Annotated in this window: 47 protein-coding genes and 1 pseudogene (1 of these 48 running past the window's edge); 23 read left to right on the top strand and 25 right to left on the bottom strand. The window is 41.8% G+C overall.

The window, feature by feature from the left end:
• A partial coding sequence (locus tag ICL16_RS45990) for a hypothetical protein (protein WP_238360959.1) occupies window positions 1-207 on the top strand: 207 nt, incomplete at its 5' end.
• Here the strand turns inward: ICL16_RS45990 and ICL16_RS25810 are convergent.
• Both ICL16_RS25810 and ICL16_RS25805 read right to left on the bottom strand, forming a co-directional pair.
• Window positions 196-585, bottom strand: coding sequence for a VanZ family protein (locus ICL16_RS25810; RefSeq protein ID WP_202895724.1), 390 nt, complete (start codon window positions 583-585; stop codon window positions 196-198). The genes ICL16_RS45990 and ICL16_RS25810 overlap by 12 nt on opposite strands.
• 30 nt (window positions 586-615) lie before the next feature.
• Window positions 616-783 (bottom strand): hypothetical protein, encoded by a 168-nt coding sequence (locus ICL16_RS25805; RefSeq protein ID WP_190833692.1) that lies wholly within the window; start codon window positions 781-783, stop codon window positions 616-618.
• A 189-nt stretch (window positions 784-972) separates the two neighbouring features.
• On the opposite strand from ICL16_RS25805, the gene ICL16_RS25800 reads away from it, so the two are divergent.
• Entirely contained in the window at window positions 973-2,832 is a 1,860-nt protein-coding gene (locus ICL16_RS25800; protein WP_190833690.1) for a bifunctional serine/threonine-protein kinase/formylglycine-generating enzyme family protein, read from the top strand.
• A gap of 158 nt (window positions 2,833-2,990) precedes the next feature.
• On the opposite strand, the gene ICL16_RS25795 is transcribed toward ICL16_RS25800, so the two are convergent.
• Window positions 2,991-3,968, bottom strand: a complete 978-nt coding sequence (locus ICL16_RS25795; RefSeq protein WP_190833682.1) for a DUF1517 domain-containing protein — start codon at window positions 3,966-3,968, stop codon at window positions 2,991-2,993.
• 562 nt (window positions 3,969-4,530) lie between these two features.
• Between ICL16_RS25795 and ICL16_RS25790 the strand changes: the two genes are divergently transcribed.
• Window positions 4,531-5,751: a glycosyltransferase family 4 protein gene (locus tag ICL16_RS25790; protein WP_190833680.1), complete on the top strand. Its 1,221-nt coding sequence runs from the start codon at window positions 4,531-4,533 to the stop codon at window positions 5,749-5,751.
• Here the strand turns inward: ICL16_RS25790 and thiS are convergent.
• Window positions 5,748-5,960: a sulfur carrier protein ThiS gene (thiS, locus tag ICL16_RS25785; protein WP_190833678.1), complete on the bottom strand. Its 213-nt coding sequence runs from the start codon at window positions 5,958-5,960 to the stop codon at window positions 5,748-5,750. The genes ICL16_RS25790 and thiS overlap by 4 nt on opposite strands.
• Window positions 5,953-7,068: a thiamine phosphate synthase gene (locus ICL16_RS25780; RefSeq protein ID WP_190833711.1), complete on the bottom strand. Its 1,116-nt coding sequence runs from the start codon at window positions 7,066-7,068 to the stop codon at window positions 5,953-5,955. Before ICL16_RS25780 ends, thiS begins: the two co-directional genes overlap by 8 nt.
• A 253-nt stretch (window positions 7,069-7,321) precedes the next feature.
• Here ICL16_RS25780 and ICL16_RS25775 point away from each other — a divergent pair, with 253 nt between their 5' ends.
• On the top strand, window positions 7,322-9,091 hold the full coding sequence (locus tag ICL16_RS25775; protein WP_190833676.1) for a DUF1565 domain-containing protein: 1,770 nt from the start codon (window positions 7,322-7,324) through the stop codon (window positions 9,089-9,091).
• Window positions 9,092-9,159: 68 nt separating this feature from the next.
• Here ICL16_RS25775 and ICL16_RS45985 read toward each other — a convergent pair whose 3' ends face one another.
• Both ICL16_RS45985 and ICL16_RS25765 read right to left on the bottom strand, forming a co-directional pair.
• Window positions 9,160-9,606 (bottom strand): Spy/CpxP family protein refolding chaperone, encoded by a 447-nt coding sequence (locus tag ICL16_RS45985; RefSeq protein WP_190833674.1) that lies wholly within the window; start codon window positions 9,604-9,606, stop codon window positions 9,160-9,162.
• Between the two features lie 144 nt (window positions 9,607-9,750).
• Window positions 9,751-10,005 carry a hypothetical protein gene (locus ICL16_RS25765; protein WP_190833666.1) on the bottom strand — a complete coding sequence of 85 codons (255 nt, stop codon included), beginning with the start codon at window positions 10,003-10,005 and terminating at the stop codon, window positions 9,751-9,753.
• 344 nt (window positions 10,006-10,349) lie between these two features.
• Between ICL16_RS25765 and ICL16_RS25760 the strand changes: the two genes are divergently transcribed.
• Window positions 10,350-10,577, top strand: a complete 228-nt coding sequence (locus ICL16_RS25760) for a hypothetical protein (RefSeq protein ID WP_190833664.1) — start codon at window positions 10,350-10,352, stop codon at window positions 10,575-10,577.
• Window positions 10,578-10,850: 273 nt separating this feature from the next.
• Here ICL16_RS25760 and ICL16_RS25755 read toward each other — a convergent pair whose 3' ends face one another.
• Entirely contained in the window at window positions 10,851-11,309 is a 459-nt protein-coding gene (locus ICL16_RS25755; RefSeq protein ID WP_190833662.1) for a hypothetical protein, read from the bottom strand.
• A 1,220-nt stretch (window positions 11,310-12,529) separates the two neighbouring features.
• On the opposite strand from ICL16_RS25755, the gene ICL16_RS46920 reads away from it, so the two are divergent.
• On the top strand, window positions 12,530-12,661 hold the full coding sequence (locus tag ICL16_RS46920; RefSeq protein ID WP_273039472.1) for a hypothetical protein: 132 nt from the start codon (window positions 12,530-12,532) through the stop codon (window positions 12,659-12,661).
• A gap of 249 nt (window positions 12,662-12,910) precedes the next feature.
• Here the strand turns inward: ICL16_RS46920 and ICL16_RS25750 are convergent, their stop codons facing one another.
• Window positions 12,911-13,147, bottom strand: a complete 237-nt coding sequence (locus ICL16_RS25750; RefSeq protein ID WP_190833660.1) for a CopG family transcriptional regulator — start codon at window positions 13,145-13,147, stop codon at window positions 12,911-12,913.
• Window positions 13,144-13,581 (bottom strand): putative toxin-antitoxin system toxin component, PIN family, encoded by a 438-nt coding sequence (locus ICL16_RS25745; RefSeq protein ID WP_190833658.1) that lies wholly within the window; start codon window positions 13,579-13,581, stop codon window positions 13,144-13,146. The genes ICL16_RS25750 and ICL16_RS25745 overlap by 4 nt, the downstream gene beginning before the upstream one ends.
• A gap of 176 nt (window positions 13,582-13,757) precedes the next feature.
• Here ICL16_RS25745 and ICL16_RS25740 point away from each other — a divergent pair, with 176 nt between their 5' ends.
• Entirely contained in the window at window positions 13,758-14,000 is a 243-nt protein-coding gene (locus ICL16_RS25740; RefSeq protein WP_190833656.1) for a type II toxin-antitoxin system ParD family antitoxin, read from the top strand.
• Window positions 14,000-14,299, top strand: coding sequence for a type II toxin-antitoxin system RelE/ParE family toxin (locus tag ICL16_RS25735; protein WP_190833654.1), 300 nt, complete (start codon window positions 14,000-14,002; stop codon window positions 14,297-14,299). The genes ICL16_RS25740 and ICL16_RS25735 overlap by 1 nt, the downstream gene beginning before the upstream one ends.
• A 99-nt stretch (window positions 14,300-14,398) precedes the next feature.
• Here ICL16_RS25735 and ICL16_RS25730 read toward each other — a convergent pair whose 3' ends face one another.
• Window positions 14,399-14,836, bottom strand: coding sequence for a putative toxin-antitoxin system toxin component, PIN family (locus ICL16_RS25730; protein ID WP_190833653.1), 438 nt, complete (start codon window positions 14,834-14,836; stop codon window positions 14,399-14,401).
• A 286-nt stretch (window positions 14,837-15,122) separates the two neighbouring features.
• Here ICL16_RS25730 and ICL16_RS25725 point away from each other — a divergent pair, with 286 nt between their 5' ends.
• Window positions 15,123-16,034, top strand: a complete 912-nt coding sequence (locus ICL16_RS25725; RefSeq protein WP_190833650.1) for an AAA family ATPase — start codon at window positions 15,123-15,125, stop codon at window positions 16,032-16,034.
• A 50-nt stretch (window positions 16,035-16,084) separates the two neighbouring features.
• Here the strand turns inward: ICL16_RS25725 and ICL16_RS25720 are convergent, their stop codons facing one another.
• Complete coding sequence (locus tag ICL16_RS25720) at window positions 16,085-16,726, bottom strand: response regulator transcription factor (protein WP_190833647.1); 642 nt, start codon at window positions 16,724-16,726, stop codon at window positions 16,085-16,087.
• Window positions 16,723-17,925, bottom strand: coding sequence for a sensor histidine kinase (locus tag ICL16_RS25715; RefSeq protein ID WP_190833645.1), 1,203 nt, complete (start codon window positions 17,923-17,925; stop codon window positions 16,723-16,725). Before ICL16_RS25715 ends, ICL16_RS25720 begins: the two co-directional genes overlap by 4 nt.
• Before the next feature lie 293 nt (window positions 17,926-18,218).
• Between ICL16_RS25715 and ICL16_RS25710 the strand changes: the two genes are divergently transcribed.
• On the top strand, window positions 18,219-19,631 hold the full coding sequence (locus tag ICL16_RS25710; RefSeq protein ID WP_190833643.1) for an efflux RND transporter periplasmic adaptor subunit: 1,413 nt from the start codon (window positions 18,219-18,221) through the stop codon (window positions 19,629-19,631).
• Window positions 19,628-22,885: an efflux RND transporter permease subunit gene (locus tag ICL16_RS25705; protein WP_190833641.1), complete on the top strand. Its 3,258-nt coding sequence runs from the start codon at window positions 19,628-19,630 to the stop codon at window positions 22,883-22,885. Before ICL16_RS25710 ends, ICL16_RS25705 begins: the two co-directional genes overlap by 4 nt.
• Here ICL16_RS25705 and ICL16_RS25700 read toward each other — a convergent pair.
• The gene (locus ICL16_RS25700; RefSeq protein ID WP_190833639.1) at window positions 22,875-23,225 is read right to left on the bottom strand and encodes a four helix bundle protein; all 351 of its coding nucleotides are present in this window, start codon (window positions 23,223-23,225) and stop codon (window positions 22,875-22,877) included. The genes ICL16_RS25705 and ICL16_RS25700 overlap by 11 nt on opposite strands.
• Window positions 23,226-23,253: 28 nt before the next feature.
• On the bottom strand, window positions 23,254-23,442 hold the full coding sequence (locus ICL16_RS25695; RefSeq protein WP_190833637.1) for a hypothetical protein: 189 nt from the start codon (window positions 23,440-23,442) through the stop codon (window positions 23,254-23,256).
• Between ICL16_RS25695 and ICL16_RS25690 the strand changes: the two genes are divergently transcribed.
• The 7 genes from ICL16_RS25690 (at window position 23,420) to ICL16_RS25665 (ending at window position 29,884) form a co-directional block, all read left to right on the top strand.
• Complete coding sequence (locus tag ICL16_RS25690) at window positions 23,420-26,560, top strand: efflux RND transporter permease subunit (RefSeq protein ID WP_190833635.1); 3,141 nt, start codon at window positions 23,420-23,422, stop codon at window positions 26,558-26,560. The genes ICL16_RS25695 and ICL16_RS25690 overlap by 23 nt on opposite strands.
• Window positions 26,561-26,835: 275 nt before the next feature.
• Window positions 26,836-27,123: a type II toxin-antitoxin system TacA family antitoxin gene (locus tag ICL16_RS25685; RefSeq protein WP_190833632.1), complete on the top strand. Its 288-nt coding sequence runs from the start codon at window positions 26,836-26,838 to the stop codon at window positions 27,121-27,123.
• On the top strand, window positions 27,110-27,430 hold the full coding sequence (locus ICL16_RS25680; protein WP_238360958.1) for a hypothetical protein: 321 nt from the start codon (window positions 27,110-27,112) through the stop codon (window positions 27,428-27,430). The genes ICL16_RS25685 and ICL16_RS25680 overlap by 14 nt, the downstream gene beginning before the upstream one ends.
• Before the next feature lie 400 nt (window positions 27,431-27,830).
• Window positions 27,831-28,202 (top strand): hypothetical protein, encoded by a 372-nt coding sequence (locus tag ICL16_RS45980; RefSeq protein WP_238360957.1) that lies wholly within the window; start codon window positions 27,831-27,833, stop codon window positions 28,200-28,202.
• Window positions 28,203-28,225: 23 nt separating this feature from the next.
• Entirely contained in the window at window positions 28,226-28,984 is a 759-nt protein-coding gene (locus tag ICL16_RS25675) for a KamA family radical SAM protein (RefSeq protein ID WP_238360956.1), read from the top strand.
• A 202-nt stretch (window positions 28,985-29,186) separates the two neighbouring features.
• A complete protein-coding gene (locus tag ICL16_RS25670) occupies window positions 29,187-29,687 on the top strand; it encodes a hypothetical protein (RefSeq protein ID WP_238360955.1) in 501 nt (166 codons plus the stop codon).
• A gap of 8 nt (window positions 29,688-29,695) precedes the next feature.
• Entirely contained in the window at window positions 29,696-29,884 is a 189-nt protein-coding gene (locus ICL16_RS25665) for a hypothetical protein (RefSeq protein WP_190833630.1), read from the top strand.
• Here ICL16_RS25665 and ICL16_RS25660 read toward each other — a convergent pair.
• Window positions 29,846-30,358, bottom strand: a complete 513-nt coding sequence (locus ICL16_RS25660; RefSeq protein ID WP_420485304.1) for a hypothetical protein — start codon at window positions 30,356-30,358, stop codon at window positions 29,846-29,848. The two genes, ICL16_RS25665 and ICL16_RS25660, sit on opposite strands and share 39 nt — an antisense overlap.
• Before the next feature lie 118 nt (window positions 30,359-30,476).
• Window positions 30,477-32,462, bottom strand: a complete 1,986-nt coding sequence (locus tag ICL16_RS25655) for a DUF1565 domain-containing protein (RefSeq protein WP_190833626.1) — start codon at window positions 32,460-32,462, stop codon at window positions 30,477-30,479.
• A 74-nt stretch (window positions 32,463-32,536) separates the two neighbouring features.
• On the opposite strand from ICL16_RS25655, the gene ICL16_RS25650 reads away from it, so the two are divergent.
• The 4 genes from ICL16_RS25650 (at window position 32,537) to ICL16_RS25635 (ending at window position 36,797) form a co-directional block, all read left to right on the top strand.
• Complete coding sequence (locus ICL16_RS25650; protein ID WP_190833624.1) at window positions 32,537-33,523, top strand: ABC transporter ATP-binding protein; 987 nt, start codon at window positions 32,537-32,539, stop codon at window positions 33,521-33,523.
• Entirely contained in the window at window positions 33,524-34,336 is an 813-nt protein-coding gene (locus tag ICL16_RS25645; protein ID WP_190833622.1) for an ABC transporter permease, read from the top strand.
• A 234-nt stretch (window positions 34,337-34,570) separates the two neighbouring features.
• Window positions 34,571-36,232 (top strand): GldG family protein, encoded by a 1,662-nt coding sequence (locus tag ICL16_RS25640; protein WP_190833706.1) that lies wholly within the window; start codon window positions 34,571-34,573, stop codon window positions 36,230-36,232.
• Between the two features lies 1 nt (window position 36,233).
• A complete protein-coding gene (locus tag ICL16_RS25635) occupies window positions 36,234-36,797 on the top strand; it encodes a DUF4340 domain-containing protein (RefSeq protein ID WP_190833620.1) in 564 nt (187 codons plus the stop codon).
• A 4-nt stretch (window positions 36,798-36,801) separates the two neighbouring features.
• Here the strand turns inward: ICL16_RS25635 and ICL16_RS25630 are convergent, their stop codons facing one another.
• The 6 genes from ICL16_RS25630 to ICL16_RS25605 form a co-directional block, all read right to left on the bottom strand.
• Window positions 36,802-37,074 carry a hypothetical protein gene (locus ICL16_RS25630; RefSeq protein WP_190833617.1) on the bottom strand — a complete coding sequence of 91 codons (273 nt, stop codon included), beginning with the start codon at window positions 37,072-37,074 and terminating at the stop codon, window positions 36,802-36,804.
• 564 nt (window positions 37,075-37,638) lie between these two features.
• On the bottom strand, window positions 37,639-38,046 hold the full coding sequence (locus ICL16_RS25625) for a COG3650 family protein (RefSeq protein ID WP_190833705.1): 408 nt from the start codon (window positions 38,044-38,046) through the stop codon (window positions 37,639-37,641).
• Window positions 38,047-38,142: 96 nt separating this feature from the next.
• Window positions 38,143-38,415, bottom strand: a complete 273-nt coding sequence (locus ICL16_RS25620; protein WP_190833615.1) for an alpha/beta fold hydrolase — start codon at window positions 38,413-38,415, stop codon at window positions 38,143-38,145.
• A 105-nt stretch (window positions 38,416-38,520) separates the two neighbouring features.
• Window positions 38,521-38,868, bottom strand: coding sequence for a hypothetical protein (locus tag ICL16_RS25615; protein ID WP_190833613.1), 348 nt, complete (start codon window positions 38,866-38,868; stop codon window positions 38,521-38,523).
• Window positions 38,869-38,873: 5 nt separating this feature from the next.
• Window positions 38,874-39,494, bottom strand: coding sequence for a pyridoxamine 5'-phosphate oxidase family protein (locus tag ICL16_RS25610; RefSeq protein ID WP_190833611.1), 621 nt, complete (start codon window positions 39,492-39,494; stop codon window positions 38,874-38,876).
• Between the two features lie 16 nt (window positions 39,495-39,510).
• Window positions 39,511-40,380 (bottom strand): alpha/beta fold hydrolase, encoded by an 870-nt coding sequence (locus ICL16_RS25605; protein WP_190833609.1) that lies wholly within the window; start codon window positions 40,378-40,380, stop codon window positions 39,511-39,513.
• A 76-nt stretch (window positions 40,381-40,456) separates the two neighbouring features.
• On the opposite strand from ICL16_RS25605, the gene ICL16_RS25600 reads away from it, so the two are divergent.
• Window positions 40,457-41,020, top strand: a complete 564-nt coding sequence (locus tag ICL16_RS25600; protein ID WP_238360954.1) for a TetR/AcrR family transcriptional regulator — start codon at window positions 40,457-40,459, stop codon at window positions 41,018-41,020.
• 16 nt (window positions 41,021-41,036) lie between these two features.
• Here ICL16_RS25600 and ICL16_RS25595 read toward each other — a convergent pair.
• Together ICL16_RS25595 and ICL16_RS25590 are read right to left on the bottom strand one after the other, a co-directional pair.
• A pseudogene (locus ICL16_RS25595) lies at window positions 41,037-41,201 on the bottom strand (Uma2 family endonuclease); the annotation flags it as partial.
• A 110-nt stretch (window positions 41,202-41,311) separates the two neighbouring features.
• Window positions 41,312-41,641, bottom strand: the 3' portion of a protein-coding gene (locus tag ICL16_RS25590; protein WP_190833604.1) for an RsmB/NOP family class I SAM-dependent RNA methyltransferase. It continues 615 nt past the right edge of the window; the window shows 330 of its 945 coding nt (coding positions 616-945); its start codon lies beyond the right edge, outside the window; the stop codon is at window positions 41,312-41,314.

Genomic DNA, 41,641 nt, shown 5'->3' with positions numbered 1-41,641 from the left:
GTGGCGAGGTTGGTTAAAATTACACGACCTCTGCGAGGGTTGGCAGCTTGCTATAGAGACTTAACGGGAAAAGTCAGCTTGAATCCTACCTACTATTGTTTATTGGTGAAGAAAATGAGCAACACAAAAATCTTAATTCGAGGAGCAAAGCGTAATGACATTTTCACCATCATGAAACTTATAAATTTGAACTGTTTAATTTTTTGAAGATTTACTCGTGTTTTGAATTTCTGCTAACCAGGTGAATAGCACAATACCGCAGAAGTCAGCGGCTAAATCCATTAAATCAAAACTGCGGTGTGGTGTTAATTTTTGCAGAAACTCTTCAATAGTACAAAAAAAAGTAACTAGAAGTGGGGCGAGTGGAAGATAAATGTTTAAAAGCTGAACTTTCCGTTTATTTAAAGCTAAATGTCCTAAGTAAGCAGCCATTCCAATTAAAAGAAAATGTAAGATTGTATCGTAGTAAGGAAATTGAGAGATTTCATTGGGAATGATTTTTAAATAGGCTGAAATACTGATTGATAGGATAATACCCAAGTAAAACCAAAAAGCCAAAACCCAGGTTTTTTGAGATTTAATCATAAATGAATCACGGAAGTACTTTTTATTACTTCAAGAGCGGGGACAAGCATTCCGTAATTGAGCAACAGTGAATGAAAATTCCTGAGCTTCCGGATCGTGGTTTGCGATCGCGAATAAGGTAAAGTAAGGCAAAACCAATTGCTTGACAACTTTAGCGGTTCGGGATATTATTTTTATAATGGGAATCTGTGCGCTCATATATACTCTTATATTTAGACTTTTAAGTTAGATAGAACAGGATTTAATCTGTATTTGCCCGTAGGTGAATCTAATAACTGGTATAGATGACTGTTTTTGGAATAAGATTGGGGACGCTCCGATGGGGCGTCTCGAAAGATGCGGAATTTCGCGTCACTAGATTGTCCAAGGTGCAATATCCGGCTTATTATGCAAATCTGCCAAAATCCCAATTGCTCAAATCCCTTCAACTCTGACGGCAATAGATTTTGCATTAGTTGTGGACAGAGCAACTTTGGCAACCTGCTGAGAAACCGTTATCGTGTATTAAGATTATTAGGAGAAGGGGGTTTTAGTAGAACTTACGCTGCAGAAGATGCAGATAGGTTGGATGCGCCCTGCGTGATAAAGCAATTTTTTCCCCAAATTCAAGGAACAAGTGAAAGAACGAAAGCGGCAGCATTATTTAAAGAAGAAGCGTTTCGATTATATGAACTTGGGGAGAATCATCCTTCAATTCCCAGACTACTTGCCTTTTTTGAACAAGGCTCATGCTTGTATCTAGTACAAGAATTTATTGAAGGGCAAACACTTTTACTTGAAGGGATGCAAAAGGCTTTTAGCGAAGAGCAAATTCGTGCGCTCTTGGCTGACTTATTACCTGTGCTAGAATTCATTCACTCACATAATGTGATCCATAGGGATATTAAACCAGAAAACATCATTAGGCGATCGCCCCAGAGCACATCCAAAGGAAGAAACGGTAACGACGGTGGGGAACTTGTATTAATTGACTTTGGTGGAGCCAAGCACGTAACACAAACCAGTATAGCCAGACAAGCCACAGTAATTTACACAATTGGTTACGCGCCCAATGAACAAATGGCGGGATTTGCTTGTCACGCCAGTGATTTATACGCCTTGGGTGTAACTTGCGTGCGACTTTTAACTCAATGTTTACCAATCAGAACCCCTGATGGACATATTGAAGATCGTATCTATGATGCCATGAGTGGTCAATGGTTGTGGCGAGAAGTTTTACAAGAAAAAGGTATTACAATTAGTGAAGACTTAGGGCAAATACTGGATAAGTTGATCAAACACTTAGCCAAAGAACGATATCAAACAGCAGCAGAAGTACTCCAAGACTTGAATGGGCAAAAACAAATCAAGCAACCAGTAGCATCCCAACAAGAAACACAGAATATACCTTCACAAGAAACACTGACATTTCCAGCGTTACAAATATTTGAATTTGATGTAGTCACAACAGACGTAGAAGGTAAAGAAACTAATCGTACCAGGCAAAATGCAAAGTATTATATAGAAAACTTAGGTAACGAACTAAGTCTAGAAATGGTAGCCATTCCTGGTGGTACATTTATCATGGGTTCACCAGAAAATGAAGGAGATGCTGATGAACGTCCACAGCATCAAGTCAATGTCGAACCTTTTTTTATGGGTAAATATCCTGTAACTCAAGCGATTTGGAAGGCAGTAGCAGCTTTACCCAAAATCAAACAGTCATTAAATCCCAATCCATCCAAATACAAAGGGATAAATCGACCAGTAGAAAATGTATCTTGGTATGAAGTGCAAGAATTTTGTGCTAGGCTGGTGGAAAAAACAGGAAGAGATTACCGCTTACCTAGTGAAGCTGAGTGGGAATATGCTTGTCGCGCTGGAACTACCACACCCTTTCACTTTGGCTTCACACTCACCCCTAACTTAGCCAACTGTATCTCTGGCAAAGCATATACTGTAGAACCAAAAAGCAAATACCGCAAAGAGACAACATCTGTAGGCAGCTTTCAAATAGCCAACGCCTTTGGATTATATGATATGCACGGATTAGTTTGGGAATGGTGTGCTGATCCTTGGCACAAAAATTATGATGGTGCACCAAATGATGGTAAAGTATGGGAACATGGAGGAGATTATAATCGCCGAGTACTGCGTGGTGGTTCTTGGAATTTTAGTCCAGTACTTTGTCGTAGCGCCAGTCGTAGTTGGAATGAACCAGAAGGTGGATTGAGAGTATGTGGCTTTCGCGTTGTCGCCAGTTTTTAGGGGAGCGCTTACCCGTCACCCCCTCCCTCGTTCCTAGCCTCCGGCTGGGAATGCCTCCCTAGTGGCTCTGCCACTTCTACAGCCTGGGAGGGAGGCAGAGCCTCTGGTACTGCATTCCCACGCAGAGCGTGGGAACGAGGGGAGTGACGAGGGAGTAGCTAAACCAGATTCAAATTAGGATACTCAGCAAGCAAATCATCACTAGTAAGAGTATCACCTTCAGCTTGTGGAGTCCACAGAAGTTCGATCGCTAGTAGTTGCTCACCAGGAATACTACCAATTTGACGTAAAGCTTGACGCAAGTCTTCAGTACTGTTAACTTGTGGGACTTGGAATTTACCCAAGGTTGCTGCTAATAGAGTAACAATAATATACTCTCCAGGACCTTCAGTAATCAAACGAGTGGGATTATCAACACTATTACCAGGTAAAGCATTGTTAGGAGCAGCTTCTTTTAACTGGTTGTTGACATTAGAAAGAGTTTCTGCGGTAAACTTGCTCCGCTCTGCTAATGCTAAACGATTAAACTGAGCTTCAGCGGAATTGAGACGGGCAAGTTGTGTTTCACTGCTAGCATATACCCAGTACTCTGGATGACGTAGTAGAGCAAGACTTGCCTCTTGCAATATTTCTGCTCTTCCTTCTGAAGAATTAGTATCAGCAGTTTCCGCAATGTAATTAAGTTCGGGTTGTAAAGCTCGAGCGCTGGCTAATAAACCCACTTGTAAACGAGTGACGGAAACCTCTGGATTACTGCTGTAGCCAACATCATTTGACTCACCGCTACTAACGCGACGGAAAGCTTGCACTAAGAAATTAGCGAAAGCAATAAAAATCAAAATGCTAAACAATCCGCCAAAGCCACCCCCAATACCCCAAAAAGGAATCAGGAAAGGAAAGCCAAAACCACCTCCAGGATAAGGAGCCGGATAGTACCCCCCGCCACCTGGTGCGTAGGAGCGAGGAGGGTTGTAGGTACGACTTGAGGGTACTCTAAAGGAACCACCTCCGATTCTACCACCGCTGCGAGCAGCTATTGCTCCATTGGCATGACCAAGTGTCAAACCCAACACTAGGCTAAGAATGAGCAAAGACTTAAACAGCGGTTTAATGGTTTGTTTTAATTTTTCACGCATAATACTGTCACTAAAAAACATTCTTATTTCGATTTTTGCTTTGTCACACCAACAAGGCAGCATGTAGCTCTATATCAAAGGCTACATATTTAATGTACCGTTTCTGTTCCTCCATCTTCAGCTTACTCAGGGGGGATTTCTGGAGCAGATAACCGTACAAGTAACAAGGCATAAATTAATCTTATGTTTGTAGTGAGCGCAGAGAGCGCTCTCAATCTTAAGCGCTGTAGACGCGGAGCGGCTTCAAGGGAGAGTAGCGCTGACTACAAACTACTTAATCTAATTTAACAAAGAACCCCGACTTCTTAAAGAAGTCGGGGTTCTGGTTTAGTGTATGTAAATTTTTAATACATATTACTACACCAATTCGGCATTTTGGCATCATACCCCATTAATCATCGGATAACCTATAAGTAGTAGTTTCACAAATCTTATATTTGGAGTTTTGTTCTGTTTTCTTAGCGTCTGAATCACATCAACTTTTTCTTAGCATAAGTAACTGAAAATAGCAAATTTTCTGTGGATTTTTTCTGCCATTGGAAAGGTGTATTTTTAAACTTTCATGGAAAATATTTCACAAATAGAAACAACCATCAGGGGCAACACAGCATCGCCAGAAATCTTAGTTATATCTCGAAATTTCCTACCCAAAGCAGGAGGAATAGAGGAGTATATCTACAACCGCTGTATGCAAGATCCTGAAAAGGTAATTGCTTTGGTAGCCAGTTGTAGGGGAGATAAAGCCTTTGACAAGATGCAGCCATTTCCTGTTTATCGTTGGTTGATTCCTAAATACCGATTTGGTTTGATGGGAATCCTACAACCTTTGTTCAATATAGTTTGTCCATTTGTGTTAGCAATTAAACTCTATTTTCGCTATCACTACCGCTATATTGAGTGGGGACACGGTTACGATTTTATTTCTCTTTTGCTACTAAGTTATATTTTACCTATTCGCTTTTTTATCTACATACATGGCAATGATATTGCTAATGCTTTACGTAATCCTATTTTGCATTCACTTTTAGAACTGACATTCAGGCGATCACTTGGAATTGTTTGTCACAATTCTTTTATTCGCGATTACCTTACCACTCACTTTCAGTTTAACACTCCTACCCATGTAATTTATCCTGCGATCAGAAAAGAGAAATTTGGCAATGCACTAAGTCCAAGTTATCTTGAAAGTCTACGGCAGCGTGTGCGGAGTGCATATCATATTCCCGACACAGCAGTAGTCATTCTTTCGGTAGGAAGACTAATCAAGCGGCAAGGGTTTGATCAAATCATTGAAAATCTCACGCCATTGCTAACTCTTGGGTTAGATGTTCATTATATACTTTGTGGGCAAGGACCTTTGGAGTTAGAACTTAAATCTCTAGCTAGTCGCTTACGTGTGGGGCGGAGGGTACATTTTGCTGGATATATACCTGATACAGAATTAGCAAGCTATTATGCAGCATGTGACATGTTTGCAATGCTGACTGTGCCAGATCCCACAGCTAGCCTTGATATGCTATTTGCATACAAAGAAGCAGGCTACTTTGGCAAGCCTGTAATTGCTTCTCGCTTGGCGAGTTTGATTGATACAGTGCGCCATGAAGACAATGGTATACTGGTTAACCCATTCTCTGGTTGCGAGGTTTTGCAAGCTTTCCGGCGATTATGCCAAGATCAAAAGTTGCGCGAACGACTTGGGTGCAGAGGAAAAGCAAAAGCCAGCCATAAAATCCTTTATCGCTCACTTTACGTTCATAATGCTTATTCCTGCATACTAACTTAACCACCGCCCACAATTGTGACGACTTCAATATTATCATCCTGTTGCACTTTTGTCTGATCCCAAAACTGACGATGTAAAATTTCGCCGTTATACTCTACTGCTACTAAGCGAGGATTAAAACCTAACTGTTGGAGCAAATCAGGTAGAAGAGTTTGGGAGATGCAACTCTTGGTTTCTCCGTTGATAACAAGCGTAATTCGATCAGACATAAGACTTGCTTTGTTCTGGTTGAATGCGATGTAGCTGAGATACAAGGTATTGTGTTACTAAAGTGGGTTGATCTGCTTGCATGATGCTGCGCACTACCGATACACGAGTTGCACCAGCATCAATCACGTCATTGATATTATTTGGATCAATGCCGCCAATCGCAAACCAAGGTATGGAACAATTTTTCGCCGCGTAAGTCACATATTCTAAACCAGCAGCTGCCTTGCCTTCTTTTGTAGGAGTTTCGTAAACTGGACCTACTCCTACATAATCTGCACCTTCAGCTATTGCCCGTTGCAATTCTTCTGAATTTGTGGTAGAACGACCTATCAAGCGATGGGGACCGAGTAATTGTCGGGCAATAGCAATGGGCATATCAAGTTGTCCTAAATGCACCCCATCTGCGTCTACTGCCAAAGCTAAGTCTACTCGATCATTGACAATAAAAATAGCCCTGTAGGCATTACATAATTTGCGCAGTTTCTTGGCTTGTTCAAACAGAACAGCATCATTGGCGGTTTTGTCGCGGTACTGCACCAGCGTTAATCCACCTTTGAGGGCTGCTTCTACCGTTTCCAATAACTTTTCTTGTGGGGAGGTGACTAAATACAAACGCGATCGCAATAGTAATTGATGGCGTTGATAACCCATTAAATTACTTTCCAAACTATAAATGCGATAGCGCATCTGCTTACAAGCTTTTCCCATCTCTGGGTTATGGAGCTTGCCATATTCTTCAAGTACCCGCAGGGCTTCTTGTACACGACAGAAGTTAGCTTGTAATAATGATTGAATGCTCGTGCGTTGTTCTTCGTGAGGATGGGTTAATTCAGTACCAGGATCGTTTGGCGTGTTTCGCGCCGCTCGCATTTGAGCCGTATGCCAGCTTGCTAGTTCTTGACGTTCTTTCTTGCATTCATGAGCCAATTGGGCATTACCTATGCCAAATCGGCACCATTCTTCAATAATACGCAAGCCCTCACGAGCACGGTCTAAATTTGCGTCGAGAATGCGGTAAACTATCTGCTCTATTTGTTCTTTTTGGCTGTGTGGGACCATTACAACAACCCCATTATTGTTTTCATCGTAACAGCCAGCCCCTCTCATATTCGCAACGGTTTCTCGCATTTTGATTGATTCTTACTAAATTACTTTGTATCAAAAGTAGCCATTCTGTCAATATGTGAGCCATATTATCAACATATTTGCGTAACCGCAGGTATAAAAGTTTATTTTTGGTTAAAGGAGTGCAAAAAAGTTGTTTCACCACTACGTTTTCTCTAAGCTTCACTCTTACTGCGTTTTGAGTGCCAATAGGATTGCCAAAAGTTATAAATCATCATCATTTACTCAAGTAGCAATGCGTTTATCTCCCCAATCTGTTTTGTTCACCGCTAGTGTGGGCATGGCGATCGCATTACTGGGTATTAAATCCAATACTGCCATTGCTCAAACATCCCCAGTATCCCAACAGAGACTGGGCGATGTCAAAACAATGTCTCAGGTTAATGTACTGTTTGTCAACCCAGGTAGCGGCGATGATCGAGGTAATGGTGGTGAAGGCACTCCTTTAAAAACAATTACTAGGGCTTTACAAATAGCTCGTCCTCATACTACCATCATGCTCTCCAGTGGTACTTACAGCAATGAGTCTGGAGAAGTGTTTCCTTTGATGCTCAAACCAGGAGTTTCCATTCAAGGTGACTCTGGTAGTAAAGGAAATGGTATTGTAATTCAAGGAGGTGGTGATTACCTCAGTCGTACCTTTGGTCGTCAGAATGTCACCATCGTTGGCGCAAACCAAGCAATTTTAACTGGGGTAACAGTGACAAATCCCAATGCCCGTGGATACGGTTTGTGGATTGAATACAGTAATCCAGTAGTTGCGTCCAATACTTTTACTGGAAGTACCCAAGATGGAATCAGCGTTACCGGCAATGGTGCGCCCATCATCCGCAAAAACCACTTCTATCGTAATGGCGCAAATGGAATTACCATCGCTGGTAGTTCTCAACCGGAAGTACGCGAGAATGTATTTCAACAAACAGGCTTTGGCGTGAATATCGCTCAAAATGCCCAGCCATTAGTAGTAGGGAACTCGATTCAAAATAACAGAACTGGGATTGTGGTGCAAGCTTCATCACGCCCAATTTTGCGCAGTAATCTCATTCAGAACAACACTGAAGATGGGTTAGTGGCTCTTGCTCAATCCAGCCCAGATTTAGGAAGTGCTGCCCAACCTGGTGGTAATGAGTTTCGCAATAACGCTCGCTACGATATTAATGCTAGTGCGGCAAAAGTGGCGATCGCATCCTTTGGGAACAACCTGGCTACGAATCGCATCGCGGGAAAGGTAGATCTTAGCGGTTCAACCAATGTGTCTAACGTAACTCCAACGAATGCTGAGGCGATCGCTCATAATACAAATAGACTTACCACCAAGCTGCCCAATAACACCAGTTATGCACAAAATCGTCCACAGTCACCTATCCAGCGCTTAAGTATACCACCTAATGTAGCTCCCGTCAATCAATCAAACTTAGTTAAAAGTACTGGGTTTCCTACTCCTAGCAGCTTAACTGGTTATAACAGAAGGCAAACATCTCAACCAGTAACAGATAATAGCACATCACAGTTAAATTATGTGCGCACTTCACCGCAAGTCATTGAATTTGCCGCACCCTCATCTACCACATCTCCAATCCCTTCTGATGAGCAACCAGTAACATCAGTACCAGTACAAAGAGCAAGTAATCAACAACAGTCACTACCAGTATTAGAACCAGCACCTACAGGGGCATCAGCTCTTTTGCCCGTTCCCAATGCCAAAGTTCCCATCGGGAATACAGGCAATATGCGCAAAGTTTCAGCATTAACAAACAATGCAGCACCGAGAGAAAATAGTCGGGCATCAGCACAAATAGATTTACGTTACAGGGTGATAGTAGAAGTAATGGACGAACAGCAGCAAAGGACAGTGAAACTCATTGCTCCTAATGCTTTTTCTACTGTTTGGAACGGTAAAAACGTTATGCAAGTTGGAGTTTTTAGCAGTCGCTATAACGCCAATAATGTTGTGAAAACGTTAAATAAAAAAGGTTTGAATGCTGTAGTTGAGCCAATAAATTGACGTATTCAGATCCCCGACTTCGTAAAAGTTGTCGGGGATCTGGGAATGCATGATTTTTACTTAACGTCTTAATTTGATGAAGATTCTTCCTTCCATCCACGGTTTTGTTTCATTTTTTCTTGCTGCTCTGGAGTAAGAATTGCCCGGAATTGTTGCCGTTGAGCGCGGATAATTTCACGAACTTGTTGTTTTTGCGTTTCAGAAAGATTGAGATTTCGTATTACCCTCATTGGCGATTCATTTTTGCCCTGAGCCGCATCTTTAAATTGTGCTTGTTGTTCTGGAGATAACAGAGCAGTTATTTTCGCTTGACTTTGCTCTCTAATTTGTTTCATTTGTGCTTTTTGCGCTTCAGTTAAATTGAGGTCTGACATTCTTTCTGAAGCTTGAGAAAGCGAAGTCGAGTTAGAATTGTTTTGAGAAGTGTTACTCGGAGAAGATAACTGACAACCTGCCGCAAAGATGGCAATCATAGCTGTGCCTATAATCGGTTTAACATCTAATTTAAACTTCACAAACACATCTCCTCTTGTAATTGTTTTATTCATAAACAGTGTTTTAGGCATTAAACGGAGATGGCCCTAATTACTTATAAATAAATTGAATTCCGAAAAACTGATTTCAGAAATTAGGGCTGAAACTCAGCAAAATAGTTTACCTTACCATCTACGTAGGCGAAAAGCTTCGCGTTCGCGACGTTCGCGTTCGCGACGAGCTTCGTATGCCCGACGAGCTTCTTGTGCGCGACGAATTTCTTGTATCCGATCAATTTCTCGTACCCGACTAATTTCTTGTGTTCGATTAACTCTATAGTCTCGATAAGGGTTATCAGCTAGGGCTGGAGATGCTGTTACACCACCTAAGGTGACTAAGCCAACTGCACCAATCAAGATCAGAGATTTGTTTAAACGCATATTAGGTTTAACTTCCTGTGATTGTTGAGGCTTGTTGAATTCAAGCTAGGTTAATCATAGAAGTTATAGCCGAATACCCTTATGGTTCATAAGTCACAAATTTAACCATGAAAAAAGTCATGTTTTTAACAGCGAAAAACTTAGTTTTTTCCTATAAATTTATTTTGAAAATATGCTATGTATGATATTTTTACTAGTGTAAATATTACTAAAGTCATGGTTGTATTTAGTACTTCTTTCCCTAGTGCTTAATAACTTGAATTTCTATTATTAGAAATTGAAACAGCAAGCCAAACACAAGTTTAAACGGCTTAGTTGTATAATTGACCAAAGGAGATTTAGTTATGAAAAGGTTGATTGCAAGTGCGGCAGTTGTTATACCCTTAGCTATTGCCTCCCTACCAAAACAAGCATCGGCAGCACAGGTTATTATCAACCCTCACTTTCGCTCATCTCCAGCTACAGTAGTAACAGTAGCTAGGCGAGTTGAGCGACGTGTGTGGGTTCCTGGACATTGGGAGCGTACACGCCGAGGTCGCATATGGATACCAGGTCACTATGAGCGAAGATAGCTCTTTGAGTGAACCAAGCCAGCATTAGGGTTGCAAATACCCGGTTAGAGTTTTCTCTAACCGATCTAACAATTAGCAATAAATTTGTGAACAACGTATTCGCAAGCAAGGCGGCTTAAGTATGATCGCCCAAGCCAAAAACTTTGGTGTGGTTAGGTTTCCACAAAGGTTACCTAACCTACATTTGTTTTCTTTCCTCCAAGTGACGGAAGAGCGCTAATTATTCAGTCATTAAATCATGTAACTGAAACGCAACTGTCTTAGCTCAAAGTCTTAATAACCAACTTTCTCAATCGTTCCAGAAATATTCGAGCCTTGGTCTGTGCTGATGTAGAGAATTTTTCTCCCATTATTGACAATAACACCAAAGTTCGTAGACTGTGTACCATCAGCTCGATCAAAGTTGATGGTAACAGTGCAGTCACTATTTACCTGGTAAGTGCCAGTATTAGTGCGATTTTGAGAAATTTCTCCACCAGCACTAGTACTGCCATTAACGCCTGTGATGTTACCATTTCCATCAAATTGATTAAGAAAAGCTAAATTAAATGGAGTCGCTCCCGAATTTAAAAAACCTGAAGACTGAGTGCCATAGCTGCCCTGTAATGAACTATTTGTGCAAGACAATCCTGGCTTAGGATCTCTTGCTTGTGCAGACGTTCCTACACTTACAAAACCTAAGGCAAATGTTGCTGCAAAAATAGTTGTGAGCGCTCTATTTTTCAAGAACATGTTTTATGTCTCCTGTTCTAAGTTTTAGATAGTTTTCACAAAGATTTGAGTCGGTTAACAAATTGAAAACCAACAATTAACTTCGATACCCAAATTTTCACTGCAATCAAAAGCTCAGCTTTCTTGCAGTAATTATGGAAGAGTGGAGTTAGTTTTGTAACTAACTTGAGAATTTATCCACAAATCATTGGAACACAAGATAAGTCCAAATGCAAGTAGTAAATTCTTATTTCAAAAATATTTAGGCACATAAGAACAATATAGTTATAAGAAAATTAAATAAAACAAATTAATACTTTTTGAACAAAGAATGCTTATTTTCTACCTCACCAATCACTTGTACATCTGAATTTGACTCCAGCCGACTCTTAATTCCTTAACGAATGAGCAATTGATAGCGACAATTCATCTTCCGGGATGGGATTGACATCAGGTACTCTTGCCAAAATTTGATCAAAGCGATCATAATCAGCGGATTTTGCTGCAAGCCATAAGTGATCCAGAGATTGCTCGGCTGCAACATGCCGTTTGATCGCGGCGATTAACCATTATTAATTACCTAGTTTTTCAAAAACCCTCTTTGAGTGCAAGGACAGTTAGAACAGTTAAGACACTTAAGGAATAATTAATAAAAAATTAACATTCAACATTGCTGCTATTCCCGTGATTTTTATATGGGTGTGGTAAAAACTTGCCCCTTTATATTACAGTTGTACTTTATATACGCCACGCAAATGGTAGGGTGGGGTGCGATCGGTTCCCCTTATTTTTCTTAATGTTGAGAAATAAATGTAAGTGTTATAAAATACGATTTCCTGACTATCGCCGCACATTGAAATTTCATGCTTTAGAAATATCAAAAATTCTCTCTTAAGATAGATTTTTGACTTAACTGTTTTAACTGTCCTAACTGTTTTACTTGACTTTCTTAACTGTCTTAACTGTCCTTTTCTCCCTTTTTCACTCGTGCTAACTTTTTTAATATTTGTTTTACCTTTCTAGTATTGGATAAAACAAATTTTGGTTCAGCATCTACCTCCAGTAATCGCATTCACTGGAGGTTTTTTATAAATATTACTTCCTTAAAATTTAATTCTCGAAATCTAAAAAATTTATTAAGTATTTCTTAACTGTCTTAACTGTCTTAACTGTCCTTGCATCACTTTTCCCGCTAGTGTTAACTTTACTACTTGTTAATCTCTAATTCTGAGATATAAACAATGGCAGATGCAATTTTGTTCAATGGAACCGCTGCGTTGATTGCCCAAGAAGCGGGAATTTTGACCAAGAACAAGAACAATATAATCAAACAATTGCTTGGGGAAGGAACAATCCGGATAAAATTGCCATAGATATTACCACGATTCCTGATAGCGAGCTTGAGATGAAGCCGCATCTATGACAGGCATCCGGATATCCATCAGCACAATATCTGGCTGTAGTGTGGTGCTCGCATAACCGCGCCTTTTGCCCATTTTCTGCCTCACCGATCACTTATAAATCTGAATTTGACTCTAGCAGACTCTTAATTCCCTGACGGATGAGCAATTGATCCTCTACTAACAAGATCCGAATCATCGCAGTAACTACCGATGTCCAAGCTACAATTCATCTCCCGGCATGGGATTGACATCAGGTACTCTTGCCAAAATTTGATCAAAGCGATCATAATCAGCGGATTTTGCTGCAAGCCACAAGTGACTGAGAGATTGCTCGGCTGCAACATGCCGTTTGATCGCGGCGATTAACCATTGTTCCGGGGGAACCTGATTCATCTGTGCCAAACGGCGAACTTCCTGCATTAGCTCTTCTGGTAATTGCAATGGATAAGAACTCATTGGCTCAAACGCTCCCTTAAATTTAACGATCGCACCAACACTCCAGGCTGAATCACTTCAATTCCAAATTGTTGTGCGGCTGGTAAGAAATCTCGTTCGTTGAAGGTGACGATTGCAGATGCTTGGGCATTAATTGCACATTCTAGAACCATTTCATCGTTGGGATCTCTCAGTTGAGGTCGCCACTGAAAATAGATTGGGACTGGCTTCAACACATCTGCAAGCACTCCTAGCACCACATCGATCTCTTCTGGCGTTGTCCAAAACTGTTGCAGGTTTTGATCTCGCTTCAACACATCGGCATACTCTAATAATAAAGCGGATGAGAGAACCCCTGCAATAACTCGCTGTCGAATGGCGCTTAAAACGAGAAAACTAGCGCCCCGCCGAGAGCGTAACGCAGCAACCAGAATACAGCTATCGAACACATACATTTGAGAAGAGAGTGAATTGTTTTTTCTAAAAATGTTAATATAAAATAATAACAATAGCAGAAAAACTTGAATTTTGTCAATGAAATCTTAATTTGATGTCCTTGGGGTTGACAAAATCTGTGACGCTAAGATACCAATATATATTAGATATTGGTATCTTACTGGTGGTCGCGAAGATGCAGAAAAACACAAGTGTGACATTGGGTGAGCATTTTGAGGCGTTTATCAATCGTCAGGTAGAATGTGGGCGTTTTGCTTCAGCAAGTGAAGCTATCCGCGCTGGCTTACGGTTACTAGAAGAACATGAAATAAAGCTGGCTGCGTTGCGACAGGCATTGATTGAAGGTGAGAATAGCGGCAAAGCTGAGTATTCCTTACATGGGCTATTGGACGAGTTGGACAAGGAACAGTTATCCTAATGCCGTCTTTTCACCTTACTAAACTTGCTCAGCAGGATTTGCGCTCTATTGGTCGCTATACACAACAGACTTGGGGACGAGAGCAAAGAAATATTTATCTTTCTAAGCTGGATGCCAGTTTTCATCTGTTGGCACAGTCGCCTACCTTAGGTCGTGCCTGTGATGATATTCGTGAAGGATATAAAAAATATCACATCGGGCGGCATTTAATTTTTTATCGTGAAGCTGACGAAGGGATAGAGATTATTCGTATTCTTCATGATCGCATGGATATAGAGGCTCACTTTGATGAAGATTGAAGTAACCTGTAACAACTGTTTAGACGGATGAGCAATTCACCTCTGCCAAACGGCGAACTTCTTGCATTAGCTCGAATGGTAATTGCAGTGGATAAGAACTTATTGGCTCAAACGCTCCCTTAAATTTAACGATCGCACCAACACTCCAGGCTGAATCACTTCAATTCCAAATTGTTGTGGGGCTGGTAAGAAATCTCGTTCGTTGAAGGTGACGATTGCAGATGCTTGGGCATTAATTGCACATTCTAGAACCATTTCATCGTTGGGATCTCTCAGTTGAGGTCGCCACTGAAAATAGATTGGGACTGGCTTCAACACATCTGCAAGCACTCCTAGCACCACATCGATCTCTTCTGGCGTTGTCCAAAACTGTTGCAGGTTTTGATCTCGCTTCAACACATCGGCATACTCTAAGAATAAAGCGGATGAAATAACCCCTGCAATGACTCGCTGTCGAATGGCGCTCAAAACGAGAAAACTAGCGCCCCGCCGAGAGCGTAACGCAGCAACCAGAATACAGCTATCGAACACATACATTTGAGAAGAGAGTGAATTGCTTTTTCTAAAAATGTTAAGACCGAAGAATAATAGTAGCAGAAAAACTTGAATTTTGTCAAAGTACGAGAGGTGCTCGTAATCACTTCACGCTTTCTTCTGTATGGCTTTGTATTTTTTTATATTTAATGTGATACCTTAAACAGGTGACGGGGAATACTAAACATGAAGCCAACGAATATTGAGGAATGATCTTCGTGAAAACCTCGACAGCGAATGGCTTCAATACGGTGTTCAAGTAGTCTGTAAGTTGTAGAGGGTATGGAGTATGTCTTTTTGGAAGGATGAGATTGAAACTGAGTTACAGCTTTTGAAAGCAGAGCTAAAACGCTCTGGTAATAAGAGTTTTAGTCAGCAGTCTGATGTTCCTACAAATCTGGAAACTGTTCTTGAGCAGCTAAATAATCTTGTAGGTATGCAGAATGTCAAAGATGAGGTAAATACTCTGATCAACTTCCTTAATATACAGAAGCTTCGCCAGGAAAAAGGACTTGCTAGCATTTCTGTAACACTGCACTCAGTATTTTGTGGTCCCCCCGGAACAGGGAAAACGACAGTTGCTCGTTTAATGGGTCAAATATATAAACAGTTAGGAATACTTTCTAAAGGACATGTTATAGAAACCGATAGATCAGGGTTAGTTGCAGGATACGTTGGACAAACTGCAATCAAGACAGACACAGTTATCTCAGAAGCATTAGACGGTGTGCTGTTTATTGATGAAGCCTATGCACTAAAGCCAGAAGAAGCTAAGAATGATTTTGGACAAGAATCTATAGATACTTTACTAAAACAAATGGAGGACTACAGAGATAGGCTAGTAGTTATTGTTGCTGGATACAGCGAAGAAATGTCAAGATTCATTGATGCCAACCCTGGACTCAAGTCAAGATTTAATAAGTATTTTTACTTTGATGATTATAGTCCTACCGAGTTATTGACTATTTTTGAAAAAATTTGTGAGCATAACCAATTCAAGTTAACTGAGAAATCAAAAACGGTATTGCTTAATAAATTAACTAACTTATACGTTAATAGAGATAAGAAGTTTGGGAATGGAAGGCTGGTGAGAAATATCTTTGAAAAGACAATCGAGAGGCAGGCAAACAGACTTGTAAAATATTCTAGAGTCAGTAAAGAAATGATGATGACAATCATGCCTGAGGATATTTCTTCTTAACCTTGTAGGTGGAACGCTATTGGACAAACTTTAAGTCGTAAATATGTTCATTAAGACTTTTTGAACAAAGTATGAGCAAGCAAGGCAGCTTGAGTCCGATCGCGCAAGTTTAAATGACTGAGAATATTCGTAACATAATTTTTAACCGTATTTTCCGAAAGGAAAAGCTCCGAGGCAATCTCACGATTATTTGCACCATTAGCCATTAAACGCAACACGTCCAACTCTCTTGGTGTCAGGAGTGCCAATTCTTTTGGTTGTTCAACAGCCGGTGGCGCTGCAACAGGCATAAGTGCTTTTTCAAACAATCCAGGACCTAGTTGAGTATGTCCTTTGTAGACGGCTCGAATTGCCATTGCCAGTTCATCTGGTTCGGTATCCTTGAGTAAATAGCCCTTAGCACCCCGCCGCATCGCTTGGGAGACGTACTCATCATCATCGAAAGTCGTCAAAACTAACACCTTGGTATGAGGATATTGTTGAGCGATCACAGCAGTAGCGGCAACTCCATCCATTACAGGCATCCGGATATCCATCAGTACAATATCAGGTTGTAGTGTGGCGATCGCATCTAGCGCCTTTTGCCCATTTTCTGCCTCACCGATAACTTGTAAATCTGAATTTGACTCCAGCAGACTCTTAATTCCCTGACGGATGAGCAATTGATCGTCAACTAACAAGATCCGAATCATAGCAGTAACTTAGATAGTGGAAAAGAAACACAAATGCGGCAACCTTCACCTGGTTGACTGTAAATATTCAACTGCCCACCCAACGCTGCGGCTCGTTCTCGCATCCCTTGCAATCCAAACCCAGTCGTATTTTGAGTTGGATTAAACCCTTTACCATTGTCCTCAATAGAAAGATGAAGTACGAGATCCTGCTGTTGTAGTTGAACCATGACAGTCTTTGCCTGAGCGTGCTTGTAGATATTTGTCAGCGACTCTTGCACAATGCGGTAAAGGGTGGTGTTAACTTCTGTAGGTAAAGATAATGGTAAATAGATATTGCTTTTCAATTCAATTCCCGTGTTATGCTGGAATTCGTTGAGCAGCTTTTCCACAGCGGGTTCAAGGGATAGTCCTGACAAAGGATTTGAACGCAGTACTGAAACTGAGCGCCGGATTTCCAACAACGCCTCAGCACCCAGTTGCTTTGCCTGTTTGACAAAAGTCAATGCCTTGTCGCTATTCGACTGCCAAAATATTAAGGCGTTATTAATCTGAATAGTTTGGGCGGCTAAGGTGTGTCCAAGTCCATCGTGAATTTCGCGGGCAATTCGGTTGCGTTCTTGCAAAGTTGCTTGATCTTCAATGCGCAGCGCATACTGACGCAGTTGCTCGTGAGTAATTTCTAATTCACGATAAACAATCTGCAACTGCTCTCGACTTTGCCGCTCTGCTAGCAGGGCATTAATTAACAAAAAAGCAAACACTAGCGTGAGGCTAAACAACAAAACGGAACTCAATCGCCAATCCCATACAGCTACTTTATACTTCTCCGGAATGATGGGTTTTGACAAGTGCAGTGTTCCGTAGGATATGAAAGCTAAGCATAATACACTCAACTGTCCCGTTCGAGCGAATATAAGGCAACTCCGCATCACTAGCACCAGACACATCAGAAAAACGGAGCGAGTGGATAAGCCATCAAGAGTAGCAGCCAGCACAATTAAGCCAAATTCCAGAGCCGTATATAGCAATTTTAATGCCAACTGAGCAGTTGGTAATCTTAAACCCATGAAAGCGAAAGCACCTATAGCCATAAATCGAAGCAGCAACTGCCAGGATAACTGGAAAGGAAACAAGACTTCGATGAGCGCTGCCGTAACTAATAACAGCCACTCTAAATAAAGTAACAGACGAAATGATTGGGAGTTTGGGCGAACCATAGGACTGTCCAAAATGAACGGCAGGTGCAACCGAACTGTATGGCAATTAGATACGTTACGTTAATTATCTTCCTTTTGTTTAACAAATTTCTTTCTAGTACGGGTAGAGTCTTTGCGACTAAATTGCTACTTCAGGACTAGGAAAAAAGTCACATCCATCTTAGTAATTTCTGGCTATCAGCTTAGGAAATCTGCTTCATGTAAAGGCTAATCTTAATTTTTAAGATTAATAACGTGAACGCGAATGGGTCGATTTCGCCATCAACTTAAACCTAACCTATTGGAGTCTAGGAATGCAAGACAACTTTCCCACTGAGAGTACAGCAGAGCATCAGTTTGAATTTAAGTCCACCAAGGAAGGGAGGAACACCAAGCGGATTGGCGCACTCTTAGTTGGTGTAACTTTGCTCGGTGCGCTGGGCTACTATGGTATCAATACGCTTGGTCACAACCAGAACAAAACCGACAAATCTGAAGCGAGAAGAAGACCACAGGTAACACCAGTAAAAGTGGCAAGTGTAACCCAAAAAACCGTCCCGGTGCAATTGCAAGCGATCGGTAATGTTCAAGCGGAGTCTACCGTATCGGTTACACCCCAAGTTGGCGGAAAAATCACTGGAGTTTACTTTAAAAAGGGTCAGGATGTGAAAAAGGGGCAACTCCTATTCACGCTGGATGACCAAACGCAACAAGCCGCCATTCAACAAGCCAAGGGGACTCTGGCAAGAGACTTGGCGCAGGTACAGCAATATAGAGCGGCGTTAGCTAAAGACCTAACGCTGGTGGGACAAGCTCAAGCCAATCTGGCAAAAGACCAAGCCCAAGCCCAGTATGCACAGGCACAAGCGATTCGTTATGGTAATTTGTTAAAGGAGGGTGCAGTCAGCAAGGATCAAGCTCAGCAATACTCCACCAACGCCCAAGCAACGGCAGCAACTCTTCAGGCAGATAGGCAGGCGATCGCCAATGCTCAAGCATCATTGAAAGTGGATCAAGCACAGATCCAGAATGCAGAAGGGGTTGTTAGTGCAGACGAAGGGGTATTAAAAAATGCCCAAGTACAACTTTCGTACACCAAAATTTACGCTCCCATCGACGGTCGTGCTGGAGATATTCTAGTTAATCAAGGCAATGTGGTTGCAGCTAATAGCACGAATCCCCTGTTAACAATCTACAAAATTAACCCAATTCAGGTTTCCTTTGCTGTTCCCGAAGCAAATCTACCAGAGATTCAAAAGTACATGAAGAATAACAAGCTGACTGTTGATGTGACTCCCAACAACAAAGCTCAGCCAATCCGGGGTGTTTTGGCGTTTGTGAATAACAAAGTCGATAACACTACCGGAACTATTCAACTTATGGGCGAGTTTAACAACGCTAACGGGCAACTTTGGCCCGGTCAATACGTTAACACAACGCTCAAGTTGACTCAAGAACCGAATGCGCGAGTCGTTCCGTCACAAGCAGTTCAAAATGGACCCAATGGTCAATTTGTCTTTGTTGTCAAGCCAGATAAAACAGTTGAAAATGTTCCCGTAACCGTAGGCAGCACGATAGATGGACTAAGCGTAATCAAGAGTGGACTGCAACCAGGTCAACAAGTCGTCACCGATGGTCAAGCTAATCTCGTGACTGGTAACCAAGTATGTGGACCTTCAATTGGGAAATGTCCTCAAGGAATGGGTTCAAGGAAACGTAAAAAATGAACATATCAGAACTATTTATTCGTCGCCCGATCATGACAACCTTGGTGATGGCGGCTTTCCTCATCTTCGGTTTCATGAGTTATCGTTTGCTGCCGATCAGCGATCTACCTAGCGTTGATTTTCCTACCATTCAGGTATCGGCGTCAAGACCGGGAGCTAGCGCTGAAACGATGGCTTCTTCTGTCGCCCGACCTTTGGAAAAGCAATTTTCTAGCATTGCTGGACTAGATTCGCTTAACTCGACTAGTACGTTGGGCAGCACCCAAATTACCCTCCAGTTTAACCTGAGCCGTAGCATTGACGATGCGGCTCAGGATGTGCAAGCGGCAATATCGGCTGCATCTGGACTGATTCCCAAAGATTTACCGAATCCTCCCTCTTACAGCAAAGTCAACCCAGCCGATCAGCCAATTCTTTACTTATATATGTACTCTCCTACCTTGCCCCTGTCTAAGGTAGACGAATACGCTGAAACTTACTTAGCACAAAAGCTGTCTACTGTCAACGGTGTAGCTCAAGTACAGGTTTACGGTTCCCAAAAGTATGCTGCTCGCATTCAACTCGATCCGCAGAAGTTAGCGAGTCAGCAGGTTGGACTAGATCAGGTGCAAACCGCAATTCAACAAGGTAACGTAAATTTGCCCACCGGGAGTATTTCGGGCAATAATAAGAATTTTACAGTACAGGCAAACGGTCAACTACAAGATGCGGCTGCTTACCGATCGCTCATCGTCGCATACCGCAATGGTGCGCCGATCTATCTCAATCAATTGGGGCGGGTTATTGATGGTGTTCAAAACGACAAAGTAGCAAGTTGGTATAATGACACTCGCGCTATTATTCTCACGATTCAACGGCAACCGGGTACGAATACGGTGCAGGTAGTAGATACGATCAAGGAATCGCTGCCAAAATTGCGGGATCAAATTCCACAATCAGTGGAAGTCGGCGTTTTCTTTGATGCAGCCGAGTCAATTCGAGAGTCGGTGGATGATGTTAGATTTACCTTGATTCTGACCATCGGTCTGGTTATACTGGTAATATTTGTATTTTTAAGGAACCTATCGGCAACAGTAATTCCCAGTTTGGCGTTACCGGTATCGCTGATTGCCACCTTCGCGGTGATGTATCTATTGGGCTTCTCGCTGGATAACTTGTCAATGATGGCGTTGACACTTTCAGTGGGGTTTGTGGTAGATGATGCGATCGTCATGCTGGAAAATATCGTTCGCCACATGGAAATGGGTGAACGTCCTCTAGAAGCTGCGTTGAATGGCTCTAAAGAAATCAGCTTCACGATTTTGTCGATGACGCTATCGCTGGTGGCAGTGTTCATCCCGATGCTGTTCATGAATGGATTGTTGGGAAGACTGTTCCACGAATTTGCAGTGACGATCGCTGTAGCAATTTTGGTGTCTGGGTTTGTCTCTTTGTCCCTCACCCCAATGCTGTGCAGTCGCTTTCTCCGTCCACCAAATCACGAAAACCGCAGCCGTCTTTACCAAGCGTCAGAGTACGTATTCGATCGCTTCCTCGATATCTACGATTGGAGCCTCAAAATAGCTTTAAAGTACCACCGGACTACAATGATTCTCTCTGGTGCGTTGTTATTCGTCACTGTTTATTTGTTTGTAGTGGTTCCTAAAGGCTTCATCCCCAGCGAAGACATTGGACAAATCACAGCAGTTACCCAAGCAGCGCAAGATGCTTCTTTTGATGCATTAGTGCGTCACCAGCAAGAGGTGTCCACGCTTATCCGGCAAGACCCGAATGTATATTGCGTTAATTCTAACATAGGTCCTGGTTCCAGTGCAAGTGGTAGCTCTGCTGCTGTAGCAAGCAATTCTGGCAACCTTCTTATTCGCCTTAAGCCTCGATCCCAACGCAAAGCCACCGCCGAGGAAATTATCCAGTCTTTGCGAACTAAACTGGCAACTGTTCCAGGCATTCAAGTATTCTTACAGAATCCGCCAGCAATTCCCATCGGCACGCAGCAAAGTACAGGATTATATCAGTTGGCACTACAAAGTTCCGATGTTCAACCGCTTGAGGAATATGTTCCGCAACTTGTAGCCAAGATGAAAACCCTTCCTCAACTCCAAGATGTCAACAGCGACTTACAGTTAGTACCACAAATTAAGATTAACATTGACCGCGATAAAGCCGCAGCTCTGGGCATTACTGCACAGGCGATCGAAAACACTCTAAGAAACGCCTACGGTGCTTATCAAGTATCAACTATCTACGCTGCAAGTAACGAGTACCAAGTCATCCTAGAACTGGAACCACAATATCAGCAAGATCCAAATTCCTTAATGCAACTGTATATTAACTCTACTAGTGGCAGTAGTAGTAACTCCACCAGTGGCAATAGTAATAGCAATAGTACTGGCAGTAGTAGTGGAAACTCTAACACTAGTGTAAACACTGACAGCAACAACTCCAGCAGTAGCAATAGTAACGGAAACTCAACCAACGGACAAGAGATACCCCTCAGCACATTTGCCCAATTATCCAATGGGGTTGGACCATTGATGGTTAATCACTTTGGTAGGATGAATGCGGCAACAATTTCCTTCAACCTTGCACCAGGTACATCTCTTGGAGATGCCACTCAAACCATAGAAAAACTCGTTCAATCAGTGATTCCTGGCAACATTACCACCAGCTTTCAGGGAGCAAGTCAGGTGTTTCAATCTTCACTGCCAAGTTTGGGACTTTTGCTTGCGATCGCTATTTTAGTAATTTATCTTGTTCTCGGTATCCTCTACGAAGATTTTATTCATCCTCTCACCATTCTTTCTGGATTACCTTCCGCTGGATTTGGTGCTTTGTTAACGCTACTAATTTTTCATGTCGAATTAAACGTTTATTCATTCATCGGCATCATGCTTTTAGTAGGTATTGTCAAGAAAAACGGGATTATGATGGTAGACTTTGCCATAGAAGCACAACGCAACGAAGGGAAAAGTCCCTTTGAAGCCATCTATCAAGCCTGCTTAGTACGCTTCCGTCCAATTATGATGACGACAATGGCAGCTTTAATGGGAACATTGCCGATTGCGATCGGATTTGGTGCAGGTTCCGAATCCCGCCGTCCTCTGGGCATTGCAGTCGTAGGTGGACTAGTCTTTTCGCAAATATTAACCCTCTATCTTACACCAGTTTTTTACACCTACATGGAAGCGTGGCGGAGAAAACTCATCAAAGAAGGCAGAGGGCAGAGGGCAGAGGGCAGAAGGTTTAGTCTTTGATTTTGTTAATACTTGCAACCATGATTCTTTGCATTTCTTCAACTTCGTTGATAACTGAAATCAATAGTTCATTGTCTGTTAATCGAACTCGTTGAGCAATTATTAGCTGTGTATCTAATTCTCTTAAGGAACCTAAAGCTATGTGAAGAAATTGAATGTATTCTGATTTAGTTTTGCACCCATATCCTTCCGCAATATTTGAAGCAATCGAAACGGCTGAACGCCTGATTTGACTGGTTAAGCCGTAAAGCTCAGAATTAGGAAATTGCTGTGTTAATTCATAGCACTTAACAGCTAAATCAACACTTCTTTTCCAAATAAACTGCTCTCTATAACTCATAAGTTTGAAACAAAAAGTTTGAAGTACTTCAATAGTAATACATAGCTGCCCTCTGCCTTATATTTCTTACCTTCTGCCCTCTGCCCTCTGCCCTCTGCCTTATATTTCTTACCTTCTGCCCTCTGCCCTCTGCCCTCTGCCTTATATTTCTTACCTTCTGCCCTCTGCCCTCTGCCCTCTGCCTTATTAAAATTATGAACCTTTCCGAAATCTTCATTCGTCGTCCCGTGATGACAACCCTAGTGATGGTGGGTATTGTCATCTTCGGGTTCATGAGTTACCTGTTATTACCAATTAGTGCGCTGCCTAATGTTGAATACCCATTCATCTCAGTCTCAGCAAGTCTGCCTGGTGCCACCCCCGAAACTATGGCTTCCTCTGTAGCAGCGCCACTAGAAAGACAGTTTTCCAGCATTGCTGGACTTAATTCTTTTAACTCCACCAGTTCAACCGGCACCACTAACATCTCTTTACAATTCGACTTTAGCCGCAAGGTAAGTGATGTAGCCAAAGATGTACAAGCAGCAATTTCGGCAGCAGCGGGACAATTGCCGACAAACATGCCCCGTCTACCTACGTACCGCAAGGTTAACCCATCGGTTGCACCAATTCTTTACTTTTATTTATATTCTAAAACGCTCCCCATCTCTGAAGTTGACGAATACGCGGAGGTGACAATTGGTCAACCAATCTCTATGATTGATGGAGTTGCCCAAGTACAAGTCTATGGTCAAAAGCAATATGCTGTACGTGTCCAGGTTGATCCGCGAGAATTGACAAGACGAGGAATCGGGCTGGATCAAGTGCAGACTGCCATTAGTCAAGCAAATGTGAATTTGCCGACGGGTAGTTTTTCCGGCAAAGACAAAAGCTATATAATTCAAGCTAATGGTCAACTGAATAACGCTGCTGCTTACCGACCACTGATTGTTGCCTATAAAAATGGTGCGCCAGTGCGACTCCAAGATTTGGGGCGCGTGATTGACAGCGTGCAGAATGACAAAGTGTCGAACCTCTACAACGGTAATTCTGGCGTTGTGTTAGCAGTGCAGCCCCAACCGGATGGTAACACGGTGGCGATTGTTGATGAGATTAAAAAACTCATGCCTACCTTGCGTCAGCAAGTACCAGCTTCGATAGAGATGGGCATTATGTACGATCGCTCCGAATCCATCAGAGCTTCTGTAGATGATGTAAAATTCACGTTAATTCTCACAATTTGTCTGGTTGTCCTGGTAATCTTCTTATTTTTACGGGACTTGTCAGCGACGTTGATTCCGAGTTTGGCGTTACCTGTAGCCATCATCGGTACTTTTGCCGTGATGTATCTTTGTGGTTACTCCTTAGACAACCTCTCGCTGATGGCATTAACCCTTTCCGTCGGCTTCGTTGTCGATGATGCGGTAGTTGTGCTGGAAAATATTGTCCGTCACCGAGAAATGGGAGAACCTCCCCTAGAAGCAGCGTTGAAAGGTTCGAGAGAAATCGGCTTCACCATTTTGTCGATGACACTCTCGCTGGTTGCCGTCTTCATCCCCATGCTATTCATGGGTGGATTAATTGGTAGGTTATTTCACGAATTTGCCGTGACAATCTCTGTTGCCATTTTGGTGTCTGGGTTTGTCTCCCTCAGCCTCACACCGATGCTGTGCAGTCGCTTTCTGCGTACATCCCATGTAGAGACGCGCCATAGAACGTCTCTACAAAAATTCACGTCTGGTTTATATCGAATCTCGGAGCGTGCATTTGATGCGCTACAGGGGGCTTATGAATGGAGTCTCAAACCCGTGCTTAAATATCGTTTCGTCACGCTCTTAGTTTCCGTCCTCATCTTAGTATACACGTTCCAATTATTCACCTTGGTTTCCAAAGGATTTGTCCCCACAGAGGATACAGGACAAATCATGGCAAACACAAAAGCAGCACAAGACATTTCCTTTGATGATATGCTGCGTCACCAGCAGAAGATTGTTGACATCATTCGCCAAGACCCCAACATTGCTGCAGTTGACTCCATTGTAGGTGCAAGCGGTCCCAATGCGGCAGTTAACTCAGGACGAATTACAATTCTACTGAAGCCACGTTCCCAACGTCGTCTCAATTCTGACCAAATCATCCAAAAGCTGCGACCTAAGTTATTACGAGTACCGGGCATCCAGGCATTCCTGCGCTCTCCGCCTGCCATTCCCATCGGTGGACAGCAGACAAACTCCTTATATCAATTTACCTTACAAAGTCTCAACGCTCAAGAACTTTATAAATATGTTCCTCAACTAGAAGAGAAAGTTAAAACCATACCGGGACTCCAAGATGTCAACAGCGACGTGCAAATGAGTACTCCCCAGTTGCAAGTTGAGATCGATCACAACAAAGCAGCAGCTCTGGGCATTACAGCTCAACAAATTCAAAGTACACTGGGCAGTGCCTATGGTTCTAGCCAAGTTTCCACCATTTACACTCCAAACGATCAATTTTACGTGATTTTGGAGCTTGAGCCACAGTATCGGCGCGATCCCGATGCCCTATCGCTGCTTTACGTTCGCTCAAGCAATGGTAAACTAGTTCCCTTAAATACGATCGCCAACATCACCCAAAAAGTCAGTCCTCTAAGCATCAACCACGTCAGTCAAATTCCCTCAGCTACCATCTCATTTAACTTGGCACCAGGTATGTCATTAGGAGAAGCGACGGAAAAAATCAATCAACTGGCACGTACTTCTTTGCCCTCGACCATTACCACTAACTTCCAGGGTTCAGCACAAGCCTTCAACCAATCCTTCAACGATTTAGGAATGCTTTTGCTGGTGTCGATTGTGGTAATATATTTAATACTGGGGATACTTTATGAAGATTTTATTCATCCTCTGACGATTCTTTCGGGTTTGCCATCGGCTGGTTTTGGCGCGTTATTAACTCTGTTAATTTTCCAAGTTGATTTAAATCTTTACTCCTTCATCGGCATTATCTTGCTAGTGGGGATTGTGAAGAAAAACGGTATTATGATGGTAGACTTTGCGATTGAAGCACAACGAAAAGAAGGCAAACGTCCGTTCGATGCCATCTACGAAGCCTGCGTGATTCGCTTCCGTCCAATTATGATGACGACAATGGCAGCGCTGATGGGTACACTACCAATTGCGTTAGGAACGGGTTCAGGTTCAGAAGCGCGTCGTCCTTTGGGGATTGCTGTTGTTGGCGGATTGGTGTTCTCTCAGATATTGACTCTCTACCTAACTCCAGTATTCTACACTTACATGGAACAATTGCGCAAAAATCTCTCTCTACCTAAGTGGCCTCGAATTTTTCGAGCAAAAAAAGTCAAGCATACAAGCTGAGATTTAACTATTCTCATCATTGAGTAGCGATCGCAAAATATAGGTTCGTAGTTGCTCCCGCCGCCATCAAAGCAACTACCATTCTACATTGAACGAGCAACAGCTTACTTTCTAAGCCGCATATCTAATAATTTCAACTTCCGCTCCATTATCAACAGCGGCTTCTGCTCTTTTTAAATTTCTAGTTAGGTGGAAGCGATCGCCCAATTTCTGTTTGATCTCACTTTTTCGCGTTGCTCCCGTTAAAATTAGGAAAACATTCGGCTTTATTCTCCATGTCTAACAGTCACGAAAATACAGTTAGGATCACAGCCAGAATTCCTGTGAGTATTCAAGAAACTCTACACAGAGCGGCAGAATTATCAGGTGCTACCTTGAATCAGTTTATGATTCAGGCGGCTTTGAAAGAAGCAAAAGAAGTGATAGAAGATGAAAGAGTGATTATTTTGTCACAAAGTGAAGCTGATACGGTATTTAGCCTGATTGAGAATCCTCCTGTGCCGAATGCCAACTTAAAAGCAGCCTTGAAAAAGCACAAGGAATTTTTCAGTGAGAGCAATTGAATTGTTAGGTAAGCAGCACGAACGCGAACGCTTTAATTGTGGCAATGAAGCATTAAATCAATTCCTCAAACAAACAGCAAGACAGCATATCCAAAAAGGTATTTCCCGTACTTTTGTTTTAGTTAACACAGAGCAGCCAGAGACTGTGATTGGTTTCTTCACATTGACATTGTGTGAAGTGCTTGTAGATAAATTTCCAGCAAAATTCTTGAAGAAATACCCTTATATAGTTCCTGGTGTAAAGTTGGCAAGATTAGCAGTCGATCAAGCCTATCAACGACAAGGAATTGGAGAAGTTTATTGCTAGCATTGCCGTTATGATTGTGCTCCAACGTCTCAAAGTTGTTCTTGTTGTATATCGCTGTAAGCATTCCAACAGTGCTATTATATCTGGCATGGGCTTTCCGTCCTGATTGAGTTGTGGTTGTGGTAAACAATAACTCTACTACGGAAAGCCCTCATTATTTTGGCGAAGGTATTGTTACGTAAGTTGTATTTTCTCAATAGCCAAAAAGTTTAAAGCGAATGCTACTTTGTTGCTTAATGTTTGCTTTAATACTATTTAGGTAACACACTATAGCGTTCCTAAATGATTCCCAAACAGTCCTGTTTTGACTGATGACTGATAACTGTTGACTGTCAACTGTTAACAGTTAACAGCCCAAATGAAAAGTTTGTAAATCAAATAGGATTGCTATAGTTAGTTCATGATACAAAACAACGTCGCTCATAAGCCTGTATTAACCAGTACTAGGCGTAAAGAAATTTGTCAAATTTTTGGCGAGACTTACAACTGTGAAAGTTGGAATGACTGGCGTTGGCAAATGCGGCATCGGTTAACTAAGTTGGAACACTTTCAGCAGATATTGCAACTTACTCCAGCAGAAGAAAGGGGGCTTGCGATCGCACCTGAGAAGTTTGCCGTTGCTATAACACCATACTTTGCATCACTACTAGATCCTAAAGATCCACTTTGTCCATTGCGGTTGCAGGTGATACCAAGAGAAGAAGAAATGCTAGTAGATAGTACGGATATGATAGATCCGTGTGGGGAAGACCACGATAAGTACCTGGACTAGTACACCGTTATCCTGATAGAGTGTTGCTGCTAGCCTTAGACAGTTGTGCTGCCTATTGTCGTTACTGTACGCGATCGCGTTTGGTCAGCCAAGGACAGATGTATCCACTGACACGACGGTTGGAGGCGATCGTCACCTATCTTGAAGAACACACTGAGGTACGCGATGTACTAATTTCCGGTGGCGATCCTTTGCTCATGGCTGATGAACCTTTAGACAAATTGCTTGGGCGACTGCGTGCCATTCCCCACATAGAGTTTGTCAGAATCGGTTCACGAGTACCATGTTTCTTGCCAACTTGTGTCACGCCAGAACTTGTTGCTATACTACGCAAGCATCGTGTGTGGCTTTCCTTACACTTTTGTCATGCTCAGGAACTGACACCAGAAGTAGCACAAGCTTGTGATTTACTCGCTGACGGTGGCATTCCTCTGGGAAGCCAAACTGTGCTGCTGAAGAATGTGAATGACTCAGAACAAGCACTTAAGCAGCTATTCCACGGTCTACTCAAGCTGCGTGTCCGTCCTTACTATTTATACCAGTGTGACCTGGTAGTTGGCACTTCACATCTACGTACAAGCGTGCAAACAGGCATAGATTTAATTTCTAAACTGCGTGGGCATACCACTGGATACGCCGTACCAACTTACGTCATTGATGCCCCAGGAGGCGGAGGTAAAGTGCCAATTCAAGCCGAAACTTTGCTAGCTTATGAGCAGGGTACAACTAAGTTGCGTAACTGGGAAGGCGAAATGTACACCTATGTAGATCCTATTGACTGAATCAGGGTGTTCACCCACGCGATCACTAATGAAGAAATGCTGGAAATACTACCTAGCATAGAGTAGATAAATGTAAAAGATTCTCGAATAGTAGGCAGTGTAAAACTCAACAAAAACTGCTCGTATTGACATTATTTGGTAAATACGTATAATAATACGTATTAGCCGAAAAATTTATTGAGCGTTTTAAACGCAATAGCATATGACTTCTACTATGTTGAGTTGTATCTACTCAGATGTAATGTTTACAGCAACTGAGTTAAACCGTCAACCAGGAAAAGTACTAGACCGTGCTTTAGAGCATCCAGTAACAATTACTCGTAATGATGAGCATTTTGCTTTGCTGCGTCGCGAAGAAGTTTCTTCTCTTACCAAAGCGGCTCAAAACGGTAGATACCTTATCGAGCTTTTAAGTGCTGCTTTTCGTTTACGTTTAGGCGAAAAGCTTAGTACCGAACATCCACATAGTTGGCTTAAAGTATTTGACTTTGATGACCTTCAAGATTTTATTAATGAAGTAACAGAGGCTTACCGCTCAGCTGTCTTATGTGCACAAGCTTGGGACGAACTAGAAGCAATTATTCATGAGTGGCATGAAAGCGCATTAGCTATCGCCAACCCTGAGATTGCCTATGCATTCAGTGAGCAGGATGAATATGATGAAGTACCATTAACTCAACCTTTTACTGAGAAGGTAACCTGAATTCTAAAATGACAGGAATTTCATCAAATGAATCAGAAACAAACAACGTGGAGCCGCCAGAAGTTAAGCTAACGGCTCCTGATTTGTCAAACAATGAAAAGACAGAAGAAATTACAGTAGACAGTGATTTATCTAATGAAAAAGAAAATGTGTTTGGCTTAACTACTTTTTTCATCCGACATGGCTCTGAGTTTTGACGTGAAAGATTGTGAGCGATCGCACGTTTGTGGGGTAAATTGTCCTATAGGAGGATGATTAGTCGCTGCACTCAGAGTAATTTCTTCCCGATGGGACGATTCTACAATAGTCTCAGGAGGATTAATTTCTTCTGGTACTGGATGTTTTTGCGGCACAGGGAGTGGGGGTAATGAAGCTTGTGATGTTAAACTTTCGGGAAACTTGCTGCATATTAACCGCTCAAATTCCATGTTGAAATGAAAAACAACTTGTCCTCGTCGTTGCCAAAGAGATAATATTTGCTGTACAGAAAACGCTTTATAACGACCTTGATATAATGCTTCAATTACTGCTAGATGCAGCCAATTGATGGGATAATGTTTTTGCCAACGGTCTACTAACTCCGCAGCACCATATCCACCTAAATCGAAACTATAATGAATCAATAAGGCTATTGCCAAGTTAATTGAGATGTCCTGGGCTGGTTTGAACATCGGGCTATCTGTTTGTGGCAATAGAGATAAACTTTGTTCCCATCCCATCTTAGACTCCGAAGGGTAGTGCGACAATAACCTTTAGGGTTTGTTTATATAAAGACTTCTATTCTACTAGTTAACAACTTGTTTGGAAAACAAGTTGTGGTGAATTGATCGCAGGTGCTTGCCCAGTAGCGACTAATGCTTGATAAACCATTGCGGCAACTTCTCCTATTGTTGCTGCAATTCTCGGTTTAATTTGATTTGGCTCTGGGTAATTAACAACTATTTTATGTTTGATTGCCGTAGCTAAAGCAACACGAGCAGATTCAGGCACACTATTATAGTCACTGTAATTAAGTAAGACATCTGTAGTTTGAACTGGTGGTAGTGCTAATCCATTCACTAAAGAGACAATTACCTGTAGCCGTTGTACATTTTGATGCGGGTGGAATGTACCATCTTTGTTTCCACCCACAAAACCGCCACTAGCTGCCTGCTGTATTTCATGATATGCCCAAAAATCCTTTGGTACATCAGTGAAATCTGGTACTGGGCGTTTGGGGTGAGGATGGAAAGCAGCTGCTACTAAAGCGGAATACTGAGCGCGAGTCATGGGTTCATCTGGTTTGTAACTGGCATCGGCAAACCCACGAGTTAAGTTGATATTAATTAAGGCGCGAATAAATGGTTCTGCCCAGTGTCCCATCAAATGTACAAACAAGGGAGTATTATGATCGGGGTTAACAATGTAAGGACTAGCTATGGGCTTCATCAAACCAAGTGTTACCAATGCTTGATAGATTAACGCTGCTACCTCGCCGCGATTAATCTCTTTTAACGGTTCTAATTTTTCCACATGAGGATAGTTTACCACTAGCTGTTTTTGCGTAGCAACTGCTACAGTGTTGGTGAGATGATTAGGTATTTGAGCGCGATCTTCATAAATACTTAAAATATTTGGATTGCCTCCACTTAATTTCAATCCATTGACAATGGAAAAAATTGCTTGAATTTTTGTTAAATTTTGCATTGGTCGAAATGTTCCATCCGTAAATCCCTCCATATAACCAGCATTTGCTGCACTAGAAATGGCTGATGCTGCCCAAAAATCTAGTTTTACATCCGTAAATGTACGCAAATTTTCCCTGGCGGGTAACCCAAAAGCCTTGGTAATTATAGCGGCAAATGAGGCACGAGTGATCGGTGCTTCTGGGGCAAAAGTACTTTCAGTAAAACTACTCATCCATTTTTTCTCACACAATGCGGCGACAAAAGCCTCAGCCCAATGCCCAGTCGTGTCACAAACCAGGGTGCTATCGTTTGCTACAGTAAACTCAAATATCCCTAACTTTTGCTGATCGCGATCGCTAACAATATTACCCTCTAAGTCAGGAGCGGCGTTACCATTAATCAACAAACCGCCCTGACTATTTTTTTCCACAATATTATGCTTGAGTATCGGTTGTGCTTGTCGTGAAACAGCTATCCCAATGCGGTTTTCCCATATCTTATTGTTAGCTAACAGTGGAGCAGCAAAATCACTGACAACAATACCCAAGGCATTCTTTTGCAAAACATTACGCAAAACTTCCCCTTGACTATTACGTGCTATTACTATAGATGCAGCTTTATTTTTTACTAGTATATTATCTACAATTGCTGGTTTGGCTTCCCCACTCACAAATACACCTTCCCTACCACAATTACTCAAGGTATTATTAGCTACAATTGGATTTGTAGACTCAATCCAAATACCAGTACCTCTAGCGATGGGATTGGTGACAGTTACACCCCTAAGTTGGGCATTGCTGAGAAGGAGGAGAGTAATATTTTGCCTGCCAAAGCTTTGGCTGTCATACTCCCCACTACCGAAAATCAAAATACCTTCACCTTTGTTTGCTTCATGACCCACCACTATGACACCAACAGGAATTAAAATCGGAAATAACTCACCACTATTAATGCTGTAAGTTCCGGCTGCTAGCTGAATAATCTTGGCGGTTGTGTCTTGTAAAGCGCGGGTGAGACTTTTGTAAGGGTTTGATCTTGAACCAGGATTGGCATCATTTCCCACCACGGGGTTGACATAAACTGTAGTAATTAAGGTAGAGTTTCCCATTGATCGCGCTTGGAGTAATTTAGATGTGATTTATCATGGTTTGATACTATATCAATTACTTATAGCGAAAACGAATGATTGAAGTTGAACACCTGAGTAAAATTTATGGCTCTACCCCAGCTATTACTGATATTAATTTTAACGTAGAACCAGGAGAAATTTTGGGGTTCTTAGGACCGAATGGTGCTGGTAAAACAACAACCATGCGCATTTTAGCCGGGTATCTACCAGCATCAAGTGGTACAGCTCGTATTGCTGGTTTTGATGTGCATGAAAAATCCTTAGAAGTGCGCAAACGAATTGGTTATCTACCAGAAACGCCGCCGTTGTATCCAGAAATGACGGTGGAGGGATTTTTACATTTTGTCGCCCGGATTAAAGGTGTCGCTAGTGGCGAGCGCATGAAGAAAGTAAAAGCAGCGATTCAACGCTGTAATTTAGAAGAAAAACGCCAAGTCATTATCCGCAAACTTTCTAAAGGATATCGCCAAAGAGTAGGTATTGCTCAAGCAATAGTCCACGATCCACCTGCGATAATTTTAGACGAACCTACTGTTGGACTCGATCCTCGGCAAATTATCGAAGTGCGGAATTTAATTAGAAGCCTTGCTGGTAGCCACACCATTGTCATTTCTACACATATTTTGCCAGAAGTCAGCATGACCTGTAACCGAGTGGCAATCATCAACGCAGGCAAAATAGTAGCAATCAATACAATTGAACATTTAAAGGCACAGTTGACAGGAGGCTCAGGATATGAAATAGAGATAGAAGGCGATGCTGGATTAGCAAAACAGATATTGTATAAAATACCAGGAGTGAGTCTGGTAGAATCAATTTCTACAGTAGGGAGCGATCGCACTTTTTTACGAGTGATATCGCAGCCTGGGGCGGAATTAGGACAAGAAATTGCCGCCGAGTTGGTGCGTTGCGAGTTCAATTTGCAACAAATGCGGCGTGTCAGCGCTACCCTAGAAGATGTATTTTTGCAACTGACAACGGAAGAAAAGAATTTGGAGACAGAAGAAAAATCACCAGCCAAAGGAGAAGGGGCAGCTTAAATGCGAGTTGTACTGGGAAATATTATTGCCATTTATCGCCGAGAACTACAAAGTTATTTTGTTTCACCTCTAGCTTATGCAGTCGCAGGCGTGTTTTGGTTGTTAGCTGGGTTGTTCTTGGTCTTGATTTTGTTGGGACCGGATGGGATCATACCCACAGTGGCGGCATTAGATTTACAAGAACAACAATTAAAAGTACCAGTGCCGGCAATTGATGTTCCTTACGAATTTGTGCGAGCATTTTTAGATCGAATGGGCTGGCTGTTGTTGTTTGTTTTGCCAATCCTCTCAATGGGACTTTATGCTGAAGAACGCAAGCGTGGTACATTAGAACTTCTAGCTACATCTCCCATTACAAACTGGGCAGTCGCTGTCGGTAAATTATTGGGAGTACTCACCTTTTTTATCACGATGATTGTGCCTCTATTAGCTTTGCAAGCCATCATTTTAGTTCAGTCAAGCCCACCAATGTCGCCAGTAATTCCCTTGCTCGGTCATTTTGCCTTAATCTTACTTGCAGCAGCAATTTTATCATTAGGGATGTTTATTTCTTCTTTGACAGACAGCACAATTCTATCGGCTGTGCTTACCTTTGCCGTAATTATATTGCTACTGTTTATTGATTTAATTGCTAAAAATATTCGTGGTCCTGTGGCAGAAGCTTTGAGTCATATATCATTATTAAAGCATTACAGTACTTTGGTACAAGGAATTTTCGACACTAGCAGCTTAGTTTTATTTGCTAGTTATATTTTTTTAGGTATCTTTCTTACAGCGCAATCAATTGATGCATTACGTTTTCAAAGACGGTAGTTAATGGTTAATATAGCAGTTCTAAATGGATTAGAAAATGAACCGCCAAGACGCCTTCGCCGACAGGCGTCTCGTTCGCGCAGCGTCTCCGACAGGAGAAGAGAAGAGCGCCAAGGAAAGAAAGAGAGTTTTTTTAAGAATGATTTAGGATTGTTCGTAGTGAGCGCTTAAGCGCTCAAAGCAATGGTTTTAAGCGCTTACTACAAACTAGATAAAGGACAAATGACCAATCAAATGAAAATCATAGCAAAAAATAAATGGAAGTATCTATTTTGGTTTGGTCCTTTTTTGTTGACAGCAGGATTGACTGCTGGTTTGGCATCGGATAGTTGGGGAACTCTTCCCTCCGCTTTGATAATTTCTGGTATTGTGATTATTGGGTTGTGGGTGATATGGCAAAGTTACTACAGTAAATGGTGGAGTCAACGTTCTACTCAAGTTAGTACTAATGCTCTAGTTGCTACTACTGCAGTTTTGGTGATTTTGGGGTTAGTTAATTTCTTGGGTACGCGCTACCACTTCCGTACAGATGTCACGGAAACTCAGTTATTTACTCTTGCTCCTCAGTCACGGCAATTGTTACGTTCTTTGTCTCAACCTGTTAAAGTATGGATATTTGCGATTAATCAAAATTCTCAAGACAGGCAATTGTTGGAAAATTATCAACGTTATAGTTCAAGGTTTAAGTTTGAGTATGTAGATCCACAAGCTAAGCCGATACTAGCAGCAAAGTTTGGTGTTAAAGAAAATAATGGCGAAGTTTACCTGGAGTCTGGTGATAAAAGACAGTTAGTGCAGGTAGTTAATGAGCAAGAGCGTCTTTCAGAATTAAGTTTAACGAATCGTTTGCAACAAATTGTCAGTCCATCTACAGTTAAAGTTTACTTTCTCCAAGGTCATGGCGAACATCAACTTTCACTAGGTGAGGGTGGAATGTCACAAGCAGTTCAAGGATTAGGCGATCGCAACTTCACTACCTCTGCGCTTAATTTAACAGAAAAATCCAGTATTCCTCAAGATGCTACGGTGGTGGTGATTGCGGGAATTAAACGAGGGCTGTTTGATACTGAGGTAAAAGCTTTGCAAGATTATCTCAATCGTGGCGGTAACTTGCTGCTGCTTATCGATCCTGGTACAGATGCTAAATTGGATAATTTACTTGCCGAGTGGGGTGTACAATTAGATTATCGTTTGGCTGTCGATCAGTCAGGAGAAATGGTAGGATTTGGTCCTGCGGTTGCTTTTGTGACAACTTATGGTAAGCATCCGATTACGCAAGATTTTGGTAATGGTATTTCTTTTTATCGTTTAGCACGACCTATAGATACTATCGTAGTGCCTGAAATTGAAGCTACTCCCCTACTACTAACTCAGCCCTACCCCGAAACTTGGGCAGAAAGCGACTTAGAAAGCGAGAACCTACAGTTTAATCCTCAAAGCGATCGCAAAGGACCTTTAACATTAGGTGTCGCTTTACGCAAGAAAATCATACCACAAGTAGAGACGCTCCGCCGGAGCGTCTCTACACCAACGTCAAATCCCACACCCACCGGGCAAAGCGTCTCTACACCAACGTCAAATCCCACACCCACCGGGCAAAGCGTCTCTACCCCACCATCAAATCCCAAAGTGTCACAGATGGTAGTGATAGGTGATTCAGATTTTGCTACAGATGGGTTGTTTGGGCAACAGTTAAATAAGGATGTGTTTCTCAACTCGGTAAGTTGGTTGAGTCAACAGGAGCAACAATCTTTATCGATTCGCCCCAAGGAAGTGAAAAATCGCCGTTTGAACATTACAATTGCTCAAGCTCATATTATCACATGGTCGTCTTTGTTAGTTTTACCCATACTAGCTCTAGCCGGATCAGTTATTTTGTGGTGGCGCAGGAGGTAAGATGAAGTTACAACGGACAACGATAATTTTGATTCTTCTGGCGCTGGGTTTGGGTAGTTTTGTCTATTTCTATGAAATTAGAGGTGCAACACAACGAGAAGAAGCTCAACAAAGAAAGCAAATCTTTTCGTTTGCGGAAAAAGATATACAGTCTTTGACAGTGACGACAAAAAACTCGACAATAATTTTGGAGCGCACGACGAGCAATGCTCCATCCAACTGGGTGATTAAATCTCCCATCGTTGCTCCGGCTGCTAACCCAGTTGTTTCCTATCTCACCGATTTGCTAGTCAAGGGTAGGGTTGAACGTACTTTATCTATCAACGCTAACCAGTTGAATGAATTTGGCTTAGCACCTGCTCAAGCAACAATTGAAGTGAAACTGAGCAATCAAAAAACCTATCAGATGCTTTTGGGTAAGTTAGACTTTAATCGCCGCTTTTTATATGCACAAATTGATCCTACTACTAGCAATCAGAATACAAATGTGCTTTTAGTCTCTACAGATTTTGCCAATGCCGTCAATCGTGAACTTTCCGAGTGGCAACAAACAGTTAAAAATTAGAATTTCATTCATCTAATACCTGGCAGCGAGAAAGATTAACCAGTAAGTCAATTACTTCCTTATGCTTTTTGTGAAATTTTAAAAGTTCTAAGTAAGCAAATGGAACTACTATAGGCCATAATATAGAAGCAACTACTAATATTATGCTGGAAAAGAAGCGCTGTTCAGAATTCATTTCTTCATCTGCTAGGAAAAATTCCAGCCACTCACTAAAGAAGTAGTACGACATGGCTAAGTAACCTAAGATTGCTAGATAAATGACAAGTTTTATAAGCATAATGCTACTTTTTTCCTAAATTGAGCTAAGGTTTTTTTCCCTTGCCTTAAGAATGTAAACACCGAATATTTGATCGACGTTGAGAATAATGTGTTTCCTATTATACTCACATTTTTGCGGTTTTACGTAACTATTGATCGGGCTAGATTATTTTTCTCTAAATTTACCTTAAAGTTTTTATTTTTTGAAAGATTAAACGTAGTTATCTATACAAGTATGCAGAAAAAGTCACAAAACCATCAATTAATTTCATAGTATATGTTTTCTTAGATATGCATTTTTCTATACTTTATTGTACTGAAGATGTTGTCAGACTATTTAAACTAAGACTATTTTACTCAAAATCATCAAATTTTACTTCTAAAAAAATATTTATTTAAATAAGTAAACATAATTTATCAACTCTTTGTTTTAAATTAAATTAAAAATCGATTTTATCATAGCTTAACAGCGTAAAATTACTTTGCCTATAGTGATTTCACTTAAAAGTTAGATGAAAAGATTTGGCAGTAGATCAGCAATTATTCTGATTACTGCTCTCTGGCTTTATTTTATAACAAACGATTATTTTTGATTTGCGCAACCATCGAGAACGCGATCGCCTAAAATGAGAGTTGCTGAGTAGGGATATTTATTATCTGACATACCATCGCTACAGTCACTAACTTTTTTGATAATGAGCATACTGTTATCCTTGCTCCTTAAACGGTACACCCGTACTACATCTAAAGGACGCCCTTGTGCTGGAATAGGTGCGCTGTAAGGAAATGTCAGCTTTTTTGTCTCTGGTGAAGAGTAGACAATGCCCTTTTTGCTAACGGTTATATTCCAAAATGGTTCAGTACCTCGGCTGATAAATTCTTCAGTATTGGCAGTATCCACAGCAACGAGAGTATTTTTACTAGGATTCGGCACTGCTAGGGCGCTGGTACAAAATCCAAACACAAAAATGCAAGATATTAAGACTTTCATTTTCAAGAATTTATAGCTACTACTTGGTTTTACTTTATCTTTTGCTTCCGGCTGTTGTGTGAACTCTTTAGCCATTTGCTCAATCTCCGCTCTGCTCTAAATTACTTCTTCAGTACTTAAACATATGATTCCCAAAAACCTGGTTGATTTGATGCCACTGATTGAGTGTCCAACTAGAATGACATCCTCATTTACTTCATCAAGTTCTTGGACTATAGCTTCTGCATACAGCATTCCACTGGCATCTTGTCGATCAGTTGGTAGATCTACTTTGATTGCTTGGTGAGTTAGCTTCTCAAGCTCAGGGGTCAGTAAATTCCAGCACTGTGAAGTTTGAGTGGAACCATGTATTAAACAGAATTGACTCATAGTGCGGACATTGCTGATACCAGCATCAATGTATAAGTGATTAACCTAAGTTAGGAAGACAACTTCCTGGCTTATGTTAATCAACTGAGCGTTTACTACGATTAATTACATCAAAATATCCTCGTAAAATCCCCCAAAAGGTTTCTGCGGATGCCTAATCTGGATCTCCAGCACCCACAGGTTGCGGTTCGGGCGGAAGGGTATTGCCGCTAACTTACCAGGGTAGTAGGCAGTATGAGGGAAGTCTGACAAACGGTGTCCATCCATACTTAGATTAAGCACCCAACCCAAATCACTGGCAATTTGATCGGCAAACTGGTATAAAGCTTGACCGCTGAGTGCATCTGTGTGCCACTTGTCCGCTTCCCATGTTTTTGTTCGGGCTGCGAAAAACTCCTCAATCGAAAAGTCATCTTTGTTTTTCTCAATGCCAAGTGTTTGATCAGTTGTCATGACTTTTACTCCTTCCTAATGGATCTTTCTTCCAATTCCGTCAAACGTTGTTCTAATTCGTCAATTCTGGCTTGCCTAGATGCAGTTATTTCGGCTACTTCTTGCTCAGAATAGCGAATAGGAATATGCTGTGGACAGTTCCAATTCCAAGCTTCAATCCGAAAGAGAATTGCTCGCTCAACCACTGCATCATAATTCGGATCTTTTAGTTGTTCAATTAGGGCAGGATCGTCCTCAACAACAACAGCACGTCCCCAAATTTTTAGTCTTTGGCGGTGGCGATAATCCATGAGAAAGATGAATGCTTTATCGTTTTCTGAAAGGTTTCCCACTGTGACATATTGGACGTTGCCTTTGAAGTCGGCAAAGCCTAACGTCTGTTCATCTAAAACTTTCAAAAAGCCTGGTTTTCCACCGCGAAACTGAATGTAGGGATAGCCGTTAGAACTAACTGTTCCTAAATAAAAGCTATCTCGATCCGCAATGAATGCGGCAATTTCTAGTGTAATAGTATCATTTGCTGAACCACTTTCCTCAAAACGAGCGTAAATCGAGCGCGATCCACGTTTTTCTTGGGCTGCTTTCACAGCTGGTGTGAACGCAATTTGGGTGAATTTACGGGGCATAAAACTACCTCTAAGATCAAGCAGCTAAACGTTGCAGCCGTTTGGTTAGGAAGTTGGTGATGAGATTGGCAATAACGTCACCGTCTTCCTCAAGAGCAAAATGTCCTGTATTGAGCAAATGAAACTCATTGTCTTTAAGATCGCGCAGATAAGGATATGCACCATCAGCGGGAAAGATGTGATCATTTTTCCCCCAGACTACTAGTGTTGGCGGTTGATGCTTGCGAAAATAGTCTTGCCATTGAGGATATAACGCTACGTTAGACCCATAGCTGTAGAATAAAGCCAATTGAATTTCATTATTACCAGGACGATCTAAAAGGCGTTGATCGATATTCCAGTTGTCAGGGCTAATAATTTCTGGATTACGAACTCCGTATGTATATTGCCATTTGGTGGCATCTAGTGTTAGTAGTTGTCGCAATTTGTCAGCATTCTCTGGTGTACGCTCTTTCCAGTAAGCTTTGAGGGGTTCCCAAAACTCGCGCAAACCTTCTTCGTAAGCATTACCGTTTTGTACAATTAATGCTTCCACTCGCTCCGGATGTTTAACTGCAATTCGATAGCCTACTGGCGCTCCGTAATCCATCACGTAGAGACTGTACTTTTTCAAGCCGAGCGCCTCAATAAATTTGTCTATCACTTCAGCCAGATGATCGAAGGTGTACTCAAACTCGTCCACAGTAGGCATAGAACTGTTGCCAAAACCAGGATAATCTGGTGCGACTAAATGAAATCGATCTGCCAAATCTGAAATCAGATTGCGGAACATGTGAGACGATGTTGGAAAACCATGAAGCAGCAAAATGGTTGGAGCATCTGGCAAACCCGCTTCACGATAGAAAATATCGAGTCCGTCAATGTTAATGGTGTGATAGGTAGTCATTGAATATCTCCTTCCCAATATTTTGTACCGAATGTTCGGTTAAATATATATTACCGAACGTTTGGTACAATGTCAAATGAAAAGTTTACGTTCTTTGCACATGTCAAGAGAAAAGCTTGTAATCCAGTTGTTGAATCTGTTCCGGCAGTATGGATATGAAGGTGTCAGCCTTGCACAAATTTCTCAGGTAACTGGCTTAGGTAAAGCTAGCCTTTATCACCATTTCCCAGGTGGTAAAGAGGAAATGGCACAAGCTGCACTCGACTACATCGACGATTGGTTAGAGGCAAATATCTTACAACTGCTGGGTAGTAATACTACACCCCAAGCACGGTTGAAGGCAATGCTGGATAAGGTGGGAGTATTTTATGACGAAGGGAGAAAGTCTTGTCTGTGGGCAGTTTTGACGCTGGAGCAGTCGAGCGATCGCTTTCACACCCATATCAAACAGGCATTAACACGATGGATTGATGTGATGGTAGAGGTGCTTAAAGAAACTGGGTTGAATGAAGTACAAGCCAAATACCGAGCTGAGGAAGTAATTATCAAGATTCAAGGGGCATTGGTTTTAGCAAGGGCGTTAAACAATACCACCATTTTCACTCGCACAATCAACGAGATTTGTAGAGACGTTCCATGAAACGTCTCTACATCATGATCTCAACGTTTAATTTACGACTAATTATACCTGCCACTTGCTCATGTGGTCCTGTCGGTTCCATGTCAAATAATTCCCCATCGATCAATTCATAACGCTCGTTGTCACCGTATTGAGTGATGAACTCATCAAATGTTATCAGTTTAGGAGTAGTTTGAATCATGATTACTCGAAAGTGGCTAGATTGTTTTTATTATGAACCGCTGAGACGCAGAGAACGCAGAGGAAAGAGTGAGCAAACGAGATACCTGACTTCTTAAAGAAGTCGGGTATCTATGTCTTTAAATTATGCCAAATTTTCGGTAAGTTTTCTACGTTCACTGCCTTTGTTTCTCCCTGTTCTAAATTCTTAAATAGTACAGTGAATGCACCTGCTCCTAAGCTATGTTGGGGAAACATTCTATAGCATGGTATTGTAGTTAGGTGTGATTGATAGTCTTTTAAGTGGTTAATTTCTATTGCTTGAAATTGCGGAAATCGTTCTAATAACCATTCACACACCTGCTCATTTTCTTCGGGAGAGTAGGTGCATGTCATGTAAGCAAGATAACCTTGGGGTGCAACAATTTGAGCAGAATTGGCAATAATTCTTTTTTGTCTATT

This window comes from Iningainema tapete BLCC-T55 (assembly GCF_014698965.1).
Taxonomy (GTDB): domain Bacteria; phylum Cyanobacteriota; class Cyanobacteriia; order Cyanobacteriales; family Nostocaceae; genus Iningainema; species Iningainema tapete.
This window is presented reverse-complemented; position numbering and strand designations above follow the sequence as displayed.

Coding starts and splice junctions, on each gene's coding strand:
- ICL16_RS25710 (WP_190833643.1), top strand. CDS start 18,219: ATGCAAGACAACTTTCCCACTGAGAGTACAGCAGAGCATCAGTTTGAA.
- ICL16_RS25765 (WP_190833666.1), bottom strand. CDS start 10,005: ATGCGTTTAAACAAATCTCTGATCTTGATTGGTGCAGTTGGCTTAGTC.
- ICL16_RS25670 (WP_238360955.1), top strand. CDS start 29,187: ATGACTTCTACTATGTTGAGTTGTATCTACTCAGATGTAATGTTTACA.
- ICL16_RS25660 (WP_420485304.1), bottom strand. CDS start 30,358: ATGTTCAAACCAGCCCAGGACATCTCAATTAACTTGGCAATAGCCTTA.
- ICL16_RS25655 (WP_190833626.1), bottom strand. CDS start 32,462: ATGGGAAACTCTACCTTAATTACTACAGTTTATGTCAACCCCGTGGTG.
- ICL16_RS25605 (WP_190833609.1), bottom strand. CDS start 40,380: ATGACTACCTATCACACCATTAACATTGACGGACTCGATATTTTCTAT.
- ICL16_RS25730 (WP_190833653.1), bottom strand. CDS start 14,836: ATGTATGTGTTCGATAGCTGTATTCTGGTTGCTGCGTTACGCTCTCGG.
- ICL16_RS25800 (WP_190833690.1), top strand. CDS start 973: ATGCAAATCTGCCAAAATCCCAATTGCTCAAATCCCTTCAACTCTGAC.
- ICL16_RS25780 (WP_190833711.1), bottom strand. CDS start 7,068: ATGAGAGGGGCTGGCTGTTACGATGAAAACAATAATGGGGTTGTTGTA.
- ICL16_RS25700 (WP_190833639.1), bottom strand. CDS start 23,225: ATGAGTTATAGAGAGCAGTTTATTTGGAAAAGAAGTGTTGATTTAGCT.
- ICL16_RS25635 (WP_190833620.1), top strand. CDS start 36,234: ATGAAGTTACAACGGACAACGATAATTTTGATTCTTCTGGCGCTGGGT.
- ICL16_RS25745 (WP_190833658.1), bottom strand. CDS start 13,581: ATGTATGTGTTCGATAGCTGTATTCTGGTTGCTGCGTTACGCTCTCGG.
- ICL16_RS25690 (WP_190833635.1), top strand. CDS start 23,420: ATGAACCTTTCCGAAATCTTCATTCGTCGTCCCGTGATGACAACCCTA.
- ICL16_RS25615 (WP_190833613.1), bottom strand. CDS start 38,868: ATGACAACTGATCAAACACTTGGCATTGAGAAAAACAAAGATGACTTT.
- ICL16_RS25720 (WP_190833647.1), bottom strand. CDS start 16,726: ATGATTCGGATCTTGTTAGTTGACGATCAATTGCTCATCCGTCAGGGA.
- ICL16_RS25805 (WP_190833692.1), bottom strand. CDS start 783: ATGAGCGCACAGATTCCCATTATAAAAATAATATCCCGAACCGCTAAA.
- ICL16_RS25645 (WP_190833622.1), top strand. CDS start 33,524: ATGCGAGTTGTACTGGGAAATATTATTGCCATTTATCGCCGAGAACTA.
- thiS (WP_190833678.1), bottom strand. CDS start 5,960: ATGTCTGATCGAATTACGCTTGTTATCAACGGAGAAACCAAGAGTTGC.
- ICL16_RS25650 (WP_190833624.1), top strand. CDS start 32,537: ATGATTGAAGTTGAACACCTGAGTAAAATTTATGGCTCTACCCCAGCT.
- ICL16_RS25740 (WP_190833656.1), top strand. CDS start 13,758: ATGCAGAAAAACACAAGTGTGACATTGGGTGAGCATTTTGAGGCGTTT.
- ICL16_RS25735 (WP_190833654.1), top strand. CDS start 14,000: ATGCCGTCTTTTCACCTTACTAAACTTGCTCAGCAGGATTTGCGCTCT.
- ICL16_RS25610 (WP_190833611.1), bottom strand. CDS start 39,494: ATGCCCCGTAAATTCACCCAAATTGCGTTCACACCAGCTGTGAAAGCA.
- ICL16_RS25695 (WP_190833637.1), bottom strand. CDS start 23,442: ATGAAGATTTCGGAAAGGTTCATAATTTTAATAAGGCAGAGGGCAGAG.
- ICL16_RS25750 (WP_190833660.1), bottom strand. CDS start 13,147: ATGAGTTCTTATCCATTGCAATTACCAGAAGAGCTAATGCAGGAAGTT.
- ICL16_RS25795 (WP_190833682.1), bottom strand. CDS start 3,968: ATGCGTGAAAAATTAAAACAAACCATTAAACCGCTGTTTAAGTCTTTG.
- ICL16_RS25625 (WP_190833705.1), bottom strand. CDS start 38,046: ATGAAAGTCTTAATATCTTGCATTTTTGTGTTTGGATTTTGTACCAGC.
- ICL16_RS25705 (WP_190833641.1), top strand. CDS start 19,628: ATGAACATATCAGAACTATTTATTCGTCGCCCGATCATGACAACCTTG.
- ICL16_RS46920 (WP_273039472.1), top strand. CDS start 12,530: ATGGCAGATGCAATTTTGTTCAATGGAACCGCTGCGTTGATTGCCCAA.
- ICL16_RS25715 (WP_190833645.1), bottom strand. CDS start 17,925: ATGGTTCGCCCAAACTCCCAATCATTTCGTCTGTTACTTTATTTAGAG.
- ICL16_RS25725 (WP_190833650.1), top strand. CDS start 15,123: ATGTCTTTTTGGAAGGATGAGATTGAAACTGAGTTACAGCTTTTGAAA.
- ICL16_RS25760 (WP_190833664.1), top strand. CDS start 10,350: ATGAAAAGGTTGATTGCAAGTGCGGCAGTTGTTATACCCTTAGCTATT.
- ICL16_RS25790 (WP_190833680.1), top strand. CDS start 4,531: ATGGAAAATATTTCACAAATAGAAACAACCATCAGGGGCAACACAGCA.
- ICL16_RS25810 (WP_202895724.1), bottom strand. CDS start 585: ATGATTAAATCTCAAAAAACCTGGGTTTTGGCTTTTTGGTTTTACTTG.
- ICL16_RS25620 (WP_190833615.1), bottom strand. CDS start 38,415: ATGAGTCAATTCTGTTTAATACATGGTTCCACTCAAACTTCACAGTGC.
- ICL16_RS25600 (WP_238360954.1), top strand. CDS start 40,457: ATGAAAAGTTTACGTTCTTTGCACATGTCAAGAGAAAAGCTTGTAATC.
- ICL16_RS45980 (WP_238360957.1), top strand. CDS start 27,831: ATGATACAAAACAACGTCGCTCATAAGCCTGTATTAACCAGTACTAGG.
- ICL16_RS25665 (WP_190833630.1), top strand. CDS start 29,696: ATGACAGGAATTTCATCAAATGAATCAGAAACAAACAACGTGGAGCCG.
- ICL16_RS25640 (WP_190833706.1), top strand. CDS start 34,571: ATGAAAATCATAGCAAAAAATAAATGGAAGTATCTATTTTGGTTTGGT.
- ICL16_RS25755 (WP_190833662.1), bottom strand. CDS start 11,309: ATGTTCTTGAAAAATAGAGCGCTCACAACTATTTTTGCAGCAACATTT.
- ICL16_RS25775 (WP_190833676.1), top strand. CDS start 7,322: ATGCGTTTATCTCCCCAATCTGTTTTGTTCACCGCTAGTGTGGGCATG.
- ICL16_RS25630 (WP_190833617.1), bottom strand. CDS start 37,074: ATGCTTATAAAACTTGTCATTTATCTAGCAATCTTAGGTTACTTAGCC.
- ICL16_RS25685 (WP_190833632.1), top strand. CDS start 26,836: ATGTCTAACAGTCACGAAAATACAGTTAGGATCACAGCCAGAATTCCT.